The sequence below is a fragment of the uncultured Nostoc sp. genome (assembly GCF_937863485.1).
In the GTDB taxonomy this organism is placed as follows: Bacteria; Cyanobacteriota; Cyanobacteriia; order Cyanobacteriales; family Nostocaceae; genus Nostoc.
On sequence record NZ_CALMFY010000057.1, the window covers coordinates 76,777 to 134,447 of the forward strand.

A 57,671-nucleotide genomic window follows, 5' to 3' on the forward strand; every position below is an offset into this window, starting at 1 on the left:
ATCGTGAAATGAGCTTCTGAGTGTGGGAGGTGTGGGAAGAAGAATTATTGAACAAGTTTTCTCCTGCTCCTCCCTCTCTCCCCACACCTCCCACACTCAGAAGCTCATTTCACGATGATCTCACTTTTTCGCGTTGCTCCTTTTGGAGGTTTGTTAGAAACTCGATGAGCAATCTGTTAACTTCGACTGGGCGTTCTTGCTGAATCCAATGACCAGCGTTTGGTAGCAATACTTTCTGCCTCAGGTTGGGCACGTTTTCCTCTAGGGTGTCGAATGCTTTACGGTACATTGTGATCACTGCATCTGCTTCTCCCGCCACAAACAATGTTGGCTGGTGCAGCTTTACGCCACACAGAAACGGTGTTAGTTCCCAGATTCTATCGATGTTTCGATACCAGTTCAACCCGCCCCGGAAACCAGTCCGCTCAAACTCAGAGGTGAAAAAGTCGATATCCTGGTCTGTTAACCAAGCCGGAAGTTGCTCCGATGCGTAACTTGTGTCTATTGGCTTTTCCGACTTGCTAAACAGGAAGCGCCAACGTTTTTCTGGTGGTGGATCTCCTGAGGCGGAGTAGAGAATTGAACGTATAGTAGCGCGAACATCAGACTCTAGTTCCGCCTCAGCTTTACCTGGTTCTTGGAAGTATAGTTGATAGAACTCCTGCTCGCCTGCCATCAACTTCATTGCTTCTGTCGGTCGAATGTCTGACCAACTGCGGGGTTGATAGGGCACACTTAGCAGGGAGATAGCGTGGAAGATATCTGGACGGAGTAGGGCACAGTACCAGGCAACGGGCGCACCCCAATCGTGTCCAACAATAATTGCTTGTTCCTCACCCAACGCATGAACCAGACCAACAATATCACCTACCAACTGGAAAATATGATATGCCTCAATTGGTTCCGGTATTGAGGTCTGCCCATAGCCACGTTGGTCTGGTGCTACTGCGTGGAACCCTGCTTCAGCTAATGCTGATAACTGATGCCGCCAGGAGTACCAACATTCTGGGAAGCCGTGACATAAGATGACCAATGGGCCTTGCCCCTGTTCGGCAATATGCATCTTGATGCCGTTGGTTTCGATGAAACGGTGAGTTACTAAAGTCATGTTTCCTCAATTCCTTTTTTCGGGTTGAAGCAGCTCTTTTCATGTTGGCAAATGAATTACAAAAGTTAAAAAGCCAGATGCTGCCCTCACTGAAAACTAATTAATGGGACTTATCATCAAGAAAGTGAAAAGTTACCAACGGTATCTTCTCTACCTGTTTCCAACACCGTCACCATTATCTAGCACAAGGGGGTCAGCCCCTTCGGGAAGTCAAAAGTCAAAAGTCAAAAGTCAAAAATAACAACCCCATAAATAAATTTAGGGGCTTGTAACAAGGAGCGGAGGCGGAGTGTCTCCGCCTCCGCGCCGTATTTCTTGCGTTGCACGTCTCGAAATACATTTTTTCTTTTTCCATAAATAAATTTAGGCGATGCACGCTCGCTAGCCGAAGTGGGCTTGTACCTTTTTCTTTCTGGTCAGGGTGGAATGCTTTTGCTCCTGTTGCGGCTGATCAAATGATTAAGGGTTACTCTTACCCTTATTTTTATCTAGCTTCTCTTGGATAGCTTCTCTGCAAAACTCAGGAGGGTTCTCTTGTTGCTGTACCTCTTCCTTCATTTCCTTAGTCATACGTATATTCATTTTCTCAGTCAACGGTTCTTCTCTATCTGTGGTAAACGGTTTTAAACTCTTCGGGTTCCCTTTGGGATTAGGCATTGTATATAAATATGAAAATAATCTCTGAAACACAAGGAAGCAAGTGTTTAATGATTAATCAGTGGGTATGTAAGCCAACGAAACTTGTTACCCACTGATACCACTTTTGAGAAATGGTAATTCCATGTTTACACGATCGCAACTTGAAATCAAAACTGTTCCAGAGTTACGTGACTTATGCCGTCGATACGGTATCAAGCCAACAGGAAACCCCGGATACAAAGTTTCCTACATCACATCTTTGCTGGTATTCCCCCAAATAGCATTACAGCAGCTAAGACAAGGAAAGGGATTAAAATCTCCCGGTTTGAGCGTTATCCAGTTTTTTGAGGGAGTGATAGATGAGATGAACTCACCCACTGATGAGCAAGCAGCACTGATCAAAATCACAATGGAAGGTAAAAGAATGAATTACCCAGATAGGTATGACCAAGAGAACCTGCTGAACTTACACAAAGCTAAAATTCACTTGGAAATGGCTATTGGATTACTCAGGCAGTAAAATTAATTTCTAATCAGTAACTCTTGACTCCCTTCATTCCAGAGGGGAGTTTTTTATGTATCATAGTTATTTTTGATAGTTCACTTACATTAACTTTCCCATAATTGCGATCGCCTGGGTTGGGTGCTTGGTGCGATCGCAAATCTACAGTCTCCAAACGTCGAAAATCCGTAGTGTGACACTTGAGAGTGTAAGAACTAGAATATTCCATACAAAAACTCCGTTCACCAGTATCAAAGACTCATTAACGGAGTTCAAAGACTCATTCACGAGTATCAAAGACTCATTCACGAGTATCAAAGACTCGTCAGCGAGTATAAAAGACTCATTCACGAGTATCAAAGACTCGTCGGCGAGTATTAAAGACTCGTCAGCGAGTATCAAAGACTCGTTAACGGAGTTCAAAGACTCATTCACGAGTCTTATTAATTACTGATTGTAAATATTCTCCGCATCCTTGTGTCCCTATCTCTGGTGCAATACGCTTAGAAGAATAAACCTTTTTTCTTTTCCTCTGCCTCCCCTGCTCTCCCTCCCTGAGGAATAAAGCCATGACTCAAGCTTTACGCAAACTAGTTACATTCGATGAATTTGTTGCTCAATACCCAGACAACCCACAACGACGTTATGAGCTCCATGATGGAGTAATTGTTGAGATGGCACAACCAACAGGCGACCATGAAGAGGTTACAGGATTTTTAGCCACAAAAATCACATTAGAATATAGTCGTTTAAATCTTCCTTATTTCATCCCAAAAACAGTATTCGTCAAACCACTCGAAAACGAATCAGCTTATTCACCAGATGTCCTGATACTAAATCAGCCCAATTTAGTGAACGAACTTCTATGGAAAAAAGCATCTACTGTAAGCCTTGCTGCATCTATTCCTTTAGTAGTAGAAGTAGTGAGTACCAATTGGCGTGATGATTACCACAAAAAATACGCTGACTATGTTCGCGTAGCGTCTCGAAGAGAGGAAATGGGAATTCTTGAATACTGGATTGTGGACTATGCCGCATTGGGCGGTAGAGAATTCATTGGCAAGCCAAAACAGCCTACTGTCTTGGTTTGCTGTTTAGAAGAAGGTGAATATCTAATTAATAAATTTCGAGGTAATGACCGTATCCAATCACCAACATTAAGAGAGTTGAATTTAACCGCAGAACAAATTTTTCGCGCTGGTGTGGTCAGCTAAATTCACGGTGTCTATTAAAATTACAGCAGGAGTCAGAATTCAAAAGTCAGAATTCAGCAGTTAGAAGCGAACCCACGCCGGCCTACTTAAAATTATGTCTAATAAAGCAATTATTCAATCTAAATTATTGGAACCCAAAGCTGATAATGAGCAAAAACTCTACCAAATTCTCACTATACAGGAATTAAGTCTTCTAAACGATCGCTCCAACTCCAAAGGACTAGTTCAACTGGCTTTTCATCTCACTGTTATGGGTTTGAGTGGCTACTTATGGGCAACAAACTTTGGCAATTGGTCGGTGGCTATACCAGCACTGGTAATCTACGGCTTCAGTCTGGCTTCGATGTTTGCACCGATGCATGAATGTGTTCACAGAACAGCTTTTGCTAACAATCGTTTCAATGATGCTGTAGCTTGGTTTTCCGGCTTGCTCTCATTTTACAACAGCACGTTTTTTCGTCGTTATCATAAGTGGCATCATCGCTACACTCGCGTTCCTGACAAAGATCCGGAATTGACCGATCCCAAACCGAGCAACCGGGGTAAATACTTGTTGATAATTAGCGGTTTACCGTGGTGGTGGGGTAAAATACGTGGGCATTTTCAGGTTGCAACTGCTCAATTTGACGATTTTCCATTTGTGCCAGAAGCAGCACGAGCCGAAGTTATTCGCTCCACACGTTGGCAATTAGGTATTTATGCAGGTGCGATCGCTATCTCAATTGCAGTTGGTCAGCCTTGGTTTTTCCTCTATTGGCTGCTACCCCTGCTTATTGGTCAACCGATTCTCCGGTTTATTCTGTTAGCAGAACATACAGGTTGTACTCTTAACGCAAATCTGCTCACGAATACACGCACAACGCTGACCCTCTGGCCGGCGCGATTTTTCATGTGGAATATGTCATTTCATGCAGAGCATCATTTGTACGCATCAATTCCGTTCCACGCCCTACCAAAAGCACATCAGCAGTTGAGCAAACACTTTACCCACATTGAACCTGGCTATCTAAAAGTCAACTGGGATATTGTGGCTAAATAGGGGTAGTTGGTAGGATGACAATAAGTCTATTTGATTTTTGTTTGCTCTAGGCTCGACCTTAATGCACCTTTATCAGATGATCATGAAGAATGATTAAGAAAAACGAGTATAGACAAACGTGATAAAAATGCTATCTGAAAACTTGATTGGAATTGAAGCAAGATTACAAATTAATTGGGTTTGGCTAAATGCCAGCTTACAGTTTGCTACTTGGGGGCTTTTTTCACTTTTACTCGCTGAGGTCTTAAGAGACAGCTACCATGCTTTGTGTCACCAAGTCAATTGGCTTGCTAAATGGCACAACAAGCACCACATGGCCTATCGCCGTGATTTATCGATAGTTTCCCCGAAAGTTTATCAAGAATCTCAGCTCTATCACGACATTTTAGAGTCAAGTCTACTGCTGCTGGTATTGGTAGTCATTGCCTTAATTGTCCAGCAAATCGGGTTATGGCTGGGAGTAGCTTATGCTTGCACCTTTTTATATGGCGCGTCCTTGCGGTATTTCCAGGGAAAAATTGATACAGACTACAACCATTTACCCGGCCCTTTAGAGACAATTCCATCCATTTGGTGGGTGAATCGCTCTTACCATTGGCGGCATCATTTTGATGATGTCAACGCTTACTACAGTGGCGTCTTTCCCCTAGTGGATAAAATTCTTGGTACAGGACTGTCCCTCAAGGGTAAAACCGTCGCTTTAACCGGAGCATCAGGAGCGTTGGGGCAAGCATTAACGGCTGAACTTGTAAAGAATAATGCTAAAGTCGTTGCATTAACCACCAATCCAGAAAAATTATTAGAGCAAGTTGGGGTGAAAGTGGTTCCCTGGCAGTTGGGTAAGGAAGCCGAACTGAGGGATAGTTTAGAGAAAGTAGATATTTTAATTATCAACCACGGAATCAATGTCTACGCCAGCCGCACACCAGAGGCTATCAACTCCTCCTATGAGGTGAATACCTTTTCAGCATTGCGGTTGATGGATGTATTTTTGACAACTGTGACAGGCGCACAAGCAAAAGCAACGAAGGAAATTTGGGTAAACACTTCTGAAGCTGAGGTTTCTCCAGCGCTGAGTCCGCTTTATGAACTCAGCAAGCGATCGCTAGGGGATATTGTTACCCTCAAGCGATTGGACGGGGATTGTGTAATTCGCAAGTTAATTCTTGGCCCATTTAAGAGTCAACTGAATCCTTATGGAGTGATGTCTGCACAGCAAGTTGCTCGTGCGATCTTATTTTTGGCACGGCGAGACTTCCGAAATATTATTGTGACAATAAATCCTCTCACCTATCTGCTGTTTCCCTTAAAGGAAACTAGTACATGGCTATACTATCGAATCTTCAGCCGGACTGCGAAAAGTTAATAATTTCCAGGTGATAACCCAGTTCCTACTTCAAATAGTTTAGGATCTTAAACTTCAGAACTTACAACTTTCATAAGGTGCGTTAACGACAGCGTAACGCACCTACTAAACTACTTTATAAATGAATTAATAATTTTTGATCACCATTAATAAACCATAAGAAAATATGGGTATCTAATAATAGTTTCATTTACCATCAAAACTATTCAAAATCTCTTCAGGTAAGGGACTATCAAAATCATCTGGAACAATGAACTCCCCAGCACATAAGCCATAAGGTCTAATTTTTTCAGCCGTGGCTGAAACTGGTTTAATTTCTGCAATAGGTTTACTTGCTTGCATGATAATAATACTTTCTCCTGCTGCTACTTGTTGAAGATAGCTAATTAAGTTTTGCTGGATTTCATCAATTGTTACGGTTAATATGAGATGTGTATGTAGGAATATTTCTAGTATATCAAGTTGAGAGTTTTAAATTATAGCAATTACTATTCCAGATTTAGCAGCAGCTTTTAATAATTAGACTAATGAAATACTGTTAATGAAGAATAAATCATGAATATCCAAATTAAACCTGAATTAGAGCAAATTAACCAAGTGCGTAACAAATGCTCCTCCTGCTATTGATTATGCACCCCCTGGAATTATAAGGGGAATTAATCGCTATGCAAGAATTAACGATTGAGGATTTATTAACTATTGGTCAAAGTGAAGTTCCAGAAAGTCAACAAAAACTACATTTACAACTTTTAGATAAAAATCAAACTAATCAATTAAGTGAATTAGATAGATTATTGTTGCGATCGCCCAGAGGAAGTACAGATTATTTTATGCTGAAAAAAGCCTATACTTATGCACTTTTAAAGCAAAGCCGCCCTTGACAAACTCAACGGCTTTCGCCTTTAAGTTATCCAGCTTGTTGCTATCAAAACGTACAAGTCCTCGTACCTGCATTTCGCCTTTGTCTCGCGTTGGCGATCTTGGTGCTTAATTAGCCGCTGATGCCAGCAATCAGCACTGTTGGGTTTGCCATATTTTTTAGCTCCGTTAATAACAAATGAGGGGTGTTTGGTTCAGATAGCGATCGCTAGTGAGTTGCTGTAGGACAAAAGCCGCCACATCCGCCCGCGAAATTTTCCCTGCCGTAACCCCCGTTAAGTCAGTCAGAACTCGGTAATTCCCTTTTGCAGGGTCATTGGTTAATATTCCTGGACGAACGATCACCCAATCCAGATTACTCTGACGAATCTCGGCTTCCTGACGATCTTTGTCGTCGTAGATTCGCTTCAATATCAGCGGTAGAATCAGCTTGTCATAAAGCAAGCCGCCGTGACCTTTACTATCGCCTGCTCCAAGTCCGGTGATACAAATTAATCGCTTGACGCTGTGACGCTCCATTGCCTGAAGCAACTTTTTTGTGCCTTCTGACAACAGCGTCACAGATTCAAGACTGATTTTTTTAGTGCCTAATGAGCTAATGACTGCATCTTGCTGCTGCACCGCATCTAGCGAGGCAGGGTCAAGGATATCCCCCTTCACAATTTGAAGGGAGTTGTGCTGCATTTCAAACTTGTCGGGATTACGAACTAGCGCAGTTACTTCGTGTCCTTGGGCTAAACCTTGCTCGACAATCTGCTGTCCCGTCGGTCCCGTTGCCCCAATGACTAAGATTCTCATCTCTGTTTCTCACTTACAAGACTCACAATATTTATCCCACATTCTGCACCCCCAACTGTCACACAGCCAAAATATAGTACAGAGGAACTAAACAAAGAACAGCAAACAGAGGCTTAATGATCAGAAATAGCATTGAGTCCAGCAACTGTTAATTAGCGCTCTTTTATTACTCCGAAAAAATAAAATATTTGTAAATTGGGTTGAACATTCGTGTTACCCAACAAAATCGAGGATTCTTAGTGTTGGGTTACCCTTCCGGAAGTGGCGAGCGTTACCTGGGGACTTTCCGTTGTGGCAGACGGTATACACCTATTTTCGTAATTGGCGCAAAGATGGAACCAAAAAACGTTGGGTGGTGGAACGCACTTTTGGTTGGCTGATGGGGTGTCGGCGATTGGTTAGAGACTATGAGTTATTGCCCGAAACATCGGAGACATTTATCTACCTTGCCTCCATCCACATTATGGTAAGGCGACTGGCATAAATAGTAGATGCAATTGGATTGGTAGAAATAATTAATGATTTAATAGGTGAAGAAAAAGCAGAAAAAGTTAACTCTGGTCATGTTGTTAAAGTCATGATTTTGCATGGATTAGGATTTATCTCTAAGCCACTATGTATAACTACTACAAAATGAAGTGCAGAATGTTAGTTGTATCTCGTACTATTTGCATTTAACCTGCGGGTTTGCAGTATGTACGAAACACAAAAAAAGGGATAAGCCCAAAAGCCTATCCCCTAAAAAATCAATTAATCAATCATCAAGTTCCAGTAGTCCAAGAATTGGTGTACTCAATTTGATCTGGTGTTAACGTATCAATCTTAATTCCAATCGCCTCCAACTTGAGTCGGGCAATTTCTTTATCCACATCAATGGGAATTGAGTGCAAGCCAGGTTCTAACTTACCTTTATTCTTCACGAGGTATTCAACAGCTAAAGCTTGGTTGGCAAAGCTCATATCCATTACTGCGCTGGGGTGTCCTTCAGCCGCAGCCAGGTTAATCAAACGTCCTTGTCCGAGAACGACAACTGATTTACCACTTTGCAGTTTATACTCTTCAGTGAAGGGACGAACTTCCTTGATTTCCTTAGCTTGAGAAGCCAAGTATTTCAAGTCAAGTTCAATATCAAAGTGACCGGAGTTACAAACGATCGCACCGTCTTTCATCACATCGAAATGCTCGGCGCGAATTACGTGCTTGTTACCTGTAACTGTGACAAATAAATCACCAACTTTAGCAGCTTCTGCCATTGGTAAGACGCGGAAACCATCCATTACGGCTTCAATTGCCTTGATCGGGTCAATTTCGGTAACAATCACGCTACCACCCATACCACGAGCGCGGAGGGCTGTACCTTTACCACACCAGCCGTAACCAACTACGACAATGTTTTTACCAGCCAGCAGAATATTTGTGGCGCGGATAATGCCGTCTAGGGTCGATTGCCCAGTACCATAGCGGTTATCAAAGAAGTGCTTGGTATCAGCATCGTTGACATTCACTGCGGGGAAGGTGAGAACGCCATCTTTGAACATGGCCCGGAGGCGCACAATTCCCGTTGTGGTTTCTTCAGTGGTGCCAATCAAATCGGCAATTTGGTGTTGGCGCTCTTGGATTAATGTGGCAACCACATCGCTACCGTCATCAATAATGACGTTGGGGCGGTGATCTAGGGCGATTTGAACGTGGCGGCTATAAGTTGCGTTATCTTCACCTTTTTGGGCAAAGACGGGAATTTCATGATCGACGACGAGGCTAGCTGCTACGTCATCTTGCGTTGATAAGGGATTGCTAGCAATTAGAAGCGCGTCTGCACCACCGGCTTTCAGAGCGATCGCCAAATGTGCTGTTTCGGTTGTAATGTGGGCGCAAGCCACAAGCTTTAAGCCAGCAAAGGGCTTTTCTTGGGCAAAGCGATCGCGGATTTGCCGCAAAACTGGCATCTCGCGTCCAGCCCATTCAATGCGCTGTCTTCCCAAGGCAGCTAGGCCGAGGTCTTTAACCTCGTGCTTTAATCGGGGAGAAGTTGCGGTCATCAAAAGTTACCTCAAAAAATTAAAAATAGCTACGTAAAATTTACGCACTCTACTAGGTTATTCTACTACTGGCGATTTTTGCTTGGAATTAGCAAACTACTAGTCAAACAATTTTGGATTTTAGATTTGCAATTTTGGATTGAAACAGACCATAAGGATACTTGGCTCTGATGATTTTAGATTGACGATAGCGCAGTGTTAGCGGGTTATCGAGCGTATGATTGGATTTGTTCTATCCACAAGGGGTAGGGCTTGAACCAATTTTCAATTCCAAAATCCAAAATCTAAAATCTAAAATTGGCACGGTCAATAGTCCTCAAAACTAGCTTGACGTTTGATCAGCATAATGTCAACTTCATCCCCAGCTTCTTCCTTTTTGTTTTATCTTTGGTAAGAGTAAGACTGTTCTCAGCCTTACCTGCTAATTTTAAGTATATTGTCATCTTTCTAAAGATAGATAATAAAAAAATATCAAAATTTAATTATCTAATGGGAATGGGAAAACTTCAACTTTAGATAGGTACATTTACAAAAAGTAATTGCGGAGGATGGTTATAGAAGTAGTAACTAGTAAATTTTACTCAAGGAGGTGTTTAAGTGCGCTTTCAATTTTTGGCGATCGCTAGTTCAATGGCCATAGCCGTTGTATCTGTGCCAAAAGCCACAGCCCAAATTCCTTTGTTACCGCAGCTGCAAGCTCCCAGCAGTGTAAGTAATGATTCAAATAATAGAGTTGCTACAGGCTGGATTTATTTAGATGGTCGGCGGTTATTTCAGATAGCGGCATCAAAAGCCAACTTTCCTGAGCGTTCAGAAGATATTCAAAAGAAGTTGCAGAAAATTAGCCAAAGTTACATTAACTCACCAACAAAAACAGAACTCAACGTAAAAATTCGCACAGTAAACGACTTACCAGTAATTTATGTCAACGACCAATATCTGATGACGGTCACTTCTGAGGATGCTGGATTGCGAGAGGTAGATATACGGACATCAGCAGAGCAAATAAAGGAATCGTTACAAGAAGACTTGCAAAAAGCAAAGCAAGAAAGACAAACTCAATCTTTAATCGACCAAGGTAAAATTGCTACGGGCATCGGACTGACAATGATTGTGATGAGTTGGGGGGTATATAGCTGGCAAAGGCGTTCCAAAAAAGATTTATTACACCCCATTGCCTCCCAACCCTCCAGAGGGCCCTTAAACTCCCCAATTTCACCAGCAGTAGCAGCAGCTCAACCAATTGCAACACAACTGAATCAACGGCAAAAGCAGCATCTCCAAGAAGTCAAAAGACGATTGTTTCAGCTAACTCAAGCCGGAATTTGGGGAAGTGGAAGTTTCTTTATTTTGGGTCTATTTCCCTATACACGACCATTTCAGGTAGGAATTCTCATAGCCGCCCAATTTCCTTTGCGATTAGGTGTCGTGTTCTTGGGAACCTATGTAGCGATCCGTTTTACCTACGCCCTAATTGACCGCTTCACTACCACTCTGATCAGCAGTGGTGCTTTATTGACTCCAGAAAGTTCTGAACGGCTGCAACTGCGAGTTTCTACATTTTCTGGCGTGACTAAAAGCATCGCTACTGGTATCTGGATAGGAGTAGGCTTCTTGCTAGCGCTGGTGTCATTGGGGATAGATATTGTTCCCTTGCTAGCGGGTGTGAGTTTAGTTGGTGTTGCAGTGTCTCTGGCCTCGCAAAACTTAATTAAAGATGCGATTAACGGTTTTTTGATCATTCTAGAAGACCAGTACGCTTTAGGCGATGTGATTTCTGTGGGAGACGTGGGAGGCTTAGTAGAAAATCTGAATCTGCGGATGACCCAACTGCGGGATTCGGAAGGGCGCTTGATCACGATTCCCAATGGTGAAATTAAAGTTGTTGCCAATCTTTCTAGTCGTTGGTCACGAGCCGATTTAACAATCCCGATCGCCTACCAAGCCGATACAGAACAGGCTTTGAAATTGATTGAAACTGTTGGTTCCCAGATGAATCAAGAAATACAATGGCAGTCTCAAATTTTGGAGCCGCCGCAAGTTTTGGGAATAGATCAATTTGGCGATCGCGGTTTGATTATTCGCGTCTGGATTAAAACACAGCCTCTCAAACAATGGGATGTAGCACGGGAGTTTCGCCGCCGCCTGAAAGTTGCCCTAGACCAAGCTGAAATTTCCATTTCTGTGCCTCAACAAGCAATTTGGGTGAATGATGATCATTTGTTAAATTTTCAGGGTAATGGCAAAGATAATTAGAAATTTTAATTCATTACCGCATTTTTCAGTTGATTAACCCAAATGACCTCTCTTTTACCAGAGAGAGGCTTTGAATCTGCCTCTTCCAGCTAACAAAAGTTTTTCCGCTTTCCTGTCCTTCTTGGAGAGGTTTCAATCCGGTTCAGTTAACGTTTTATGATTTTGAAGATCCCTCCAAGGGGAGCAAGTGACACCCCTGAAAAAGGCTTGCTCATAACCCTTTTTTACCCACTTTTTAAGGAGGTCGCCGCAGACGGGGGGATCATTAAACAAACCGTATTGGCAGAGGTTTATCGGTTGGATACAACACACAGTAAGAGGTTATATCTTTACATTGGTGTCAACTTCAGGGAAAACATACCCAATATCCAGTACACTGTAACCAATTTTGCGCGATCGCCAACACTAAGCCTTAATAAATCCTTATTATTAATAACAAGCTACTTCGTCCGTAACCAGTATCAAACTTTTCCTTGATTTATGTTTGTCAATACCTTCATCAGACGTCCAGTCCTGACGACGGTCTGTACGTTCATCATTTTGCTGCTGGGAAGCATCTGTATTCCGATTCTGCCGATTTCTCAGCTACCAGACCTCGCCCCGGTGCAAATCACCGTTAGCTCCAACAATATTGGTGCGGATGCTCAAACAACAGAAAGTACTGTCACCAACATTATTGAGCGACAAATTAATGGTGTTAAAGATGTATCTTATATATCTTCTAATACGGGTAATGATGGTTTTAGCAATATAACTGTCTCCTTTCCAACTAATGTCAATAGCGATATTGCTCAAGTAAACGTTCAAAATAAACAAGCCCTTGCTGACCCTCAATTGCCAGATACTGTTCAACGAACAGGTGTTACCGTTGAAACGGCATCAAGCAGTCTGCTTCTGGTCTTTGGGTTTTACTCAGAAAATAATGAGTATGACAACATTTTTATTAGTAACTATGTTGATCTGTTTATTTTCGATCAGATCAAACGGCTTCCTGGTGTAGGAAAAGCCACGATTTTTGGAGAGCGCAAATATGCCATGCGTCTTTGGCTTGATCCCAACAAGCTTGCCCAACATCAACTAACTCCTCAAGATGTGGTAACTGCCCTGCAAGAACAAAATATTCAGGTGGGTGCAGGGGCAATTGGTAAGGAACCAGCACCAGATAATCAAAGCTTTGAATTTGCTTTACGGGCAACCAGCCGATTTAAAGATGCAGCTGAATTTGAGGATATGGTGCTAAAGGTAAGTCAAGGTGGCACCAATAGCACCACTAATAGCAACACTAATAGCAATACTAATAGCACCACTAATAGCAACACTAATAGCACCCTAGTTAAGGTCAGAGATGTCGGTCGAGTTGAACTGGGAGCAGAGAGCTATCTCGCTGATGCCAAATTCACCCTACCAGGAAATACTCCCAAGGCAGCCGTGGGTTTGGGGATATATCAACTTCCGGGTAGTAATGCCCTGGACGTTGCCCATGCTGTTGAAGAGCAGATCGCAATACTATCGAAGAGTTTTCCACCTGGACTAAAAGCACAGTTGGCATTTGATACTACTCCATTTGTAGAAATTTCTTTAGAAGAAGTTCTACACACTCTGGTTGAGGCGATTATTCTGGTGGTCTTGGTAATTTTTGTCTTTTTGCAAGACTGGCGAACCACGATCATTCCTACTGTTGCGATCCCCGTTTCCCTGATTGGGACATGTGCGGCTCTGTTGGTTTTAGGATTTCAGATTAATACACTGACCTTATTTGGTTTCGTTCTGGCGATCGGTATCGTCGTTGATGATGCCATTATTGTGGTGGAGGCAGTTGCAGTCAAACTAGAGCAGGGCATGAGGCCCTATGATGCTGCTGTCGAAGCTATGAAAGAGTTAACTGGGGCAATCATTGCCACTTCACTTGTACTCATGGCGGTATTTATTCCAGTAGCATTCATTCCGGGCACTACTGGGATTGTCTACAAACAATTTGCGTTAACTGTTGCTTGCTCCATTGGCATCTCGACCTTCAATGCCTTAACCTTCTCTCCGACTATAGCAGCCATCCTGATGCGCCCAGCTCAGACTCCACGGGGCCCTTTAGGCTGGTTTTTTACGCAGTTTAATCGGGGATTTGGCTGGTTCACACGCCGCTATGTCGGGTTTGTTAGCTACCTTACCCATGTCAAGCCGATTGTAATTGGGGTTTTCATCACTGGTTTAGTAGCAACGGTTTTGATGTACAGAGCAGTGCCTACCGGATTTATTCCAGAGGAAGACCAGGGTTACTTCTTTGTAGTTGTCCAGGGGCCTGATGGGGTTTCTTTGAAATACACCGAATCTGTGATGAATAAGGTTGTCAAAGAAGTAACATCGCTTCCCGAAGTTCAAGCTAGTTTTATGATCAGTGGCTTTGGTTTCGATGGCAATGCTTCTAATTTAGGCATTGCCTTTGCTAACCTGAAACCCTGGAAAGAGAGAACTCTAGAATCTCAGTCTGTCTATGGAATACTTCAGAGGATGAACAAAAAGCTCTCTGCAATTACAGAAGCCAGAGCGATCGCTGTGAATGCTCCTCCGGTTAGAGGGCTAAGTACTACGGGTGGTTTTGAGTTTATCATTCAAGACAAAACCGGAAGTGCGCCGATTCAAACCCTGGTTGATACTGCTAACAAATTCATTGCGGCGGCAAATAAAAAACCTGTTTTACAACGAGTCTTCACTCAGTTCACCGCAGATACTCCCCAATTTGACATCCAAGTGAACCGCAACCAAGCCAAAGCTCTTAACGTCGAGCTCAGCACCATCTTTGGGACATTGCAAAGTTACTTGGGGTCGCAATATGTGAATGACTTTGTGCAGGGACAGCGACAGTATCGAGTATATGTCCAAGCAGATGGAGTGTTCCGCTCTAATCCAGATGATATTGCTAAGCTGTATGTTCGCTCTGCAAGTGGGGCGATGATTCCGTTGAGCAATCTGGTGAAAGTTACTCCCTTTGTGGGGCCGAAAACCATTTCGCATTATAACTTGTACAGGTCAATCAAAGTCCAGGGCGCTCCTGCTCCTGGTTCTAGTTCTGGAGAAGCAATTAAAGCGATGGAGCAAGTTGCAGCAGAAGTTTTGCCTCAAGGATTTGGTTACGAGTGGACAGGTACTTATCTCCAAGAGAAGACATCTGGGGGAGCTACAGGTCTAATTTTTGGTTTAGCGATCATAATTGTCTTTCTGGTGCTGTCGGCTCAGTATGAGAGCTACATTGACCCGCTGATTATTTTGCTGACGGTTCCCTTAGCAGTGTTGGGAGCGATGACAGCACTTTGGCTACGTTCCAATATTTTCATGGCAGGTAGCCTTTTCCCCAAAGTGGTGGATGATATCTATTGCCAGGTAGGTCTAGTGACTTTGATTGGTCTAGCCGCAAAGAATGCGATTTTAGTCGTGGAATTTGCCAATCAACTGCATGAACAGGGCATGAGCTACACGCGGGCGGCGGTGAAAGCGGGGCAAGAACGTCTGCGACCCATCTTAATGACTTCCTTTGCAGCGCTGTTAGGATTTTTGCCCTTGGTGATCTCTCAAGGGGCTGGAGCCAGCAGCCGTTGGTCTTTAGGAACAGCGCTCTTTGGGGGGCTGATGCTTTCAACATTCTTGAGTTTGTTCTTAGTGCCAATTCTGTACATCTTAGTCAAGACCTTGGCTCAGGCTATATTTTCTCAGAAGCGATCGGGAGGTTCAAAGCCTCCAGATTCTCCTAACGGAGCTTCAGCATCTGAACATAAAGCTCTGCCTGCTGGCTCAAGTCAGCCAGAGACACAACTCAGGTCTCAGCAGGATGGGATAACCTGACTTTTGCCATTCGCCTTCTCTACGAAACCCTACGCGAACACAAAGGTTGTGTAATAACCAACCACGCCACAGTACTTAAATCCCTTCTAGTTCCCCTTCTCCCAACTCAGGAGAAGGGGTTAGGGGATGAGGACAACCCAAGAAGGCTTACTAGCGCTAGTAGTCTGTCAAGTTTAAATTTATACGTAAGCAAGTTCGTAGTAAGGACTTAAGTCCTTATTTTCTAAGCACTAAAGAGGAGCATCTCAATGAGTGTAAAAACACGTCTGCCCTGACAAATGGAATTCACGCGCCACTTGACGCCAGACCCGCCTACAAAGCTGGCTCCTCTACTTGGGAAGACCCCAAAGGCGATAACATTTTCTGTAATTTCCTGCTTGCTAAAAAAATTAGTTGAATAGAAATTAAGTACTTAGATAAGGAAGAGTGAAATGGGACTTAGCGAGGGACTTTTGAACCCGACCAAAAAGGCTATGGTAGTAAATGACTGTTGCAAGATGATCGAAGGACAGCTTGCATCCAAGTCAGGGATGAGCGGTATCGCATTGAAAACTGCCTTCGCCGCCCTAAAGGGGGTTAAGCCAGGATATATCCCTTACGTCGTTGAGCAGATTCTGCCGCAGTGCTTTACAGCACTTGATCCCATCTGGAATGAAGGCGTAGAGAAAGGCAATCCAATTGAATACCTTAGTGGGAATCGCTCTCATACAGCAGACGCGCTACTGGGTGTCACCGATGCTAGAGCCAAGAACGTAAAGCGCCAAATCGTGCGAGGAACCTATGAAAAACTTCGCGGTTCAGCCAAAAAGCACGTAGAAGAAGCAGTGCCAGACTTAGCCAAAGTAATCGATAATTACACTAAGTCCTGAGCCAGAAGGGAAGAATCACAATAAACGTATGCCGCCGTTCGATGCGTCGGTGGCTGGCATACGAGGCAGATATTACACTTATTAGCTCCAAAGTGTTTGGCGAAGGTCTTAGAGATGCCATAGCTACTAAATAAATAAAGTGCAGTATTTAATTTCCTGATATATACCGAGTAAGTTTGAAACAACAAATAATCAGAAACCATCTGAATTATTGTTTTAATCGGCTTACAACTTATGAAAAAAGTTACTGTTTATCGATACCGTACTTATGGACTAATTGGGTTAATATCCTTAACCCTCATATTAAGTACAACTACATCTGCCCTAACACAGTTAGCAGACGATTCCCCAATTGGGCAAACTCCTATCTCTGCTTCTAACTTAATATGGCCGACTCAAGGATTTATTTCTCAAGGCTTCCACAAATATCAACATGAAGGAATTGATATTGCAGGGGCATCTGGAACTCCTATTGTTGCTGCTGCATCCGGTACAGTTGTTAAAGCAGGTTGGGATAATTGGGGATTAGGCAATGCTATAACTATTAAACATCTTGACGGGGGCATCACTGTTTATGGTCACAATCGCCGTTTGTTAGTGAGCAAGGGTCAACAGGTCATTCAAGGTCAAATTATTGCTGAGATGGGATCTACAGGCAATAGTACAGCACCTCATCTGCACTTTGAAGTTCATCCAAATGGTCAAATAGCAGTTGACCCCCTTCGTCTGTTGACATCCTTAACAGCAAGTGTTACTCCTGCTTCTAAAGTTCAGCAAGTGGATAACCCGAACCGCCGAGTCTCGACACCCCCAATGGCAAAGCAAGTTTCATCTTCACAGCCAATTCCAATAGATTTTGCACCTGTAAGCACTGATACTGAATGCAATGGAGTTACCATTATTCAGGGTGAGACTGCAAGTATTCGTGTAAAAGTCTGTGAAGAAAATGGTCAGTTATTTTATATTGGGCAGTTGAAACAAGACCCAAGTAAGGCTATAAAGATATCAGCTTTGAATATTGGCAAAGGCAGATATCGAGCCGATAATGGTAGTTTTTATTATTTAGTCAGCCCTGAAAGAGTGGAAGTTTGGCGAAATGGGACTCAGATGCATTCTGACAGATTTTATACTTTAACAAAATCGCCCTAAACTTACCATTTTATATTTGTTCACAACTATACTGTATTGCAAGCGATCGCTTGAGTTGATCAATTTGCTAAGTGATTCCATAATTATCTGTATATTGCTGTAGCGATTATCAATTGTGATGCGATCGCACTTATTTGCCAGTTTCAATCCCTAATAGAGATTTTAGTTGATTGCGATAAATAGGAATTGAATTTCCTCAATATCATTATTTTAGTTTCAATCCCTAATAGGGATTTTAGTTAATTGCGATTTGTTCAAATTTGGTCATTGCCCAGAATTCATAAACTGCGTTTCACTTTTAACCCTCAATTTGGCAAAATTATACACCAAGCTATAGCTAGCCGACCTGAAAGCAATGCTTGGGTTGGGCTACACCTACGCACTTTCTATAAAGTTATCGTTATAAAACTTAAAATTTTTCCTTAGGAGCTAACATCTGTAAAATCTTTTCTACATGATCCAACTCTCCAACGATTCGCCGAATTGGGTGAGGCCAAACCTTGACAAGGGTAGGAGTTGCAGAAACCTGATTGAGTTCTGCTTGTTCTGGATGAGTTAAAACATCAATCACCTTCAAAGTATAAGGGTGTCCAAGCGATCGCTCTAACAATTCGTGTAAATTTTGGAGAATGCGTTCGGTGGTACTGCTATGTCCTGCAACGAACAAGCGCAGAACATACCCTTGTGTGATAACTTCCTTTTTTTGTACTATCACTGGTTGGTGGTATTTTGGCACAGGTTCAGAAAGGTCTAGACGGACAATTAAATCGTGATCTTCCCAAAGCTGCCCAAATGAGGAACGATAAGTTGTTAACACCATGCGATCGCACAACCCCTCCTGCCAGGGAGCTGCTTGCCATACTAAGTCCCCTGTGCCAAAAATGGCATTAAGCAAAGCTTGATGTCTAATTACAGCCGGATAAGCTTCAGCAAAAGTTCGCACTTGTTGAGTGCGCGGATCTAACCAGTGGTCAATAGTTGCAGTATAACAAGGCACTAAAAAATGCGGTGGCTCTGGTAAATCTAGGATTTCTTGCAAAGCCGAGCACAAATGCAAATGCCATCGACCTTGCTTGCTAGGGTCGATGCAGTAAATTAAATCTCCTCCAGGTGTAAATAGCGCAATGCCTTTAAACAACTGGGGTGTAGATAGTTTGTTTGTCGTCAAGTTATTCACAGAGGCTAGGAAGCTAAAAGTAAAAATTTTCTCTTTTACCTTTTACCTTAGCTATAACGTCAACCAGGATCACCTAAAAAATTGGCAACCCATCAAAAATCCCGTAAATCTCGTTTCCACTCCCTGACTGGAAATGCTTTTGATTGCGGTGCCGCTAGAACCGGAGGCGGAACCTCCAAATAGGCATTCCCAGTCGGAGACTGGGAACAAGACAATCATCTTCATTGCCAAGAGGAACAGACTTAAACTCGACCTCGGAGAAACTGCGCCATTTCGTTAGGAGTTGGTGACATTTCCAAAGCAGTTTCTTCAGTAATCCGACCGTCTTGATAGAGATTGAGCAACGACTGATTCATCGTAATCATGCCGTCAAAGCCAGCTTGTTTCATCAACTCGCCAATTTCATCATATTTACCATCTTTGATCCATTCTTTAATTGCCTCAGTGTTAATCAAGACATCGTGGAAAGCAGCCCGCTTCCCGTCAGTTGTGCGGCATAACCCTTGGGCAATTACTGCCACTAAAGACTCAGAAATTGCCACCCGCATTGCATCCTGTTCTTCACCAGAGTAGAGATTGAGAATCCGCTCAATGGTTTTGACAGCGCTATTGGTGTGCAAGGTTCCCATGACTAAGTGACCAGTCTGAGCAGCTTTTAGGGCGGTGTTAACTGTTTCCTTATCCCGCATTTCTCCCACCAGAATTAAATCTGGGTCTTCCCGCAAAGCTGCTTTCAAAGCGTTGTCAAATTTCCGGGTGTGCATTCCCACTTCCCGCTGTTTGACTAAAGACTTGCGGCTTTGATGAACAAATTCTATCGGGTCTTCAATGGTAATGATATGCTTGGCCATCTCCTTATTGATGTAGTCAACCATCGCTGCCATTGTGGTGGATTTACCAGAACCAGTGGGCCCAGTCACCAAAATTAAACCTTTGTGGTGATGACAAATATCCCGAAAAACTGGAGGTAAATTCAACTGTTCCATAGTTAAGATTTTCAGCGGAATCAACCGCAAGACCATTGCAGGCCCTTTGAGGGAGCCAAAAACATTAATCCGCACGCGAGCAAAGTCATACTGAGTTGCTCCGTCAAATTCTAAATGTTCTTCAAAGCGCTGAATTTCCCCCTCAGTCATCACCTCCCGCAACCAATTCATCAAAGTTTCTTTATCTATTTCTGGATGATCCGTTGCTTGAATTTCTCCTCGGTTGCGGAAGCGGGGTACTTCACCTACACCCAGGTGAAGGTCAGAATATCCCTGATCGTAAGCTTCCCTAATTAACTGCGCTAAAGTGAGTCCCGGACTGGTGTTTTTAGGGCGAAGTGAACTAGGTATGGGCGGTGGACTACCCGGACGATGACCTGCAACAGGAGCGTTGGTGCTTCTATCCATTGACATATCCAATGTTTGTGTCATCTGCCGCTGCGTACTAGAGGTTGGCGGTGGTGGCGGCATTGGCGGTAGGTTACGTCCAGCAGCAGGGTTAGAATTTAATGGAGACTGTGATTCTGTCATATATCTTCACATTTGGCAGTTAAAAAGTTGAATTAGCGAGAAGTCTAGTCACTTGCTTCAATGACTTTTGGAGAATGCTTGCGTGCAAGCCCTAGCGGTGATGGGGAGCGATTGAGACTCTAGAACCACGGTCAATCCATTTCATCCACCTCAATTAGTATCTTTTTTTCCTGAGATTCCACTTCTCAAAAGATTTAGAGAAGTTATTTATCCTATATAACCTGGTTTAACACACGCAATGAGTCAAGACGCTTCAGTAAAATTATTGAGGTAAATAAGTATTTTTTAATACACAATTAAAATATAAATATTCTAAGCCTTTAGATGAGAAATTTATCCCAGGCATGGACACAAATTGCCAGCAATTAACAGCACAAACATTAGCAGATCATTTATTCAGCCCATCTATGAATTATGAGAACCACGAATAATTTTTATAAGAAATGTTAATTGGAATAGGAGCAATATCCAGGGGATCAAGGTTAAAAGCTCATACCTTTTAGGTTATATACCTGAAGAGAGATGCAGAAAAGAAGTTTTTTTAATAGATAGAAACTTGACTTTATATCCACAATTAGAAAAAATTAACTGTAAAGTTTAGTAAATAAATACTCATTTTTCCGATTAGTTTTTATATACTGAATTTCACTGAGAAACAAATTCAGTTTACTCGCCAAAAGCGAGATATGACTGAAAATTCAAATTTGCTGTGTATTTTTAGGAGGAAAAGTCATGGTTTCTGCTCAAAGCTCTAATCAAGGAAAGACCTACTCCATGTTGATGATTAAAAGCTTTTTAATATGGACTTTTACATTAGCAGTATGCTTGTTGGTTGTCGGTTTTCCACTAGTTGTCTTGATGGCTACAGTCGGATGTCTGTTGTCAATTGTCTTGCAATCTGTGATGCCTGTTAGTGCTGTTTTGCTTGTAGCAGGCGCTTTAATAATGTTTAATGTCATGGCAGTTGTATTGGCTGCGGGTGTACTAACTCTTAAAGGAGTTCATCCTAATGAAATTAAATGGTTAAGCTGGCTGCATGGAGAAGCAGACCAAATGCAGACTACTGTTTACGCTGCTTGCCCTTTAACTTGTGAGATTAAAATATAGTCATTACAGGTGAATTCGACAAACAAACAGTGCGTCTGCCCGGTTAAGCCGGGTTTTTTCATGCTTTTTGTGATTTGAACATTGGAGATTAAGATTTAGTAATTAGAGTTTTATTCGAGAAATAGTGCATTTGCCTGGTTAAGCCGGGTTTTTTCATACTTTTATGTGATTTATCCTTTTATATTTATGATTTGTGTGATGATTTACCGCCAACTATTGACTATTAATCATAGACCATTGACTATAGCCATTGGCAAATGACAGATGATTAATGACTAATGACTAATCAAAAACGGGTTTACATTATCTTGGGTACTCGTCCGGAAGCGATTAAACTAGCTCCGGTGATTCAAGTCTTCCAGAAGTCTTCAGATTTTGAGTCGCAAGTAATTCTAACTGGACAGCATCGGGAGATGGTTGAGCAAGTTATGCAGCTGTTCAACATCAAGCCAGATTATGACTTAGAAATTATGCAGGTTCAGCAATCTCTAAATGATATTACCTGCCGCAGTTTACAAGGGTTAGAAGGGTTATTCAAGGAGAAAAAGCCAGATTTAGTGGTGGTGCAGGGAGACACTACCACGGCTTTTGCGGCTGCTTTGGCAGCTTTTTATCAAAAAATCCCTGTTGGTCATGTAGAAGCAGGGTTAAGAACGGATGATATCTTGAATCCTTACCCAGAAGAAGCTAATCGGCGATTGATTTCTCAAATTACTCAGTTGCACTTTGCGCCGACTCCTTGGGCTGTGGAAAACTTGCATCGTTCTGGTGTTTTGGGTGAAATTCACATGACCGGTAACACGGTAATTGATGCATTGTTAAATGTAGCTGCAACCCAAGCAATTTGCAATGTACCAGGCTTAGAGTGGGATTCATATCGCGTTCTGTTAGCAACAGTTCACCGTCGGGAGAATTGGGGAGAACCTCTGTTAGCGATCGCTCAGGGGTTTTTACAAATTTTAGATAAGTTTCCTGATACAGCTTTGCTGCTACCATTGCACCGCAATCCGACAGTGCGAGTTCCATTACAAGAGCTTTTAGGGAATCATCCCCGAATTTTCTTAACAGATCCTTTAGATTATGGTCAACTGGTGGGAGCAATTGGGCGATCGCATCTTTTGCTCACTGACTCTGGTGGGTTGCAGGAAGAAGCCCCCAGCTTGGGAAAACCAGTACTAGTTTTGAGAGACACCACCGAAAGACCAGAGGCTGTTGTAGCGGGTACAGCCAAACTTGTAGGCACTACGAGTCAGAACATTTTTGCAGCCGCTGCTGAGTTACTCAGTGATCTAGATGCTTATGAAGCAATGGCAAATGCAATTAATCCCTTTGGAGATGGTCATGCAGCAGAGCGCATTTTGCAGATTGTGCAAAATTACTTGGGTCTTTCATCAGAATCAACTTAGAAAGTTACATTAAACAAAGTGCAAAATTTCTGTTTTTTAGGGTGCAAAAAACCGGCTTTTCTCCCGGTTTTTATTTTTTTAGTTAGATTTATTTCCATCCCACAAGAAAACAGGTAGAGCCTCGAAACGAGATTTTCCAAGGGTGGCTTTTTGATTGACTGACAAAAGTCCTCAAAGTCTTGTCCTTTCGCTTTCATCCCGCTTAAGAATCAATTCCCAAGCTAATAGCTTAAGTCTACTAAAGTAGACTCAAAAGCATTTAAGCTATAAGCAATCAATTTATAGCAGTTCTCGACCAAGTAAGGTACAGTTTTGACCTCACTTCCATTCCTCTCTCCTTTTAAGAGAGAGGCTTTGAATTTTTCCCCTTCCCGCTTCGGAAAGGGGGCTAGGGGGTTAGGTCTTATACCTTACCGAATTGAAAATGGCTATATTGCACGGCGGGTTAGGGTGCAACGCATTCATATTGGCTAAATACCCAGAGCTACTCGAGTTTCAGGGCCCACAACACCATCTACAAGTAGACCTTTACTTGCCTGAAAGCTTCGGACTCGGCTAGCAGTTTCTTGACCGTAAACTCCATCAATTCTGAGATTACCCAAAGCTGTTTGAACGTCTCTTACAAGCAGACCTCTAGAACCAGGGGTAAGAATAACTGAACCCCCAACGCCACCAGGTCTAGTCACAGGAGCACTGTAAGGTTTATCACCAACCCATCGGGCAAAAACGTATCTACCTGTAGAAAGCCTAGCAAAACCGTTTTCATATCTTTCAATCGCTGGGAGTGTTGAGCCATTTGATACACAGTCCACATATGAGTAGTTGCTGCTTGGGCCTGTACGGATACGTAAACAACTGCCGTTAGTCCTTACATATGCAGCCGAACTCATTTGAATTTGGCTAGCAGCAATAAGTAATACACCAACACCAGCTAAAGCTAACCAAGCTGAAGATTTAAGAAGTTTTTTCCAATTGAATTTAGATTTGCTGTTTCCAGATGCTTCTTCTTTAGTAATAACTATGTCAGAAGATTTAAGAAGTTTTTTCCAATTCGATTGAGATTTAGGAGGATTGTATCCAGTGTTTCCAGATGCCTCTTCTTGAGCAATAAACATGTGGGAATAAGCAAGATATTCCATAATGCACTCCTTTATATGAAAAAATGAGTACCACAGAGAAATACTTTATTTTTCTCTGTATTTATTCTTAGTATATTTTATATCACTGTGTTTTCAAAATATTTTTACTGGTAGCGAAATTAAGAAAAAATAAAATTAGTCAAAAGATTCCTGAGAAAATGCATCGCCTGGTGATTTAATATAAAAATCACCAGGCGATGAGGTAGCCCGTTGTAGACATCACATTTTCAAAATAAATAAAATTTAGTTAAAGCTTTCTTGCTTACTGGCTTCTGACTTATTGCATCTAAATATGTCAAGCGTATCGTTTGAGTCCAGTTAAACTAGCAACAACAGAAGCTAACTCGTCTAAGTCTATCGGCTTACATCGGTATATATCATAACTTATTAATCAGGCATTATTACGGTGTTTTTCGAGAGCGGATGCCGTTAAAGCAATCGCTGGAATTTTTCTCCCTCGCTTTGCTTCCAGATTTCTGGCCTTCAAGAGCAGTGAGTAGCCGTCTTCATCTGGTAAATAAATGTCACTAATTAGGATGTCTGGTTTAAAAGATGACATTATTGCTATAGCCTCGCCTGCTGAAGCAGATGTGACTACCTCTGCTCCGTCTATTTCAAACAGGAAAGTAAGTAATGTTCTCGTATCAGGATCGTCATCAACAACCAGCAATCGCAGACCTTTAAAAGAGATCGATTGATCAGACATTATTTTCACTGCCTTGTAGCTCAAACACTTGGAGTAGCAACTATCTCAAAAGGCAGGTATTTGTAAATGCCATTTGATGTCTACTTAACTAAATCTTAAAGGAACTAACTAGCAAGGGTCTGTCCGGTTTCGGACATATAATAAGTTAAAGTTATTTATTGGCGATGTCTACGACGGGCTACGCCTACGCGCCTTGGCTGATTCTCCAGCAACCGAGCAAATTCATTTTGGATGACTCGATAACACTCGCAAGAAGTTGCTTCCAAATCCTCTCGGTTGAGAATGCTAATATGACCACGCTGGTAGCGAATCATTCCGGTTCGGCTCAGGGTATTAGCCGCTACTGTCACACCGGAGCGCCGTACACCCAGCATCTGGGCAATAAATTCTTGTGTGAGCGGAAAATCCTCTGATTGCAGGCGGTCAGAGACTGTCAGTAGCCAACGAGCCAGCCGCTCCTCTAAGGTATGAAAACGGTTGCAGGCACATCCTTGCGCCAGTTCAGTGTATACAGCTTGTACATAGCGCAGCAGCAGGTTTTGAATAGCTCCGCCCTGATTGACACTCGGTTTTAAGTACACCTGCATCCATCTGCATAGCAGCACCCGAAACCTGCACAAACGCTTTTGTGGTTGTTGTCTTGCCTCCTAAAATTATTGGGATACCAACCATGCCTTCATTACTCACTACCCCAACTTCTATCGTCGAGCCATCTTCCATAGTGGTAACTAAAGAAACTACTCCGTGTTGGGGAAAATAGACCTGTGTGATCGGTTCTTTTGATTCGTAAATGACTTGCCGAGTCGAAAGCGAAACCAACTTCAAGTGTGGAACAAGACGCTGATAATCACTAGTTGACAAAGCCGCGAGTAACTTATTTACTTGCGGCTTAAGAGTGTTTTTGCTCACTGAACATTAAAAGAGAAATTTGCTCAAAATACTTTAAATCAAGTGATTTTTGCGAGTCTGTTCGGTTTGGCACACATAACTCAAAAAAATTTTTCGGATCGCTTACTGGGCATCATGCCCAGTAAGCGAGCAAATTCGTTTTGTATGACTCGATAACACTCGCAGGAAGTTGCTTCCAAATCCTCTCGGTTCAGGATGTTAATATGACCACGGTGATAGCTGATCATTCCGGCTCGGCTGAGGGTGCTAGCCGCAACTGTAACGCCAGAACGACGTACACCTAGCATCTGGGCGATAAATTCTTGCGTGAGGGGAAAATCTTCTGATTCCAAACGCTCAGAGACTGTCAGTAGCCAGCGAGCCAGCCGCTCTTCTAAGGTATGCAGACGGTTGCAGGCAGCTGTTTGCGACAGTTCAGAGTATATAGCTTGTACGTAGCGCAGCAGCAGGGTTTGAATAGCTCCGCCCCGATTGAACTCGGCTCTAAATACATCTGCATTCATCTGCATACCAGCACCCGAAATCTGCACAAATGATGTTGTAGTTGTGGCCTTGTTTCCTAAAATTACTGGGATACCCACCATGCCTTCATTGCTCACTATCCCAACTTCCGCTGTTGAGCCATCTTCCATAGTGGTAACTATAGAAACCATTGACTTATCAGCAAAATAGACGTGTGTGATCGGTTCGCCTGCTTGGTAAAGCATTTGCGGAACTTCGAGCGAAACAAACTTTAGATGGGGGACAAGACGCTGATAATCACTGGCTGGCAGAGCTGCGAGCAGCTTATTTGATAGTTGCTGAAAAAGGTTTTTATCTAATGACATTAGAAGGCACTTTCCTTAAGGTTGGTGACTCTAGAAAAGCCAACTCAGAGCATAAGGAAAGGATTTAAGGATCAGATCCTGATGTCAAAAGGTGTATTCGCTAAAGAAATACGAAGACAATCTAAAAAAGTTTAAATGAACACACTTGTTTGAGTCTGTGCGGTATCGTACACAGAAGCTTAAAAAAAGTTATTTTCGTCGTTTATTGGGCTTATTGCCCAATAAACGAATAGATTCCTCTTTTAGTATCTGATAACATTCACAGGAAGTTTTTTCTAAAGCCTCTCGATTCAGAATCTTAATCTGACCACGGTGGTAGGCGATCATTCCAGCTTTGCTCAGGGTGCTAGCTGCTTCGGTGACACTAGCGCTATTTACACCCAGCATCTGTGAGATAAATTCTTGGGTGAGCGGAAATTGCTCTGATTCCAGACGGTCAGAAACTGTCAGCAGCCAACCAGCCAGCCGCTCCTCTAGGGTATGAAAACGGTTGCAGGCAGATTCTTGTACTATTTGAGTGTATACACGTTGGACATAGCACAGCAGCACGGTTTGAAGCGCTGCACCCCGATTGAACTCGCTTTTGAGTATATCTGCATCGATCTGCATGGCAGTGTCTGGAATCTGCACAAATGCTGTTGTGATTGTGGTGTTGTTTCCTAAAATTACGGGCATACCCACCATGCCTTCATTACTCACTAAACCAACTTCTGCTGTGGAGCCATCTTCCATAGTGGTGACTATAGAAACCACTGCTTTATTAGGAAAATAGACCTGTGTGATCGGTTCGCCTGTTTGGTAAAGGACTTGCCGATTTGATAGCGGAACCAGCATCATGTGGGGAATAAGACGCTGATAATCGCTGGCTGGCAGAGCTGCAAGCAACTTATTTGTTGGTTGCTCAAGGGCATTTTTGTCTAATGACATTGGAATTCTCCTGAATGTAGCCGTCTCTAGAAAGAGCAACTCCAGGCATAAGGAGAAAAATCAAGAATCTAATCCTAATGTCAAAAGGTGTAATTCCTAAAAAAAGTTGGAATAAGAGTTTTTTATACTCCTATTTGTAAGTATAACATAACTAAATTATTTAATGCAAAATAAAGGGCATTGCTGATTAAAAATACGAATTTGTTTCACGCAGAGGCTCACAAACACAGAGAGTAAGAGTTGAAAATAGATGATTTTTGCATTTCATATCTAAATTTAGCAACGCCAGATCAAGTATTAATATGCTGCTTTGTAACTGCAATTGAATGCATCAAAAATGCCATAACATCCCAGTAAATATTTTAATTATTCAGTATAATTATATTTATTTGTTACTTAAATTACATTGCTATAGACATGAGTATTGTTGGAAGCGATCGCAGCAAAAAATTCCTGGTTATGCAAGTCCTTAAAACCCTAAATCTTTGTCATTGCTACCAAATGTTATAAACTCTTCCAAGTATACTTAGTATATTTTAATTGTCATAAAGACAATATATTTAGAACTAAATATATTAATATGAACATTTATTAAGACTTAATTCTAAAATAATTTTAAAATTTTCTGATATACTACGGTAAATCTATTGATTTGTAGTAGTATGCGCTAGGGCTAAAATACTCCATTTCACAAATCCTCAATAAAAGCAAGTATTTTCTACTACAATTTTAGATTTTTTCTTACTCCCAACTAGCTTACTTATCTGGTTCATCTATGCAATAATAAGCAACTGTATTCATAAAATACGTTTTATCTATCGGTTTTTAGTAGTATCAGCTAAATATTAATTTGCTGAAAAACTTATATTGGTTTAGTACCAAATTCGCTGTTGTTTGGAGCTAATTTACTTACAAAGAGCGCCTTGAGAAAAATGCAAAATCTCCCAAAAAAATATTATTTTTGAATCAACTGAAAAGCAACGCAAAAATTATGAAGTATAACCAACTTGGCAAGAGTGACTTAAAAGTTTCTGAAATTTGTCTGGGCACAATGACTTATGGAGAGCAAAATACGATTGAAGAAGCCCATGAGCAGTTAGATTATTCTATTGCTCAAGGAGTCAACTTTATTGATGCGGCTGAGATGTACCCTGTCCCCACAAGTGGCGAAACTTATGGATTAACTGAAACTTACATTGGGGAATGGTTAAAGCGTCAACAAAGAGATCAACTAATTATAGCTACTAAAATTGCTGGGCCTGGTCGAGGCTTTAAATGGGTACGTGGTGGAGCCAAAGCAATTGACCGTGATAATATCAAACAAGCCGTAGATCATAGTCTAAAAAGATTACAAACAGATTATATTGATCTGTACCAAATTCACTGGCCCGATCGCTACGTGCCACGGTTTGGGCAAACGGTATTTGATCCGACTCAGGTGGCAGAAACGGTTCCTATCCCTGAACAGTTAGCAGTTTTTGCCGATGTAATTAAGGCAGGGAAAATTCGCTATATCGGTTTGAGTAACGAAACACCTTGGGGAGTTGCCCAATTTAGTAACGCTGCTAAACAGTTAGGATTGCCTAAAGTTGTTTCGATTCAAAATGCCTACAACTTGCTGAATCGAGTATTTGACGGAGCCTTAGCAGAGGCAGTTTACCAGGAAGAAATTGGCTTACTAGCTTATAGTCCTTTGGCATTTGGCTTCTTGACTGGCAAATACCTAAATGGCAAACTAGAGAAAGCAAGAGTCACTTTGTTTGAAAATTTTGGTCAGCGTTATTTGAAACCAAAAGTAAGTGAAGCAGTAGCAGCTTATGTGGAAATTGCCAAGCGCTATCAATTGAGTCCAGCGCATCTAGCTTTGGCATTCGTGCGGAGTCGTTGGTTTGTGCCTAGCACAATTATTGGTGCTACGACACTCGAACAACTCAAAGAGAATTTGGAAAGTGTAAATGTAGTTCTCGACAAAGACATTTTGGAAGAGCTGGATATAGCTCATGCTCAGTCTCCAAACCCAGCACCTTAACAATTCAAAATTCAAAATTCAAAATTAAAGACAAAGGAGAAATAACTAATCTCCATTGCCTCCTTACCAGGCTCCAGCCTGGTAACGCCTTTCGAGAGCCTCTGGCTCTGATTATTAATTTACCGTTTGTTTGGAATTGTCTCAGTTTTATGGAGCAGTAAATCATTGATGAATAAATATCAAAATTCTCATTTGCTGTGTACCTTAAAAGCAGTAGTCTGGCTTTTGGTAGCCCAATCAGGTTTGATAGTTTCTGGATGTAGTCCAACTAACTCTGCCAATTCCAGTGTTAAACCTGTAAGTGGCCATCAAGGTTCCTCAACAGCACAAAGTTCTGCACCTGAAAAACAGACAGTAGTTCGCATTGGTTATATTAAGGGAAGTCTGTCTGCGATCGTAAAAGAACGCGGTACTTTAGAGCGTGAACTAGCCCCCAAGAATATTAAAGTTGAGTGGGTTGGTACATTCCCATCTTTTGCACCTGTATTAGAAACAATTAATGCTAAAAGTTCTGATTTAGGAGCCGGCGGCGATATTGCTGGTTTGTCTGCTTTATCTGGTGGGATTAATGCTTGCATCATTGCTTACCGACCGGCTAATCGCAACTCAGAGGGGATTGTAGTTCATGCAGATTCCCCCATTCGGAAATTCGATGATCTTATTGGTAAAAAGGTGATTGTCAATCGAGGTGGAATCAGCGAACATTTGTTATTAAAACTATTAGAAAAAGAAAATATCCCCAAAGATAAAGTAAGTCGCGTTTACATGAAACCTGATGAAGCCCTACCCGCTTGGGTATCACATCATGTCGATGCTTGGGCAGTTTGGGACCCTTGGGTTGCTAGTGCTGAAATCAAGTATAATGCCCGCCAAATTCCTTTACCTGCAAAAGTCCCGCATTACTCCCTTTATATGGTGGATAGGGATGCACTAAAAGAAAAATCTGAGGCGATTAGGGGAGTTATTGCGATTCTTGCTAAAGAGGGTGAATGGCTAAATAAACATCCCCAGGAGAATCAAAAACTATACCAAAAAGTATCAGGTTTACCGCCTGAAGTTGTGAAGCGGACATTTGAGCGCCAACCTGTTGATGGAGTGCTTCCCTTAGAACCGAAAGTGATTGCCGATTTACAGAGTGCTGCTGATTGGATATACAAACAAGGAATTGTTCAGAAACGAGTAGAGGTGCGTGATGCACTCTGTCCAAGTTCCTAGAGGTTGTTTAAAAAGTAATTGGTTGTGATTTTAATTGAATTATTACCCCCCTTAATCCCCCCTTTCTAAGGGGGGAAACCAGAAAATCTAGTTCCCTCCCCAATACATCGGGGAGCGTTAGGGTGGGGTAAAAAAATATTTGATACATCAATCATGACTTTTCAAACATCCTCTTAGATTAGGGACTGACAAATAAAAAAATATCCAAAAAACTCTCTCTTCCTCATTCCTCTGTGTCGCGCCAGTTGCTTCTCCCAAGGGGAGACGCTGCGCGAACAAGTCGGGGAACCCGCCCAACGCACTGGCTTCTCTGTGTCTCTGTGGTTCGTTTGTTTAGGTAATTTATTTCTTATAAATCCCTTAAAAACTAGATATTTAGTAGGTAAGATATGACTTTTACAGCAACCAAGAAAATTTGGCGTAGCCTCACAAAGAAATGGTATTACCTAGTAGTCAAATTTAAAAGTTTGGTTAGTGTCAAGAATTTTTCACGCTACACCCGCCTCAAAAGGGCTTCAGGACACTAACAATTTAAGATTTGGGATTTTGGATGAAAATTCAATTCCCAATACCGATTAACAAGTCCTATTTACCAAGGAACTTAAACATGGCCCAAATCAAAGTATACAGTGCAGTTGTTTGTCCTTATGCTCATCGTACCCGTTTGGTACTCCAAGAGAAGGGCATTGACTTCGATTTGATTGAGATTGATTTGCAGAATAAGCCTGAAGGGTTTACCAAAGTTTCCCCCTATGGTAAAGTTCCTGCGCTAACTCATGGCAATGAGCCAGTTTGGGAGTCAGCAGTGATTAATGAGTATCTCGATGAGGTATTTCCCAATCCACCACTATTACCCAGCAGTCCGATTGCCAAGGCACAGGCTCGTATCTGGATTGATTTTGCTAACACCAGGTTCGTTCCCGCTTTTTCTACCCTGCTGCGGAGTTCAGATCCCCAAAAACAAGAAGAAGCTAAACAGGAACTATACAAACACCTGGAATTCATCGAAAATGAAGGTTTGGCAAAGCTATCTGGGGAAGGCCCTTACTGGTTTGGTGAATCCATCAGTTTGGTCGATTTCACCTATTTCCCCTGGTTTGAGCGCTGGGCTGCACTGAAGCAGTATCGAGGTTTTGGGGTGCCAGAGGAATTTACCCGTGTACGCCAGTGGAAACGTGCTTTGAAAGAGCGTGAATCTGTGAAGGCGATCGCTCACTCTAAGGAATTCTACATCGAGCGATATGCTAAATTCGCTGCGCCTACTCTCGCTGCTGTTTAAACCTAATTAATAATTATGTTTCAAGTGGGGTTTAATTCTCACTTGAAACATATAATAAACTCTTTAAAAATAGAATTACGAATTACTAATTACGACTTTACCGAAGTGAGCCGCACTTTTGAGATAATGATAAGCTTCTCGTGCTTCAGTGAATGAAAAAACTCGATCAATAATCGGTTTTATTTGATGCTGTTGCATCGCCTGATTCATCGCTTCAAACATTTCCCGACTGCCAACTTCAATTCCCTGAACTGTTAAATTCTTAAAAAGTATTGGACTAGGGTCAATTTCATTTCCTCTACCTGATAATACGCCAATCAAACTAATACGTCCCCCAATGCGGACTGCTTGTAGTGATTTTGGCAAAGTGCCTGCACCGCCTACTTCTACTACATGATCTACACCTATGCGATTAGTCAATTGGTAAACTTGCTTTTCCCAATCTGGTGTTGTTTTGTAGTTAATTGTCTCGTCAGCACCAAGTTGTCTAGCTCGTGCCAATTTATCATCACTGCTGGAAGTAATAATCGCTCTAGCACCATGTATCTTGGCAAACTGGAGAGCAAAAATCGAAACTCCCCCAGTACCAAGTAATAAAACACTATCACCTGCGTGAATATTACCTTCTGTCACCAGTGCATGCCAAGCTGTGACACCTGCACAGGGCAAAGTCGCCCCTTCAATGTAGGATAGATAGTCTGGTAATATCACCAAATTATCTTGGTGTAATACGACATACTCAGCCAGCATTCCATCGTTACCACTTCCGAGAGCAGATTTCATTTTCTCTCTGGTAAAAGAGCCATAAATCCAGCCTTGGAAGAAAGTACCCGCGACGCGATCGCCTATTTTCACGCGTGTAACACCTTCCCCCACTGTCACGACTTCCCCCACACCGTCACACACGGGAATTACCGGATATTTCTGTTTAGCATCGTAAGCTCCTTCGGCGATAAGTAGATCACGGTAATTTAGGGATGTTGCTTTAACTTGAATCAGAACTTGTCCCGCAGTTGGTTTTGGTTCAGGGCGATCGACTAATACGAGGGCATCAATCCCGGCATCGCTTTGAATTTCGTAAGCTTTCATTGGCAGACTCCTTTTGCTAAAGATCATAGTGTAGAGAAATTTTGTGCTGCTTTTCTCCACCAAAATAATTACCAAGGAGGGGAAAAGGCTAAAGGGGAAATTTGAGTTGATATAAAAAGCGGTGGTTAAATATCATATAAAACCACCGCTTTTTATTGGAATAGATAAATAGTACCTACCCGAAGTTGATAGTCATTTCGCCTTATGAGCTTGGTTGCTGATCGGGAAACATACACTTATCAGAGTCACAACCACTAGGCCCAGCTTCTGACATTTCGCCTGAATCGTAACGGCTTAAAACTGCACAGAAATCATCTGTTTTGCGCCGTACTTTCACCTCTTGATTCAAGCGATCGTAGGTTGGTTTGTCTATTGGTTCAAACGGTAAACGCGGGAATGATTGCAAATCGTCAAAACGAGCTAAAAGGGCTGCTGAAATATATCCTTCATCATTCTGGATAGTTTCGTAGATCCGTTGTGCCAAAGGTTCGATTTCATCAGAGCGAAGTTCCAAAGTAGCTGATGTGTTATGAGTCACATACCAACGTTGAACCTGGAGGACAAAATCAAATTGGGCTAAGACTGAAAACTTAGAAACATCAATTTCATCAGCTGCTGGTAAATCAGCCCAAGGTACAGAAACAGGAATTTCTACTAACCACTCACTCACCCTTTGATCAAAGGGATCGTTGAGCAAATTGCCCTGTTCATCTTTGTCTGATTGAGAGGGAATGACGTTGTAACCATAGTCAATACAAGCTAAGGCTACTGGGTCATTTTTGCCGAAGGTGATCCGACGAATAAATCTTTGCGCTTTCGGGGGATGCCATCCGGAACTAGCATTAGTTAATAAAGCCTTAGTACCACTAGGTTGGACTGTGGTACAGCGATTTGGACGTTTGAGATTGTGGCGATCGCAGTAATCCCAAACAACCCGATGTACAATATCTTTCCAGGAAGTTAGATATTTTTCTTCCTCACGCTTGAAAGCTAATCCTTGTGCAGTTGCGGGTCTTCCTTCTGCCCACCAGCGTAGCCAATCAACACCAAAAGCATGGACAAAGAAATCAAATAATCCTGTAAAAGAAACTCCTACAATCGGGTCTAATTCACGGCTGTATTGATAGCGTGGTTCCAGGAATTTGTGATTTAAAAGTGCTGCTACAGATAGCGCTCCAGCAGTGAATGCTTCTTCTTGTTCTTTGTAGTTATATGGGTCGATTTGATTAAGGTGAACCTCAGACAAATTACAGTTCCCAGTTAGGGTATTACCAAATACTCCTTTGTGATGTTCCGGTTCATTGAAGCAATAAGTATCGTGCAAACCTGGTAATTCTTCCACACCTCTGACTATTTGCCATTTACCTTTGTATTTGGCGTCACACCCTTTGCTTACATCCAAACGCTGGCAAGGAATTTGCCCACAGTCAGTGATTTGCAAGTAATATAAATCTTGACTGCGAACACCATAATTAGTTACTGATCCTTTATGAGCGCAAAGATTTAAAGAAGAACGAATACCACATTTAGTTAGTAATAACTGGACTCGATATGCACGTTCGTAATCAGAGATGTAAATCCTAATGCCATTGCTATGTGTATTTGTGCCATCTGTATCCGCTAAACCAGCGATAAAATGCAAAATTGCTTGGCGATTCCAACTAGCAATTGCATTCAGTGACTCTGGATTTGTTTTTAAACTTTTTAAAAATTCTCCAGAAAAACCTAAGTCTGTTACATCTATAAAAGTCGGTAAGTAGTCATAGTTTCTTTCAGGAGACTTACTTCCGATTACAGATAAAGCTGCTTTCTGTTCATAAAGTCTAACTTTGGCATTACCATTTTTGTCTGTAGTTCCATCTCCTACAGCTATCCCCAAAGTATATGCATAACTTGGATTGATATTTAATCCATCTTCGTACTGAATAGTAAAAGGCTTAGTATGAATGTCATATCTACTAACATCCATCAAATCCTTAGTTTCTACTTCTTTGTATTCTTTTTCAAATCTATCTTTGACAAAGAAGCGATGATATTCGGTTGTATCCAAGTAAGTACCATCTGCAAATTTAACTCGATACAGCTTGCGTTCGCTACCAGTTTTAAAAGGTGTTACTTGGCTCCAGTTTTGACCATTCCAAATATCAATTTCACCACCAACAACATCTTTGATTTTATGTATTCCATCTCTAGTGATGAGTAAGGTATCACCACTCACACAATGGAAGTTAGCGCCAATGATTTCTCCGCATGGATTTAAAGCATATCGCTGCAAACGATGTTCTAGCTCACTAACATCCAGATTTGGATAATGTTCTTTTAACCACTGTTGTGCTGTTCCTTGTTCATAAGCTTGCAAAAAATTAACTTTCAGAGCCTGTGTTGGCAGCAAATCAATGTTTGATCGCGCTACAGCTTCACCAGCCCATTGAATCGCTCCCTCACCGCTATAATATTGTTTGCGGACAGCATTAAGACATTCTTCTAAGGTTGGCTTGCGGTGAAAAACTCTGGTATGATTTGCCATCCTGAGTGCATCACGCTCTGGATCAATTCGCCAATTGCCACTTTCATCCTGCTGCCATAAATTATCTTTGGCATCAGCGAACAAACTATCTTCGCTAGAACCTTGCCTCATGCCAGCTGAACGCCTAATGTTACCGGCAACAATTGTGACAGCACCTTGATCAATTAATAGACAGCATTCTACTGAATTTAATTGTCGTCCTAAAGCTTTATTAAGAATAGATGCACAACCTTGATAAAGTCCAGGCAATTTTACAGGATTAGCAACTCCTCCAAAGCCGTTAAGTGTTTCTCCTGCTTTGCGGACATCGCTGATATCGACTAATACTTCAACTTCTGTTGAAAATTGTTCATCAGTGGAGAGTTCCAACAGGGTTTGATATGATTCAACCCAACCTTCACGACTATCTCCAACGTGAATAGTGACATTATTCCCTTCTATATGAGTTTCAGTATACTCACGTCGCTGTTGTTGAGGAGTGCTGCCAATTTCACCTTGTACAGTGACATTCAGTCGATTACGGATGGGGGGTAACTGGTTAATAAATTGTGGTTCTAGGACGGCTCCAGTGCCACAGCCCATCATTGCCAAATCCATCATTAATCCGAAGGCACTCCAGTCTTCGAGATTGGTAGAGGTGCAATTATAAGCCCCGGAAAAGTTCTTGGGCTTGGTTATCCAGTCTGTACCACCAACCCATAGCCAGCGTCCACTGGGCATAGCTTTCAAGTTGCGCTGCATCTGATCCAGGATGGCAGCTTCTTCTTGAGTTAGCTTTCCCAGCTTGATTAAGCCGAGTAGAGTGCGATCGCATACTTCATCCCATGTTTCCCTTAGTCCCGCCTTTGTCCGGCGGCTATAGGTTCTAAAAAATACGGGATTAGCAGCCGGTGCTGTTTCGGGAAACCTTGCACTCTGGCGTGTTCTTTCGAGATTCTGAACCATATATCAAGTGTCTTGCGTGCGGACAGATTATGACTATACGCCAAGTAGTTTGAGTATTAAAGATTGTCAAATTGTCCACTTTACGCTAGCTCTAGCCGGACTATTTGCAACAGAAATTTATGATGTATAATGTCCCTCACCCTTGGGAGAATCTCAATATTGAGTTTTAATTAGCACTAATTAACTCATAAGTAAATTCTCTTTATACCAATTCTTATTTAATTACTCAGCGGAGGCGTAAACTTTGCTTAAAATTATCCAGGTAGAGACTGAGGAAGATAAATCTCATATACAGAAACTGTTTTGGGAATATTTTAACGAGACTAAGTTGATATTCAGCCATCGGTTCGGCATCCATTTAGATGTTGATACATTCTTTGAGCAATATATGATTCAACTTCACGAATTCATACCCCCTTCAGGACGCTTGCTTTTGGGACAATCCGAGGCACAAATAGCCGGCTGCGCTTGCTTACGAAAAATTGGTGAAGATGTTGGCGAAATTAAAAGGATGTATGTAAGGCCAGAATTTCGCTCAAAAGGAATCGGTCGGTCTTTATTAGAAGCTATCATCAATGAAGCTGTTTACATTGGTTACTCAAGGATACGTTTAGACAGTGCCCCTTTTGCAAAGGAAGCACAGGCACTTTATCGGATATTTGGCTTTCAAGATATCGAGCCGTATTTGGAAAAAACAGAGATTCCTCTAGAACATCGAGCAAACTGGGTTTTTATGGAATTGATTTTAAAATGACGCGAGATTCCTAACATCGTCACTCTCCCGTTCATTGCTAGCATTACCATTTTTTAAAGTAGTTGAATTTACAAGCGAGGATGTCATGACTCAATATGACTATATTGTGATTGGTGCTGGTTCGGCAGGCTGCGTTGTCGCCAACCGGATGACACAAGATAGTGAAACAACTGTGTTATTACTCGAAGCTGGCAATCCAGATACTAAACCTGAGATTCAAATCCCGTTAGAATCCCCCAACCTACCTCGCTCGGAACTGGACTGGAAATATTTCTCCGAACCAGAACCGTACCTGAATAACCGCAAAATCTTTTGTCCCCGTGGCAAAGTCTTGGGTGGCAGCAGTTCGATTAATTCCATGATTTATATCCGGGGCAATGATCACGATTATGACCACTGGCAGTCATTGGGGAATCCTGGTTGGAGTTACCAAGATGTATTGCCCTATTTCAAGAAATCTGAGAACCAGCAACGCGGTGCCGACGCATACCACGGGGTTGATGGTGAGTTGAGCGTCACCGATATTCAACCCCCTACTGTAGCATCGCAACGATTTGTAGAAGCAGCCGTGGCAATCGGATATAAGCACAATCCTGACTTCAATGGAATACAGCAATCAGGTGCGGGAATTTATCAGTTAACGGTCAAGGATGGTAAACGTCACAGTGCTGCTGCTGCATTCTTGCTGCCAATTCTCCAGCGTCCTAATTTAACAATAACAACAGGAGCGTTAGTGACTCGGTTATTGTTTGAGGGAACCCGCACCATTGGGGTGGAATATATGCACGAGGGAAGGCTGCACCAAGCCAGGGTTAACAAAGAAGTGATTTTAAGTGCTGGTGCATTCGATTCGCCCAAGCTGCTGATGCTTTCCGGCATTGGTGATGCAGAACAACTGCAAAAATTGGGGATTCCTGTCGTCGTTGATTTGCCAGGTGTCGGTCAAAACCTCCAAGACCACTCTCTGGTTCCTGTGGCACACCAGATAATTACCAGTCCTGTGGCACAGGAGGTAATTGCTGGGTTAGACCCGGCAATTAGCAGTAATGGTAACGCTGAAGCCGGATTATTTTTGCATACCGAAGGTAATCTGGATGCCACGCCAGATTTACAGTTTTTCTTCGGTCCCATTCTGTGGATATCTCCTGGCAAAACCCTCTCTGGTTTGGGATTCACTGTTACAGTCAGTTTGACTCATCCCCAAAATATTGGCAGTGTCAGTTTGCTCTCGCCTGACCCCAAAGACCCACCGATTATTCGGATCAACTTTCTGCAAAGTCAATCTGATGTGCAAAAGCTAGTTGAAGGGATTAAAATAATGCGTAAATTATTTAATACAAGTGCCTTTGATCAGTTTCGAGGTGAGGAAATCAGTCCCGGTGCTGAGGTGATTAGCGATGAAGCACTCGAAGCTTACATCCGGGAATTTTGCGTTACGGGGTATCATCCTGTCGGCACCTGCAAAATGGGAACTGACCCAATGGCGGTTGTCGATCCCGAACTCCGGGTACGCGGTGTTACGGGGTTGCGGGTTGTTGATGCATCGATCATGCCAACTCTGGTCGGGGGCAATACGAATGCGCCCACGATTATGATCAGCGAGAAAGGAGCCGATTTAATTAAAGCCGCAGGTGGCGTTTCATCGCAAGTAGCTTCCGCAATGGCAAACTAACTCGCTGGCGCGATCGCCTGGAGATAAGATGAGACTGTATTAACTACAGCTTCAACATTCATAACCACAACTGAAGCTGTATTAACTACAGCTTCAGCATTTATAACCACAGCTTAAGCTGTATTAACTCCCGCTTCAAGTTTACTTATAACATCATGAGTATTTATAAGTAATGCTTAATCCGTATTAACTACCGCTTCAAGTTTACTTATAACATTATGAGCATTTGTAACCACAGCTTAAGTTGTATGAACTACCGTTTCAAGTTTACTTATAAAAAGTTGAGTGTTCCGAATGTATTGTCTTAAAAGTGGTAAGCCGATACAGCGAAGTAGGGGGTATATGCTCGTGCGATCGCTCTCAAGTAAAATAGCGAGTTTTCTATTTTTTCTTAAACTTGCATAAAGCTTATAACAATCTCTGATAAGTCAGAAATTAATATTAGGGGTTTTAGGTGATAAAAATTAATATGCGATCGCATAGTATATTTCTTGGTTCGGTAGTTTTCTGTTTACTCAGTATCGGTGTGAATACAACAAAAGCAAACGCCCAGACGATTTATCCATTTGACGTAGTATATGACACGGAAGTTACTCTCACACCTATCCCATCGACCGACGTATCTAAAGCATTTGTCTCAGGTTTCAATTCTGATGCTCCGTACGGTCTGAGTAATTTTTCTAGCATAAACAACTACAGCCGAATTGACCCCAATACTGGTAATCTCGTATTTGTTCAAGACGCAACAAAATTTGGTTTACAAGGCTTGCCAATCGGCAGAGATGAGTTTTTCGGCAGTGGCGATGACAAATTATTTGGCAGGAGTAGCGCTACTGCTGCATTTGACTTTATTAACCGTAAATTAGTCGGTTCTGGTACTATAACTATCACTGGTGGTGCAGGTAGGTTCAGTGGTGCTACAGGGATATTTAACTTTAGTGAAATTGAGTCACTCAATGTTGATCCAACTGCTCTGTTAAGAGGTCAAGCTTTTTTGAGTGGTTCTTTCCAGACACCACAGCAAATTCCAGAACCAAGAACGGGAGCAACACTATTCGGTATATGTGTAATTGGGATTAGTTCGATATTGCGTCGGCGTTACCTTTGAGCTACTAGACAGTAGTGCGTAAGTTCTAGTTATGTAAGAGTAATCCAAGTAAAAAAATGCCCAATTGTCATTGCAAGAGCGAAGCGGAATGATATCGTGTTCGGTGAAAGACTTATCATTAAGACCGCAGTTCTTGCTGGGGGCAGGGAGCAGAGAGAAAGAGGGTTTTCCGGTTTCTGCATAGATTACAGGAATTATAACTAATAGACCTCTTGCAAAAATAAATTATGGTACAATAATGGGTTATCAAAATTTGCTTTCTATCTCTATCAAACATCCCAATGAGGTAACAAAAGTTCTCTCTATAGATTCTGATATGGATTTTTTATAAAACCCCTAATCATACCATAAAACTTTTTTGCAAGAGGTCTAATTAACCGGACATGATATGAAGCAATCTCTTCGTCTTACCGTGCTTGACAATAAGCGCTTGTGTTAAAGAGCTATTACCAGGGTCTGCAATTAGACAAGCAATATTTGAGCTAAAAATAACGAACTACGAGTCACCAAACGCCGCCCCAAAGCTTACCCTTTTATGACCAAACCCAGGCACGCATTACGCTCTTCAATTGCAGACTGTTTAAACCACAGATTTTTTAGCTTTTCAAGCGTGCCATTCACCTGGGACACCTTGCTACGGCACTGATACTTCGCTGCCGTCTGGGTTGCTCTGGAATGTCCAGGTACCACCCGATCGGAAGGTCGAACCTGTGCCAAAGGTGTCCTCCATGTATTGCATGTAGGTGACCAAGCCGTTCTTGACCTTCGCAAAGAAGACAAAGGGAGAGGTAAACTTTTTATCGAGTTTCACCGAGTGGGTGGTGAAGGTGCCGAAGAGCGCTACGTTCTCGCCTTCGCCAAAGGCATCTTGAACCTCTAAGTCTTCAATCATCCAAAAGGTGTTGAGCTCCTGGAAAACTTTGAGGACACTGGCCGGACCATCTTTATGCGTGCCTGCCCAAGGCATAAGCTTTTTTAGGTCGGGATTATCATAGGTGAGTGATACGTAGATGGCACCGGGGGAGACAAGCCGATTGACGACCTCAGGCTTGGTGGCACCTTTGAGGAGTTCCTGCACGATTTTAACGTTGGTGTTTGACATGGGTGTGTTTGTTTTCAGTTACAGTTGGTTTCCAGTAGTGAGAGTTCTGCGGCGGGTTAGTGCCTTCTGAGTACATCAAGGTGTCGATGTTCTCTACTGCCGTCAGATCGTTCATGTAAGTAGTAACGTCTGAGGAGACGAGCCGATTTCAAGCTCGACTATTGAGCATGGTGCCGCATCTAGCGCGTCTACCAGGTTACGAAGCATCGCACCGTTGACATCGCAGTTCTCTTGCTCGGTAGCTTGGCGGGGCCACGTACAGAAAAAAACATGCGTTATACCGATTTTTGCCAGCGCTTCCTTCAGTTTGTCGCGCTCGAGCAGGTTGACCAAAACAGGAAGGATTCTTTGCTCCATCGATAGGCTACGGGCTAACCCGTATACCGTCCAATCGCTCGTCCTGGCCAGGTGGTTGGCAAGGTTTTTGCCGACAATGCCTGTCGAACCTACAACAAGCGCAATCTGTCTAGTACTCATCTGGATTGCCCTTAATCTATAACTGCTAGGTCTAAAGCGAATTGCTTCATAGGTGACAAAGATATCCCAATAGAGCATTATCTTCTCAACGTCACGATAGTTTAGAGGAGGCGATCTCTTGCGATCCGTCCCGCCGCGTCCGTTCCCGTACTGAAGAACTTGACCAACTGCTGAGTCACGAACTCGGGTTGCTCCATGACGATGAAGTGGCCGCTCCGCTCAACCTTCACGAGCGTGAAGTCGGTGGCATGCTTCCGCACGATCTGGAGCCAGTTATAACCGGTGAACTCGGCGCCCAATCCCAGCACAGGCATCGTCAGCTTTGAATAGGACTTCTGGTCGTTGATGTCCCTCGGCCAGGCCTGATACCAAGCGTGGCCTGCTCGGATGTGGTTCGGGTTGGAGTAGGCGTCCCCGTAGACCGCGAGATCAATCGGTTCGATCTTGGAATTGTCCGCGAGCATGTAGTTGAACAGCCAGGCGATGTATTCGCGCATGCCATCATCGGCGAGCAGCTTCTCATCGAGTCCTCGGACCTGGTGGAATGCGAACCACCACGGATATGGCGGGTGCTCGGCGTCGATCTTGTCGCCGAACTGCCCCTCTTGCGGAAGCATGCTGAAGTCGTACCAACTCTCATCGGGATGGGGCACGTCAAGCAGCGCGAGCTTCGTCGTCGCTTCGGGGTGGTTCGCAGCGAAGCTGAACGCGACCATCGCTCCGATGTCGTGGCCGACCATGTTGACTTTCTGGAACCCCAGTCGGCGGGTCAGATGGAAGACGTCCTCGGCTATCGTCTTCTTGTCATACCCGCCCGCAGGGGCCTCCGAGCTGCCCATGCCGCGGATGTCAACGACCACCACTCTGAAAGTGCCCACTAGGGCAGGCATGATCTTGCGGTAGGCCCACCAGGTCTCCGGGTGGCCTGGGATCAGCACGAGCGGAGCGCCGCTACCACCGATGACGTAGTGCAGCCTGACGCCGTTTACGTCCGCGAACCGGCTCTCGAAGCCGGGGACGCGCTTCACCAGCGCGGCATCCGACGTGTCGAAGCGGCCCTGAGCGATCGGTCGGAGCGGCACCGCGACTTGCTGCGCGTTGGCGACGGGGATCAGGAGCAAGATCGCAGTCGCCAACGCGAGGGAGGCCTTCAGCACGGATCGAAGCAGCTTCGACGTGCCATGCGATCCAAATCGTCCCGTGTCACTCATTTCATTAGGCTTAGTGGCACCTTTGAGGAGTTCCTGCACGATTTCAACGTTGGTGTTTGACATAGGTGCATTCTTTTTTGGTTACAGTTGGTTTGTAGTAGTGAGAATTCTGTGGCGGGTCAGTGCCCACTGGGTAGATCAAGGTGTCGATGTTCTCTATCGCCGTCAGATTGTTCATATAAGTAGTAACGTCCAAGCAGACGAGCCGATTTCAAGCTCGATTAGTGAGCAGGAACGCCAGTACCGAAGAGGTGATTCCGGACGCCGATATCTTCCGCCTTTTTTCGCGCCGCCATCAAAATTAGATGCGCTTCTTCCAGCGTGATCCCGTTCGCCGTCGGAACGGGTTTGTCTTTTCCAAGTGATGTCATTTGTCTTTTATTCACTTTTAATGAATTCAGCCAGTTGAGCGACCACCTCGGCGCTGCATTCTTCCATTAGCCAATGACCGCATTCCGGCAAGATCACAGCCTTGAACTTCTTTTCATCTTGCACAAAACGTGCAGCCATTTGCTTCGGCAATACGTCGTTTACACCCTTAGCACCGCTGATCGACATGGATGGAATTCTAATCAGCTTGTTATTGGACAGCAGAGCTTCGTTCTGTCTGATGGATTCAGAATGAGATGTGTAGTAGCCACTAAAGGCAGCGTGCAAGTTCTCGATCCTCGAATAAGGCTCGATCAGTTCGTCGAGCAACGCGTCAATGAAAATCTCCTTTTTACCTGCGTAGCTTTGTATAAAGTAAGACATAAACAATTTTGGGTCATTCGCTATCAGTTTTTCGGCGATATCACCGAAGCTGAAAAATCCAAAATGCCACCCCAGGCCTGGACCCTTCGGGGTGTAGCCTGGATACGTCCACATCGCCTTGTCCGGAATCGGTGAATCCATAAATACGACCTTTTTTATGTAATCCTGGTTGTTGGCGACCATTGGATAAGAGGCCGTATTAGCCAGATCATGAGAGATGTATATGATTGGCTCTTTCGTCAATTTCTTGATCGCTGTAAATAGATAACCGGAAAGAGCCTCTGCGCTATAACCAGTCTTGGAGGCTTCAGATTGCCCAAGACCGGGCAGATCGATGGCAATGACCTGGTGCGCGCTAGCAAATGCTTTCAGGGCGGGTTCCCACATTTTCCAGGTCGAACCAAAACCGTGGACAAACACGATGGGACTGCCCGATCCGGCGCTGACGTAGTGCAGCTTGATGCCGTTGCTCTCCACGTAGTCACTCTTAAACCCGACTGGATAGGCATATTGTCCGCGACGCTGCTCTTTTACCCTGGCGAGGGCCAGATTCGACACGGCAGCTGGTGTATCTATCGATGGTTTATTAATTCCGTTCATAAAGACTCGGGTTAAAGCTCAACTATTGGACAGAAACGCCAACACCGGGGATCGTTCCTGAGTTGAAGGCGATATGTTTGTACTCCAGGAATTCATCGATCGCTGTCAGACCATTCAGCCTGCCGTTACCGCTGCGCTTGAATCCGCCTTCTTCAAACTCGTCCCAAATGATCGCCCAATCGTTGATCCAGATCGTGCCTGCATCTATCTCGCGGGCGACGCGCAATGGGCGGTCAACATCCCGAGTCCAAATGCTCGCAGCCAAGCCATACTCGCTATCGTTTGCCATCTGCACCGCTTCTGCTTCAGTCTCGAATATCTGCATCGTTAGGACTGGACCGAAGACCTCTTCCTGAACGATCGTCATTTTTGGATCGGTCACTTCCAGCAGGGTCGGACGGTAAAATGCACCGCTGGCGAGTGGACCTTCAACAATTGGCCCGCCGCGTACAAGCACCTTAGCGCCCGCTGCGATCGCGTCCTCCACCATCTTGTCAACACGAGCGACATTCGGCTTATCAATGAGAGGTCCCATATCACTGGACGGATCAGAGGCAGGTCCTGTCTTAACGTTCTCCAGTCGCTGGGTGATAAGCGTGCGAAACCGATCGGCAACAGCACGCTGTACCAACAGACGAGAACCCGTCATGCAGAACTGACCTGCGAAGGTCGTGAGTGCCTTCTCAACCTTTGGTGCAGCCGCCTCCAGATCGGCATCCTCGAAGATAATCATCGGCGTCTTGCCACCAAGTTCGGTCTGAAACAGCTTGAGCGTCGCTGCCCCTGTTGCAGAAATTGCTTTCCCTGTCTTCGTGCTTCCCGTAAAGCTGATCACACGAACATCCTTTGACTCCATCAGAAAAGATGATCCGCCTCTGCCTCTGCTTTCACTAAAGACATTAATCACGCCCTTCGGTAAATCGGCAGCTTCAGCAAGGGTTTTACTAAACAGATAGTTGATCTGTGCTGTATTACCCGGCAATTTAATAACAGTTGTAACACCAGCAGCAAGAGCAGGTGCCAGAGAACGCACAGTCAGGACAAGCGGCGAGTTAAACGGTGCGACGATTCCAGCAACTCCGATTGCAGATCGAGTCACAACCGAAAGGTGTCCGGGTTGGACTTCCATCGCCCGTCCATAATCCGTCAGCACAACCGATGCCCAGTATCGAAATTTGCTGGGAATCATATCGACTTCAAATGCTGCTTCGTCATGGACTTTGCCGTTTTCAAGCGAGAGAATCGCGATCAGTTCATCTCTTTGGGCTTCAAAGCGATCGCCAATTTGATTCAGCACTCGCGCACGAAGTGCCCGATTTTCCTTCCAGTCTAATTCTTGGAACGCCCGCACCGCAGCATTAACCCCCTGAACTGCCTCGTCACGCCCACCATCTGCATAAGTTCCAATCACCTTGCCTGTAGCTGGATCAATGCTATCAGTATGCTTTTTTGAATCAATCCACTCGCCATCAATCCAGTTCAGTGCGGGTGTTCCTAGTTCAATGTTTAGTGCTGAGGATTTCTTATCTGTCGTTACTGCCATAATAGCCGCTCCTTACTTTTCTGCATAACTAAGTTTCTATTCACAGTCGAAGCTCAACGTACTCTTTTTCGATTAGCGGGTAATCTTCAGCCTTGATTGGTTGTGTTGCAGAAATTTTCAAGTGATAAACAAACGGGTCTCGTTCGCATTTTTTAAGCAATAACTCCAAAGATTTCGTTAATGAACTCTGCCTGAGATACACTCTGCGTAGGGACGAAGCATTTGGTTAATAACCCATCGAAATAGAGATTCTTGCCCAAATGCTTCACCCTTGCAGGAAAAAAGTTCGATGAACCAAAGTTTTACAAAAGCCTGCCTCAAGCTGGATGAACGACTTGCAAAACCAGCTTGCCGCGTGGATGTCCGTGCTGGCTAACTTCCTGTGCTTTAGCGGCTTCTGCCAGTTCAAAAACTTGCTCAATAGACGCTTTTATCTGTCCGTCATCAATCAATTGAGCAATCTGCTGGAGCTGGGAATTTGCTCTGAGATTGGCGAAAACAGGAACCGCTTTAATGCCCTGCGGAATGCCTGATTCAGGCACACCAAGTGTCGAAACTAAAACGCCACCGGGACGAATGATTTGCCACGATCGCGCTTGCGTTTCTCCACCAACCAAATCAAGCACCACATCTACATCTTTTAGCTGCTGTTCAAACGGTTGACTCGCATAGTCGATCACCTGATCGGCACCCAGGTTTCTCAGATCATCAAGGTTCGCTGCCGATGCCGTTGCAATGACTCGTGCGCTCTTCCACTTGGCAAGCTGAATTGCATAGCGACCTACTCCACCCGCGCCACCATGAATCAGAACACTCTGCTCTGGCTGGAGATTTGCACCATCAAACAATGCTTGCCATGCGGTCATTGCCACGATTGGGATAGAAGCTGCGTGAATATAGTCGAGCGTTTTCGGCTTCGGGGCGATCGCGTCTGCATAGCCCACTGCATACTCGGCATAGGCTCCCGAAAGCGCCATGTTTGCTGTTCCATAAACCGCTTGTCCTGGTTGCAGTGTGGTGACACCATCGCCCACACTTGCAACAACACCAGCCACATCAGCGCCAGCAATCACGGGCAGCGAATAATCAAAGACTTGTTGGAAAAAGCCTTCACGAATCTTCCAATCGATTGGGTTTACGCCTGCTGCATACACTTGAATGAGGACTTGCCCTGCTTGCGGTTCAGGACGGGGTACTTCGTCGTACTTGAGGTTTTCAGCCCCGCCGTAAGCATGAATTCGGATTGCTTTCATCGTTGCCATTGTGACGTCCTCCTGTGAATAAAATGGATCGGCATTTCATCAATCACTGGCGATCAAAATTTTGAATGTTACCAAGAAAAAGATTCGTAGTCGCTTGGAATGCTGAACTGCGATCGCGCTGTTTCAGCGTTAAACCCTTACTTACCTACTGAGTAATTACAATTCCTACTCTGTTAACGATCCATCGACATATTGCTGACCACCGATCGTAATGAATTCAACTGTGCTGGCTGGAGCAGCGAAATCCAATGAGGTAATTTCCTCTCTTTGAGCCTCGACTCGACCCAGTACAATGATCTCTTTTCCACTTGTGCCCGGTTTGAGACTCAGGGCGTGCGCGTCAAGCTGTACGACCACGCCACGCACCAAACTGTTACCCCTACCACCTTTTGTGATCACGTCCCCCAGCACGAGGATATTGCCAAATGGTTTACTGGTCTGTATCCCGATCGAGCCATTGCCATGAGTGGTAATGCTTTTGAATTCTGCATAAGCCAAGGTTCCATCGTATAGATTGAACCCCCGCGCCCCTTCGCCATAGGTCGCCAGGTCGCCTTGCACAATCAGAGTCTGTAAATCTCCGAAATTCACGAATCCGATTCCACTGGTTCCATGAGATATGATGGACTGCCGAGCAAGCCAAAGACGAACATTGCCCCAGTTATCCAACACCATGTCATTTGTCCCGTAAGTTGTTACAGGACTGTTATTGATCACTTGTTGAGCCTTCACGCCTGAGCCAACGAACACCCCGCCTGAGATCAGATTGCCAGTACCAGCCGGGATATTGCCATTAGTATGGATTTCGCCTGTGGTCAATAATTTAAGGTCAATCATGCCACCAGGAGAACTGGGCGCTGGTCCACTTTGAGGATCGGCGTTTGCAGGAACAGTCATGCCGCCAAAAATAAAGATGCCGCTACCCCTCAACGGCACATCTCGCGTTCCCCCTGAGAGGTTTTCAGCACGCAGTGTCCAGCGACTTTGGGGATCGGTACAGCGGTTGTAGATCGTTAGGGAACCCGGAACGACCTCTACGCCGTAACCAACTGGACGATGCAGCGCTGAGGTGCTGTCGCCGTCATACACTTGAACGTCAGTGAGCACAAGGTCAGCGGTGATCACAATACTAGATTCCAAGTGCAGTCGACCGTAGACGACGAGATGCTGCAACTTGAGTTGTCCAAGGGTAGTCGTTGCCGATTCCAGACTGAGCGTTAATCGGCTCGGATCTGATCGGAGGGTTAGGTTCTGGAGGGTGTTATTTGCCGTGAGCGCTACCCCGTCTGAATCTGGCTTAAAGACCAATTCTGCGTCAGAAGTTGTACCCACCAAACTTGAGCCTTCAAGAAGTGTAAATTTCTCTAAGTCATGAAAGCGACCAGCCACCTCGATTACAACATGTGTACGTTGAACCGCTTCAGCCAGAGAAGCTGCATCCTCAACGACTACATGAGTGCCAACTGTGCTATGTGCCATAAACGACTCCCATCAGTGGTTGAATTTACCTCACTCACAACACAACGGTTTACTTGGTGTTGAACCTTGAGTAGGTTGAGTTTTATGGTTCAACCCAACGCTTCCAAGGACGTTGGGTTTCGCGAAGCTCCACTTAACCTACAAAAGTCTGACTATCAGGACGCTTTGAAGGTGATGTCTGCCTGATCGAGGAAGGGCTGGAACAAGTCTACCGGCCAGTTGGGATCGCTCTTGGAGGTGCGCTCCAGACACTTCCAGACGCCATCGCGACGTTCAAAGATGTCGTCGTAGGTGCCAGTTGAAACGATTCCGACGTGTTCAGCCTTCCAGTACACGAACCATCGCCAGTGCGCTTCGGCTCTGTCACCCGATCCGGAAATTTCAAACGCGCCCATAGAGTGGAACCACTTGTCCATCGGGAAGACGCTGTGCGCGTAGTCGAACATCTGCTTCATGCCCTCAAAACCCTCGAAGGTTGAAGTACGTAGATCGTTGACGTGGAATTTGGCCTCCGGCCAGTAAAGGCGGTTGTAGAGGTCGACCTGCTCGCGTCCCCAACCCTTGTCGATACATCGCTGATGCATGTTCAACTGCTCGAAGATGGTAAAGCGGTCGATCACCGTGAGTTCATTGTTCTGAGACATTGAAATTCTCCTCTACGTTGAAATTCTTGCGGGCGGTCGACGAGTTGATAGTGTTCTAGATTTGTTGTTAAGACTCCTGAAACGTCCAATGCATAAATTCTTCAGTCATAGCTATTTACTTACCTAGCTATTTGATGCTGCCGTCTTCCTCAAATTACATTCATTTCTCATCGTTGTACAAGTATCATTTTGTTGATGCTATGTTTCTTCTTAGGAAACTTTAGAACTACGATGGACACCTTAACGAGCATGAAAGTATTGCTTCAGGTGGTGGAATCGGGAAGTTTTGTGACAGCCGCCGAGCGGCTCAACTTATCCACAGCCATGACCAGCAAGCATGTGATGCATTTGGAACGAAACCTTGGCGCACGTTTGTTGAATCGAACCAGCCGACACTTAAGCCTAACCGAGGCCGGAAGGGTCTATTATGAGCAATGCCGGGAAATGCTTGATAAATTGGAAATGGTGGAGGCAGCGGTGAGGCAATCAGCCGTTGTTGCGCGTGGCGTACTCAAGATCAGCGCCCCAGTTTGGTTTGCTAACCCGTTATTCACTAAAGCCTTAGCGAAGTACCGCTCTCGCTATCCAGACGTTTTGCTAGATCTGAATTTGAATGATCGGTTGGTGGACTTGGTGAAAGAAGGATTTGACTTGGCGTTACGTGTCACCCCTGAGGAACCCAGTTCTTCACTGCTCACGCGACGCATTTGCCCAATTCAACTCATGTTGGTTGGCTCAACTGACTATTTGCAAAGAAATGGATATCCAAAAACTCCCAACGAACTGTCGAAGCATGTAAGCATCAGTTATTACTACTCGCAGTTTGCCGATGAGATACTCTTTGAGGATTCTAACGGGCGGGAGACAGTCAAACTGCCAGTCTCGATCCGCTCCAACAACACTACTATGCTGTATCAGGCAACCTTAGCCGGTATGGGGTTGGCGGTTTTGCCAAAGTGGTTGATTGAAGATGATCTTACCAGCCAACGATTGGAGGTGCTGAAGCTAGACTACACGTTGGCAACCTCATCTCTTTATGCTGTCTATACGAATCAGCGATACCTATCACCCAAAATAAGTACTTTCGTAGATTTTCTAGCTGAACATTTTTCTGGCATCACCGAAAGCTTTGATTAAATTTGTCCTTGAGGATTTGTACTCGTAGTGTCACAGTAATGGTTATAGTGTTGGCTTACTCGTCTCTGAAAGTATTTCATGAAGGAGCTTCGCTCTTTCTACCTACAAAAACTTTTTGGATAACCGTACATCATTCCCCTCTGCTCTGCCGGCGAGCGCCTGACCAATGCCATTACTGCTATACGGGCATTAAAAGCTGTAATTCTTATTCCATATAGCGAGTAGCTTTTCTTAGTGCCATTCGATGCACAATATGGACAGTTCATCCCTTAATTATGCAACGCCTAATTTTTTAAGTTCCTTAAAATAGTTAGTAATTAGATAACACTCGCCAAAAATGAGAAGTAAGCTACATAATTCGTAATTAAATTAGTTTAGGATTTATTTACAACTAATTCAAGACCACCAATTTGACAATTTGGTGAGGCAGCATGGTCTTCTCATATTGGCAGAGGCTAGCGCCTGCCGTAAAATGCCCGTTCGCCGCAAGGCGTCCCGGCAAGAGTTGGGCTGTAAGGGGTTTCACCCATGAGTGACTGCCGTTAGCGTAGCGCTAGCGAGGAACGAGCGTCACACGTGGGGTGTGGTGAAACGCCCGTAAATACAAATTAAGGTCTTCTCTACAAGACGCTTTGCGTAGCAAGATCCCCGTAGGGTATGTAGCGGGGTGTAGCCCATTAGGAATTAGTAATTAGTTAAATAGCTCAATCGCATCAGCTAACCGATTCTAAATGTTAGTAAATAATGATTTGCAAGACCGATGGATTCCTCGCTATTTCAGATTAGCGATCGCGAATATGCTCTCCAATTTAATGGTACCGCTGTCTGGAATGGTTAGCGTTTCCTTTTTAGGACACTTGCAAGACATTCGTCATTTAGCTGGCGTTGCACTGGCGACGGTTGTGTTTAATTACTTCTATCGAGCATTGAATTTTTTGCGTCTCTCTGTCACCGGCACGACTGCCCAGGCGACTGGAAGAAATGATCAAGTTGTGTTTAATTACTTCTATCGAGCATTGAATTTTTTGCGTCTCTCTGTCACCGGCACGACTGCCCAGGCGACTGGAAGAAATGATCAAGAGGAAGTGCTGCTGCTAGGCTTACGGAATGTTTTAATTGCTCTGGGCTTGGGATTTGTTGTTTTGCTCCTGCAATACCCACTGCGAGAGTTGGGGTTTATTGTTTTAAACAATACTCCAGAGGTGAAAGCGGCTGCGGTGGACTACTTCAACACGCGGATTTGGGGTGTACCTGCGGTTCTGGTGAATATGGTGCTGTTCGGCTGGTTGATGGGGCGTGAACAGAGCCAGAAAGTCTTAGTCTTGTCAGTTTTTGGCAACGTCGTCAACATCATCTTGAGTTACCAGATGATTCTGCGAGCAGGTTTGGAAAGCATGGGAGCAGGCTTGGCACAAGCTTTGAGCCAATTTCTGATGATGATGCTAGGACTAATTTGGGTCAAGAGTGAAATCCAGTGGCAAGAGATCCGTGCCGTCGCGCCTCAGCTTTGGGACAAATCTGCCTGGAATGAGACTTTTGCCCTAAGTCGGGATCTCTTTATACGGACACTGGCGATCGGGTTTACCTTTTGGGCTTTTACCAATCTGTTTGCTGGGATGGGAAGAATCGCCTTTGCGGAAAATGTCTTGCTGATTGAGTTCATGACGCTAGGGATTCAAATACTCAATGGCTTGTCTTATGCAACGGAAACCTTGACGGGCAACTTTCATGGCACAAAGGAGCAGGGGCAGATGGTGCCACTGCTTGGCGTTTCTATAGGCGTGACTCTGATGTTTGCAGTCATCATGTCCCTTACCTGCATCCTGTTTCCGCAAACTGTATTTGGACTACTCACAAATCATACGGAAATAACCACTCACATTGATCCCTACATTCCCTGGCTAATGAGCGTGCTGGGGCTGTATGCGTTTGCCGTCTCAATTGAAGCTTATTTCTTTGGTTTGGCAGAAGGATTAATCCTCCGCAATGCGGCTTTTATCGCAACTGGGCTAGGGTTTATTCCCACAGCAGCCCTGGCTTGGAAGTTGCAGAGTGTTCATCTGTTGTGGTTGGCAATGTCTTTGTTCATCGTGACTAGAATTGCAGTGCAGGGAATTCAGATCCCTAGAACCTTGAAACTAGCGGCAGAGGATATTCCTCCTGCTGAAAAGACTCAATGCTAGTAAATCGAAGGCGTAATTTTTCCATTTTACAATCACCTGATTCACAGCATTGTAAACGATTAGTTTTAGTTGAGAGCGTTGAAAATCACTGGTGCTGAAACTACATTTTTGGCCTCTAACGCAGCTGCAACCCGTAAAATTAACGCTTCATTATATGGTGCTGCTATCAATTGCACACCTAAAGGTAAGGCATTTTGCCGCTGAATTGGTACTGATAAAACTGGTAAGCCAATAAAAGATAATGGTTGAGTAAATAACCCTAAATGAGGACGGACAAGAATTTCTTTGCCATCCAAAATCATGGTTTGTTGACCAATTAGCGGTGCGGAAATTGGTGTAGTTGGGGCAAGAATCACATCGACATTTTGCAAGACTTCCCGAACCCGATCGCGATACCATTTTCTAAACCGTTGGGCTTGGAGATACCAGTTACTAGGAATTAACGCCCCAGCCAAAAAGCGATCGCGTGTCGCTGGATCAAAATCTTGAGGACGACATCGCAATTTTTCCAAATGCAGATTTGCACCCTCGCTAGCTGTAATCACAAAAGCTGCTGCACGGGCGCGGTGTGCTTCTGGGATCGTTACGTATTCAGTGACATTTAAAGCATCAGCTACTTTTTGGACTGCTGCTAAAGCTTCCGATTCTGCGCCTTTAGTGAAATAATCAGCTGCAATCGCAATTCTTATACTAGAAATATCTTGTTTGAGTTGTGGTAAAACCAATTCAGGCGGACGCTTTGTACAAATTGGATCGCGATCGTCTTCTCCCTGAAGCACATCAAACACTGTTGCGATATCCTGCACCGAACGCGCAAAAGGCCCAATGTGGTCAAAACTGCTAGAAAATAAAGCTACCCCAGCCCGAGATAACCTTCCATAAGTCGGCTTCAAACCAAAAACGCCACACAACGCCGCCGGAACGCGAATTGAACCATTAGTATCAGAGCCCAGCGTCAGCGGTACTAACCCAGCAGCAACAGCCGCCGCCGAACCACCCGAAGAACCACCAGCAACTCGCTGTAAATCATGGGGGTTATGAGTAGCACCGTAATGGGAGTTTTCCGTTACAAACCCATAGGCATACTCATCCATATTCAAAGCGCCAACCAGCACCGCACCTGCTTGTTTCAGCTTCGCTACTGCGGTTGCATCTTGGGTAGCTGCTGGGTTTTCTGCATTGATTTTTGACCCCGCCAGAGTTGTTAAACCAGCGATATCGAAGAGATTTTTCACCGCAAAAGGCACACCAGCCAGCATTCCAGGATTATTCCCTTGGGCAATTTCCCTGTCAATGCGGGCTGCATCTGTTAAAGCTGTCTTGGCAGTCACAGCCGTAAAACAGTTGAGTTGATGATCCCGCGCTGCTATTCGTGCTAACGCAGCCTGAGTCACTTCCACCGCGCTAACTTTAGCTTCACGCACAGCAGCTGATATTGTTATGGCATCGGCTGAATCAAAATTCATGCTGGAATATTTAGAGATAGCGTATTTAGCTGATTACATCTAAAGAAGGGTATTATACAGAGAAATTGGTATAATACATCAAGTTGATTTGTAAAATGCGGTTAGTAATAATTATGCTCAAATTCATCAGATTTTTAGGAGTCTAAGATTGTTGTGGGCATGCTGGTTGGACGCTACGAAATTATTCGGGAATTGGGTGGCGGCGGCTTTGCAATTACCTTTCTAGCAAAGGATTATCTACAACCCAGTCAGCCGTTATGTGTTGTCAAGCAATTGCGTCCTGAACATAATGAGCCTCGGATTGTGGAGTTTTTTGAAACAGAAGCGACTGTTCTGGAAAAGTTGGGTAAATATTCCCAAATTCCTCAATTATTAGCGCATTTTAGAGAAAATAAGAACCTTTATATTGTTCAAGAGTTTATCGAAGGACATGACCTAAAGGAAGAAATCATTCCAGGTAAGCAGTTAAGTGAAGGTTATGTCACTAAGCTATTACAAGATGTTTTGGAAGTTTTGTCCTTCGTACATAATCAGCAGGTAATTCACCGCGACATCAAGCCGGAGAATTTGATGCGACGGCATCGGGATGGGAAGATTTTTCTGATTGACTTTGGGGCAGTCAAGGAACTTGGCGCTTTGATAGTAAATGTAGAAGGTAAAGTCACTTCTAGTGTGATCATAGGTACTCCTGGCTATATGCCTAATGAGCAAAAGAATGCTAAACCCATATTTGCTAGTGATATATATGCCTTGGGAGTGACGGTGATTCAAGCATTGACGGGTATTTCGGCAGTGGACTTTGAAGAGGATGCCAAAACAGGCGAAATTCTCTGGCGTCATAAAGCACAGGTAAGCAAGCATCTAGCTAATGTGTTAACCAAGATGGTGCGTCGTCATTACAGTTTACGCTACGCTAACGCAACCGAAGTGCTACAAGACCTTTCAAAAAAACTGCCTCCACCGCCAACACGACCACAACAACCAGTTAACTGGTCGCGGCGCAGAGTTATTCAAACTGTAGGGTTAATGGGAGCTAGTTTTAGCTTTGCAATTGTGATTGAGAAACTCTTGTTCAACAACTCTGCCCAGAAAAAAGCTTTGCCATCAACCTCATCTATTCCCGCAAATAATATTCCAGTACCGTCCCCGAAGGAGACTCCAGCATTACCGAAGAAAAGTGTAAATCCTAAGGAATTTGCTTTAAAAACCTTCCAATTTGAAGTCATGAAGGTAGATCAGCAAGGAAACAGTACCACAATCAGTCCTGGTCAGGCAAATTTTTTTATAGAAGACCTTGGTAACAATAACACACTGGAGATGGTAGAAATTCCTGGCGGTCAGTTTCTCATGGGTTCACCACTAACAGAAAAAGAGCGAAACTCCAATGAGGGACCGCAGCATCCTATGACCGTTAAACCTTTTTTCATGGGTAAATTTACGGTCACTCAAGAACAGTATCAAGCAGTTATGGACATCAACCCCTCTTACTTCCAAGGGGCTAAACGACCTGTCGAACAAGTAAGTTGGAATGATGCAGTCGATTTTTGTCAAAAGCTGTCGCTTATGACTAGCAAGAGTTATCGTTTACCCACCGAGGCAGAGTGGGAGTATGCAGCTCGTGCTGGAACGACTACCCCGTTCTATTTTGGTGAGACGATTACGACTAAGATAGCTAACTATAATGGCGAGTATACTTATGGGTCTGCTCCCAAAGGTGAAAATCGTCAGGAGACTGTAGATGTTGGTAGTTTACCTGCGAATGCTTTTGGTTTGTATGAGATGCATGGCAATGTTTGGGAATGGTGCCGAGACAAATACCACAATGATTACCGTGGAATGCCTGCTGATGGAAGTGCTTGGGTAAGTGGAAATAATAATCCTTGGCTACTGCGGGGTGGTTCATGGTTCAGTCAGTCAAGCGTTTGCCGTTCATCTGCCCGTTTAGACGGAAGCAATTCGGATGTAGCGGTTTACGACTTCGGTTTTCGAGTGGTTTGCACACTTGTAAAAGCTTTTGTTGCACCCAATTAGCAAAGGAACCTCAAACCCCTCACAGACTGGCATTTCAACTAAAGTTAGCTATTATGGTTCAAATATAGGTGCAGCTTCAATTTCTTCAGCCAAAGGAAACTCATTAACAAGATTAGCGATCGCCCTAATTCTCTCAAAATTTGCCACCACACCATCACGATACTCATCTCTTAACTCCAAATCCAACAACAACGCCATTTGATCAACATACTCACCCACATCAAACCCTTCTCTTCTCATCTCTCTGCGTCCTTTGCGCCTCTGCGGTAGCCTGCGGCAAGCCGAAGCGTCTACGTTATTCTAAACTTATAACTTCTTGCGCCAACTCAAATAAATAATGCGATTAATCTTATACAGTAAACCCGGCTGTCATTTATGTGAAGGCTTGCAAGAAAAGCTAAAACAAATCCAAAATCTCAGTTTCGAGTTGGAAGTTAGGGATATTACGACTCGTGAAGATTGGTTTGCTGCGTATCAGTATGAGGTGCCAGTACTTTATTTATCGAACCGCCAAGTCGCCAAGGACGCAGAGGAAGAAAAGGAGAGTGAGAAACTATTGCCGCGTCCTTCTCCTCGTGCTAATGTGCAGCAGTTGGAGCAAATGTTGCGTAAGTATTTAGCCAATTAGAAAAAAATAATGCAGAATAAGCCCAAGATTAAGAATGTGACGAGGTTCACAAGATGAAATTGCGGGAATTACTAACAGCGGTAGATAGTGTTGAGCAATTGCCTAGCCATCCGATGGAGGATGTGGAAGTTAGGGGTTTGAAGACGAATTCCCATGCTTGTATTGTGGGAGATTTGTTTATTGGGATGCCAGGAGGACGGGTTGATGGTGGGGATTTTTGGCAAAGTGCGATCGCATCAGGGGCTGTAGCAGCTATCGTCTCACCGGAAGCTGCACAGAAAAATCCTCCCACAAATCAGGCTGTGGTCATCAGTGCAAGTAACATAACTCAAGCTTGTGCCCAGATAGCCAGTGCTTTTTACGGTTATCCGGGGCAAAAACTCAAGCTGGTGGGTGTAACTGGTACAAATGGCAAAACTACAACTACTCATCTAATCGAATTTCTGCTCAACAAAGCTAATCTAGCTACAGCTTTGATGGGAACTCTCTACACTCGTTGGGCAGGTTTTGAGCAAACTGCTGCCTACACTACGCCCTTTGCAGTGGAACTGCAACAGCAGCTAAGAGAAGCTATAAATGCTGGTAGTGAGTTCGGGGTAATGGAAGTAAGTTCCCACGCTTTGGCCCAAGGTAGAGTGTTAGGTTGTCAATTTGAGGTGGCAGTGTTCAGTAATCTTACTCAAGACCATCTCGACTATCACAGCGACATGGAAGATTACTTTGCTGCCAAAGCGTTGTTGTTTAGCCCTGATTATCTCAAGGGACGCGCAATAATTAATGCTGATGATTCCTACGGGAAGCGGTTAATTGCCTCGTTGGATTCCGAACGGGTTTGGAGTTACAGTGTCAACGACAACAGCGCTGATTTATGGATGAGTGATTTAAGTTACCAACCGAATGGTGTCAATGGTACATTACATACACCAAAAGGTGACGTGGCTTTTCGATCGCCCCTAGTTGGTCAATATAATTTAGAAAATCTTCTAGCAGCCGCAGGAGCAGTTTTACACTTAGGGCTAGATTTGCAGTTACTCGGATCTGTGATCCCTGATTTCCCCGGAGTCCCCGGACGGATGGAACGGGTAGAGATTAGTGCTGACCAAGATATTAGCGTGATTGTGGATTATGCT

Annotated in this window: 48 protein-coding genes and 3 pseudogenes (1 of these 51 running past the window's edge); 26 read left to right on the forward strand and 25 right to left on the reverse strand. The window is 43.9% G+C overall.

Features of this window, described 5'->3' with window-relative positions; all coding sequences use genetic code 11:
• Positions 1-109: 109 nt before the first annotated feature.
• Both Q0541_RS08470 and Q0541_RS08475 read right to left on the reverse strand, forming a co-directional pair.
• The gene (locus Q0541_RS08470; protein WP_298908205.1) at positions 110-1,108 is read right to left on the reverse strand and encodes an alpha/beta hydrolase; all 999 of its coding nucleotides are present in this window, start codon (positions 1,106-1,108) and stop codon (positions 110-112) included.
• A gap of 459 nt (positions 1,109-1,567) precedes the next feature.
• Complete coding sequence (locus Q0541_RS08475; RefSeq protein WP_298908208.1) at positions 1,568-1,765, reverse strand: hypothetical protein; 198 nt, start codon at positions 1,763-1,765, stop codon at positions 1,568-1,570.
• Positions 1,766-1,889: 124 nt separating this feature from the next.
• Between Q0541_RS08475 and Q0541_RS08480 the strand changes: the two genes are divergently transcribed.
• Complete coding sequence (locus Q0541_RS08480; RefSeq protein WP_298908211.1) at positions 1,890-2,267, forward strand: hypothetical protein; 378 nt, start codon at positions 1,890-1,892, stop codon at positions 2,265-2,267.
• A 13-nt stretch (positions 2,268-2,280) separates the two neighbouring features.
• On the opposite strand, the gene Q0541_RS08485 is transcribed toward Q0541_RS08480, so the two are convergent.
• Positions 2,281-2,478 carry a hypothetical protein gene (locus Q0541_RS08485; protein ID WP_298908213.1) on the reverse strand — a complete coding sequence of 66 codons (198 nt, stop codon included), beginning with the start codon at positions 2,476-2,478 and terminating at the stop codon, positions 2,281-2,283.
• Between the two features lie 340 nt (positions 2,479-2,818).
• Between Q0541_RS08485 and Q0541_RS08490 the strand changes: the two genes are divergently transcribed.
• The 3 genes from Q0541_RS08490 to Q0541_RS08500 all read left to right on the forward strand — a co-directional run bounded on the left by Q0541_RS08490 (position 2,819) and on the right by Q0541_RS08500 (position 5,868).
• Positions 2,819-3,463, forward strand: coding sequence for a Uma2 family endonuclease (locus Q0541_RS08490; protein ID WP_298908216.1), 645 nt, complete (start codon positions 2,819-2,821; stop codon positions 3,461-3,463).
• Positions 3,464-3,557: 94 nt separating this feature from the next.
• Complete coding sequence (locus Q0541_RS08495; RefSeq protein ID WP_298908219.1) at positions 3,558-4,502, forward strand: fatty acid desaturase family protein; 945 nt, start codon at positions 3,558-3,560, stop codon at positions 4,500-4,502.
• Between the two features lie 127 nt (positions 4,503-4,629).
• Positions 4,630-5,868 (forward strand): bifunctional sterol desaturase/short chain dehydrogenase, encoded by a 1,239-nt coding sequence (locus Q0541_RS08500; RefSeq protein WP_298908222.1) that lies wholly within the window; start codon positions 4,630-4,632, stop codon positions 5,866-5,868.
• 186 nt (positions 5,869-6,054) lie between these two features.
• Here Q0541_RS08500 and Q0541_RS08505 read toward each other — a convergent pair whose 3' ends face one another.
• Positions 6,055-6,210, reverse strand: a complete 156-nt coding sequence (locus Q0541_RS08505) for a hypothetical protein (protein ID WP_298908225.1) — start codon at positions 6,208-6,210, stop codon at positions 6,055-6,057.
• A 323-nt stretch (positions 6,211-6,533) separates the two neighbouring features.
• On the opposite strand from Q0541_RS08505, the gene Q0541_RS08510 reads away from it, so the two are divergent.
• Entirely contained in the window at positions 6,534-6,749 is a 216-nt protein-coding gene (locus tag Q0541_RS08510; RefSeq protein WP_298908228.1) for a hypothetical protein, read from the forward strand.
• Positions 6,750-6,915: 166 nt separating this feature from the next.
• On the opposite strand, the gene Q0541_RS08515 is transcribed toward Q0541_RS08510, so the two are convergent.
• Positions 6,916-7,545 carry an NAD(P)-dependent oxidoreductase gene (locus Q0541_RS08515; protein ID WP_298908231.1) on the reverse strand — a complete coding sequence of 210 codons (630 nt, stop codon included), beginning with the start codon at positions 7,543-7,545 and terminating at the stop codon, positions 6,916-6,918.
• A 232-nt stretch (positions 7,546-7,777) separates the two neighbouring features.
• On the opposite strand from Q0541_RS08515, the pseudogene Q0541_RS08520 reads away from it, so the two are divergent.
• The 3 genes and pseudogenes from Q0541_RS08520 to Q0541_RS08530 all read left to right on the forward strand — a co-directional run.
• Positions 7,778-7,882, forward strand: a pseudogene (locus Q0541_RS08520) (transposase); the annotation flags it as partial.
• A gap of 6 nt (positions 7,883-7,888) precedes the next feature.
• Positions 7,889-8,029: pseudogene (locus Q0541_RS08525) on the forward strand (transposase); the annotation flags it as partial.
• 12 nt (positions 8,030-8,041) lie between these two features.
• Positions 8,042-8,182 carry a DUF4277 domain-containing protein gene (locus Q0541_RS08530; RefSeq protein WP_298908412.1) on the forward strand — a complete coding sequence of 47 codons (141 nt, stop codon included), beginning with the start codon at positions 8,042-8,044 and terminating at the stop codon, positions 8,180-8,182.
• Between the two features lie 124 nt (positions 8,183-8,306).
• Here Q0541_RS08530 and ahcY read toward each other — a convergent pair whose 3' ends face one another.
• Complete coding sequence (gene ahcY / locus Q0541_RS08535) at positions 8,307-9,584, reverse strand: adenosylhomocysteinase (RefSeq protein ID WP_298908233.1); 1,278 nt, start codon at positions 9,582-9,584, stop codon at positions 8,307-8,309.
• A 597-nt stretch (positions 9,585-10,181) separates the two neighbouring features.
• On the opposite strand from ahcY, the gene Q0541_RS08540 reads away from it, so the two are divergent.
• The 4 genes from Q0541_RS08540 (at position 10,182) to Q0541_RS08555 (ending at position 17,692) form a co-directional block, all read left to right on the forward strand.
• Entirely contained in the window at positions 10,182-11,840 is a 1,659-nt protein-coding gene (locus tag Q0541_RS08540; RefSeq protein ID WP_298908236.1) for a mechanosensitive ion channel family protein, read from the forward strand.
• A 480-nt stretch (positions 11,841-12,320) separates the two neighbouring features.
• Positions 12,321-15,674, forward strand: a complete 3,354-nt coding sequence (locus Q0541_RS08545; RefSeq protein WP_298908239.1) for an efflux RND transporter permease subunit — start codon at positions 12,321-12,323, stop codon at positions 15,672-15,674.
• A gap of 431 nt (positions 15,675-16,105) precedes the next feature.
• Positions 16,106-16,543, forward strand: coding sequence for a hypothetical protein (locus Q0541_RS08550; RefSeq protein WP_298908242.1), 438 nt, complete (start codon positions 16,106-16,108; stop codon positions 16,541-16,543).
• 234 nt (positions 16,544-16,777) lie between these two features.
• Complete coding sequence (locus Q0541_RS08555; protein ID WP_298908245.1) at positions 16,778-17,692, forward strand: M23 family metallopeptidase; 915 nt, start codon at positions 16,778-16,780, stop codon at positions 17,690-17,692.
• 409 nt (positions 17,693-18,101) lie between these two features.
• Here the strand turns inward: Q0541_RS08555 and Q0541_RS08560 are convergent, their stop codons facing one another.
• Both Q0541_RS08560 and Q0541_RS08565 read right to left on the reverse strand, forming a co-directional pair.
• Positions 18,102-18,869 carry a circadian clock KaiB family protein gene (locus tag Q0541_RS08560; protein WP_298908247.1) on the reverse strand — a complete coding sequence of 256 codons (768 nt, stop codon included), beginning with the start codon at positions 18,867-18,869 and terminating at the stop codon, positions 18,102-18,104.
• A 242-nt stretch (positions 18,870-19,111) separates the two neighbouring features.
• A complete protein-coding gene (locus tag Q0541_RS08565) occupies positions 19,112-20,386 on the reverse strand; it encodes a type IV pilus twitching motility protein PilT (protein WP_298908250.1) in 1,275 nt (424 codons plus the stop codon).
• Between the two features lie 732 nt (positions 20,387-21,118).
• On the opposite strand from Q0541_RS08565, the gene Q0541_RS08570 reads away from it, so the two are divergent.
• Both Q0541_RS08570 and wecB read left to right on the forward strand, forming a co-directional pair.
• Positions 21,119-21,493 (forward strand): hypothetical protein, encoded by a 375-nt coding sequence (locus tag Q0541_RS08570; RefSeq protein ID WP_298908253.1) that lies wholly within the window; start codon positions 21,119-21,121, stop codon positions 21,491-21,493.
• A gap of 278 nt (positions 21,494-21,771) precedes the next feature.
• Positions 21,772-22,899, forward strand: a complete 1,128-nt coding sequence (gene wecB / locus Q0541_RS08575; protein WP_298908256.1) for a non-hydrolyzing UDP-N-acetylglucosamine 2-epimerase — start codon at positions 21,772-21,774, stop codon at positions 22,897-22,899.
• 470 nt (positions 22,900-23,369) lie between these two features.
• Here wecB and Q0541_RS08580 read toward each other — a convergent pair whose 3' ends face one another.
• From Q0541_RS08580 to Q0541_RS08600, 5 genes and pseudogenes are all read right to left on the reverse strand, one after another.
• Entirely contained in the window at positions 23,370-24,038 is a 669-nt protein-coding gene (locus Q0541_RS08580; protein WP_298908259.1) for a peptidoglycan-binding domain-containing protein, read from the reverse strand.
• Positions 24,039-24,429: 391 nt separating this feature from the next.
• A complete protein-coding gene (locus Q0541_RS08585) occupies positions 24,430-24,744 on the reverse strand; it encodes a response regulator (RefSeq protein ID WP_298908261.1) in 315 nt (104 codons plus the stop codon).
• A 155-nt stretch (positions 24,745-24,899) separates the two neighbouring features.
• A pseudogene (locus Q0541_RS08590) lies at positions 24,900-25,653 on the reverse strand (Crp/Fnr family transcriptional regulator).
• An 80-nt stretch (positions 25,654-25,733) separates the two neighbouring features.
• Positions 25,734-26,480, reverse strand: a complete 747-nt coding sequence (locus Q0541_RS08595; protein WP_298908265.1) for a Crp/Fnr family transcriptional regulator — start codon at positions 26,478-26,480, stop codon at positions 25,734-25,736.
• Positions 26,481-26,669: 189 nt separating this feature from the next.
• Positions 26,670-27,407 (reverse strand): Crp/Fnr family transcriptional regulator, encoded by a 738-nt coding sequence (locus tag Q0541_RS08600; protein WP_298908268.1) that lies wholly within the window; start codon positions 27,405-27,407, stop codon positions 26,670-26,672.
• 991 nt (positions 27,408-28,398) lie between these two features.
• Here Q0541_RS08600 and Q0541_RS08605 point away from each other — a divergent pair.
• The 3 genes from Q0541_RS08605 to Q0541_RS08615 all read left to right on the forward strand — a co-directional run bounded on the left by Q0541_RS08605 (position 28,399) and on the right by Q0541_RS08615 (position 31,930).
• On the forward strand, positions 28,399-29,436 hold the full coding sequence (locus Q0541_RS08605) for an NADP(H)-dependent aldo-keto reductase (RefSeq protein ID WP_298908271.1): 1,038 nt from the start codon (positions 28,399-28,401) through the stop codon (positions 29,434-29,436).
• Positions 29,437-29,604: 168 nt separating this feature from the next.
• Entirely contained in the window at positions 29,605-30,651 is a 1,047-nt protein-coding gene (locus Q0541_RS08610) for an aliphatic sulfonate ABC transporter substrate-binding protein (protein WP_298908274.1), read from the forward strand.
• A gap of 607 nt (positions 30,652-31,258) precedes the next feature.
• Positions 31,259-31,930 carry a glutathione S-transferase family protein gene (locus tag Q0541_RS08615; RefSeq protein WP_298908277.1) on the forward strand — a complete coding sequence of 224 codons (672 nt, stop codon included), beginning with the start codon at positions 31,259-31,261 and terminating at the stop codon, positions 31,928-31,930.
• Between the two features lie 75 nt (positions 31,931-32,005).
• On the opposite strand, the gene Q0541_RS08620 is transcribed toward Q0541_RS08615, so the two are convergent.
• Together Q0541_RS08620 and nrdJ are read right to left on the reverse strand one after the other, a co-directional pair.
• Complete coding sequence (locus Q0541_RS08620) at positions 32,006-33,019, reverse strand: NAD(P)-dependent alcohol dehydrogenase (RefSeq protein WP_298908280.1); 1,014 nt, start codon at positions 33,017-33,019, stop codon at positions 32,006-32,008.
• A gap of 202 nt (positions 33,020-33,221) precedes the next feature.
• The gene (nrdJ, locus tag Q0541_RS08625; RefSeq protein WP_298908283.1) at positions 33,222-36,491 is read right to left on the reverse strand and encodes a ribonucleoside-triphosphate reductase, adenosylcobalamin-dependent; all 3,270 of its coding nucleotides are present in this window, start codon (positions 36,489-36,491) and stop codon (positions 33,222-33,224) included.
• A 244-nt stretch (positions 36,492-36,735) separates the two neighbouring features.
• Between nrdJ and Q0541_RS08630 the strand changes: the two genes are divergently transcribed.
• From Q0541_RS08630 to Q0541_RS08640, 3 genes are all read left to right on the forward strand, one after another.
• Positions 36,736-37,245 (forward strand): GNAT family N-acetyltransferase, encoded by a 510-nt coding sequence (locus tag Q0541_RS08630; protein WP_298908286.1) that lies wholly within the window; start codon positions 36,736-36,738, stop codon positions 37,243-37,245.
• Positions 37,246-37,330: 85 nt separating this feature from the next.
• A complete protein-coding gene (locus Q0541_RS08635) occupies positions 37,331-38,917 on the forward strand; it encodes a GMC family oxidoreductase N-terminal domain-containing protein (RefSeq protein WP_298908289.1) in 1,587 nt (528 codons plus the stop codon).
• Between the two features lie 454 nt (positions 38,918-39,371).
• A complete protein-coding gene (locus tag Q0541_RS08640; RefSeq protein ID WP_298908292.1) occupies positions 39,372-40,025 on the forward strand; it encodes a hypothetical protein in 654 nt (217 codons plus the stop codon).
• Between the two features lie 634 nt (positions 40,026-40,659).
• Here the strand turns inward: Q0541_RS08640 and Q0541_RS08645 are convergent.
• From Q0541_RS08645 to Q0541_RS08655, 3 genes are all read right to left on the reverse strand, one after another.
• Positions 40,660-41,127 carry a nuclear transport factor 2 family protein gene (locus Q0541_RS08645; RefSeq protein WP_298908295.1) on the reverse strand — a complete coding sequence of 156 codons (468 nt, stop codon included), beginning with the start codon at positions 41,125-41,127 and terminating at the stop codon, positions 40,660-40,662.
• Between the two features lie 111 nt (positions 41,128-41,238).
• Positions 41,239-41,604 carry an NAD-dependent epimerase/dehydratase family protein gene (locus Q0541_RS08650; protein WP_298908297.1) on the reverse strand — a complete coding sequence of 122 codons (366 nt, stop codon included), beginning with the start codon at positions 41,602-41,604 and terminating at the stop codon, positions 41,239-41,241.
• Positions 41,605-41,705: 101 nt separating this feature from the next.
• A complete protein-coding gene (locus tag Q0541_RS08655) occupies positions 41,706-42,878 on the reverse strand; it encodes an alpha/beta hydrolase (RefSeq protein WP_298908299.1) in 1,173 nt (390 codons plus the stop codon).
• On the opposite strand from Q0541_RS08655, the gene Q0541_RS08660 reads away from it, so the two are divergent.
• On the forward strand, positions 42,865-43,140 hold the full coding sequence (locus Q0541_RS08660; RefSeq protein WP_298908301.1) for a hypothetical protein: 276 nt from the start codon (positions 42,865-42,867) through the stop codon (positions 43,138-43,140). The two genes, Q0541_RS08655 and Q0541_RS08660, sit on opposite strands and share 14 nt — an antisense overlap.
• 53 nt (positions 43,141-43,193) lie before the next feature.
• Here the strand turns inward: Q0541_RS08660 and Q0541_RS08665 are convergent, their stop codons facing one another.
• The 5 genes from Q0541_RS08665 to Q0541_RS08685 all read right to left on the reverse strand — a co-directional run bounded on the left by Q0541_RS08665 (position 43,194) and on the right by Q0541_RS08685 (position 49,096).
• Positions 43,194-44,168 (reverse strand): alpha/beta hydrolase, encoded by a 975-nt coding sequence (locus Q0541_RS08665; RefSeq protein WP_298908303.1) that lies wholly within the window; start codon positions 44,166-44,168, stop codon positions 43,194-43,196.
• A gap of 22 nt (positions 44,169-44,190) precedes the next feature.
• Positions 44,191-45,711, reverse strand: a complete 1,521-nt coding sequence (locus Q0541_RS08670) for an aldehyde dehydrogenase family protein (RefSeq protein WP_298908306.1) — start codon at positions 45,709-45,711, stop codon at positions 44,191-44,193.
• 317 nt (positions 45,712-46,028) lie between these two features.
• Positions 46,029-46,973 carry an NADP-dependent oxidoreductase gene (locus Q0541_RS08675; protein ID WP_298908308.1) on the reverse strand — a complete coding sequence of 315 codons (945 nt, stop codon included), beginning with the start codon at positions 46,971-46,973 and terminating at the stop codon, positions 46,029-46,031.
• A 165-nt stretch (positions 46,974-47,138) separates the two neighbouring features.
• Positions 47,139-48,452, reverse strand: a complete 1,314-nt coding sequence (locus Q0541_RS08680) for a hypothetical protein (RefSeq protein WP_298908310.1) — start codon at positions 48,450-48,452, stop codon at positions 47,139-47,141.
• A gap of 155 nt (positions 48,453-48,607) precedes the next feature.
• Complete coding sequence (locus Q0541_RS08685) at positions 48,608-49,096, reverse strand: nuclear transport factor 2 family protein (RefSeq protein ID WP_298908313.1); 489 nt, start codon at positions 49,094-49,096, stop codon at positions 48,608-48,610.
• A 231-nt stretch (positions 49,097-49,327) separates the two neighbouring features.
• Between Q0541_RS08685 and Q0541_RS08690 the strand changes: the two genes are divergently transcribed.
• Both Q0541_RS08690 and Q0541_RS08695 read left to right on the forward strand, forming a co-directional pair.
• Positions 49,328-50,233: a LysR family transcriptional regulator gene (locus tag Q0541_RS08690; RefSeq protein ID WP_298908316.1), complete on the forward strand. Its 906-nt coding sequence runs from the start codon at positions 49,328-49,330 to the stop codon at positions 50,231-50,233.
• A 731-nt stretch (positions 50,234-50,964) separates the two neighbouring features.
• Positions 50,965-52,416, forward strand: a complete 1,452-nt coding sequence (locus Q0541_RS08695) for an MATE family efflux transporter (RefSeq protein WP_298908319.1) — start codon at positions 50,965-50,967, stop codon at positions 52,414-52,416.
• 65 nt (positions 52,417-52,481) lie between these two features.
• On the opposite strand, the gene Q0541_RS08700 is transcribed toward Q0541_RS08695, so the two are convergent.
• A complete protein-coding gene (locus Q0541_RS08700; protein WP_298908321.1) occupies positions 52,482-53,882 on the reverse strand; it encodes an AtzE family amidohydrolase in 1,401 nt (466 codons plus the stop codon).
• A 159-nt stretch (positions 53,883-54,041) separates the two neighbouring features.
• Between Q0541_RS08700 and Q0541_RS08705 the strand changes: the two genes are divergently transcribed.
• The gene (locus Q0541_RS08705; RefSeq protein WP_298908323.1) at positions 54,042-55,913 is read left to right on the forward strand and encodes a bifunctional serine/threonine-protein kinase/formylglycine-generating enzyme family protein; all 1,872 of its coding nucleotides are present in this window, start codon (positions 54,042-54,044) and stop codon (positions 55,911-55,913) included.
• A gap of 51 nt (positions 55,914-55,964) precedes the next feature.
• Here Q0541_RS08705 and Q0541_RS08710 read toward each other — a convergent pair whose 3' ends face one another.
• On the reverse strand, positions 55,965-56,153 hold the full coding sequence (locus Q0541_RS08710) for a DUF4089 domain-containing protein (protein WP_298908324.1): 189 nt from the start codon (positions 56,151-56,153) through the stop codon (positions 55,965-55,967).
• 97 nt (positions 56,154-56,250) lie between these two features.
• Here Q0541_RS08710 and Q0541_RS08715 point away from each other — a divergent pair, with 97 nt between their 5' ends.
• Positions 56,251-56,541 carry a glutaredoxin family protein gene (locus Q0541_RS08715; protein ID WP_298908326.1) on the forward strand — a complete coding sequence of 97 codons (291 nt, stop codon included), beginning with the start codon at positions 56,251-56,253 and terminating at the stop codon, positions 56,539-56,541.
• A gap of 53 nt (positions 56,542-56,594) precedes the next feature.
• On the forward strand, positions 56,595-57,671 hold the 5' portion of the coding sequence (locus tag Q0541_RS08720; RefSeq protein WP_298908329.1) for a UDP-N-acetylmuramoyl-L-alanyl-D-glutamate--2,6-diaminopimelate ligase. The gene runs 423 nt beyond the window's last position; the window shows 1,077 of its 1,500 coding nt (coding positions 1-1,077); the start codon lies at positions 56,595-56,597; its stop codon lies off the right edge, out of view.

Excerpts from the sequence above, each read along its gene's own strand:
- Q0541_RS08470 (WP_298908205.1), bottom strand. The coding sequence starts at position 1,108 with ATGACTTTAGTAACTCACCGTTTCATCGAAACCAACGGCATCAAGATG.
- Q0541_RS08475 (WP_298908208.1), bottom strand. The coding sequence starts at position 1,765 with ATGCCTAATCCCAAAGGGAACCCGAAGAGTTTAAAACCGTTTACCACA.
- Q0541_RS08480 (WP_298908211.1), top strand. The coding sequence starts at position 1,890 with ATGTTTACACGATCGCAACTTGAAATCAAAACTGTTCCAGAGTTACGT.
- Q0541_RS08485 (WP_298908213.1), bottom strand. The coding sequence starts at position 2,478 with ATGGAATATTCTAGTTCTTACACTCTCAAGTGTCACACTACGGATTTT.
- Q0541_RS08490 (WP_298908216.1), top strand. The coding sequence starts at position 2,819 with ATGACTCAAGCTTTACGCAAACTAGTTACATTCGATGAATTTGTTGCT.
- Q0541_RS08495 (WP_298908219.1), top strand. The coding sequence starts at position 3,558 with ATGTCTAATAAAGCAATTATTCAATCTAAATTATTGGAACCCAAAGCT.
- Q0541_RS08500 (WP_298908222.1), top strand. The coding sequence starts at position 4,630 with ATGCTATCTGAAAACTTGATTGGAATTGAAGCAAGATTACAAATTAAT.
- Q0541_RS08505 (WP_298908225.1), bottom strand. The coding sequence starts at position 6,210 with ATGCAAGCAAGTAAACCTATTGCAGAAATTAAACCAGTTTCAGCCACG.
- Q0541_RS08510 (WP_298908228.1), top strand. The coding sequence starts at position 6,534 with ATGCAAGAATTAACGATTGAGGATTTATTAACTATTGGTCAAAGTGAA.
- Q0541_RS08515 (WP_298908231.1), bottom strand. The coding sequence starts at position 7,545 with ATGAGAATCTTAGTCATTGGGGCAACGGGACCGACGGGACAGCAGATT.
- ahcY (WP_298908233.1), bottom strand. The coding sequence starts at position 9,584 with ATGACCGCAACTTCTCCCCGATTAAAGCACGAGGTTAAAGACCTCGGC.
- Q0541_RS08545 (WP_298908239.1), top strand. The coding sequence starts at position 12,321 with ATGTTTGTCAATACCTTCATCAGACGTCCAGTCCTGACGACGGTCTGT.
- Q0541_RS08550 (WP_298908242.1), top strand. The coding sequence starts at position 16,106 with ATGGGACTTAGCGAGGGACTTTTGAACCCGACCAAAAAGGCTATGGTA.
- Q0541_RS08555 (WP_298908245.1), top strand. The coding sequence starts at position 16,778 with ATGAAAAAAGTTACTGTTTATCGATACCGTACTTATGGACTAATTGGG.
- Q0541_RS08565 (WP_298908250.1), bottom strand. The coding sequence starts at position 20,386 with ATGACAGAATCACAGTCTCCATTAAATTCTAACCCTGCTGCTGGACGT.
- Q0541_RS08570 (WP_298908253.1), top strand. The coding sequence starts at position 21,119 with ATGGTTTCTGCTCAAAGCTCTAATCAAGGAAAGACCTACTCCATGTTG.
- wecB (WP_298908256.1), top strand. The coding sequence starts at position 21,772 with ATGACTAATCAAAAACGGGTTTACATTATCTTGGGTACTCGTCCGGAA.
- Q0541_RS08580 (WP_298908259.1), bottom strand. The coding sequence starts at position 24,038 with ATGGAATATCTTGCTTATTCCCACATGTTTATTGCTCAAGAAGAGGCA.
- Q0541_RS08585 (WP_298908261.1), bottom strand. The coding sequence starts at position 24,744 with ATGTCTGATCAATCGATCTCTTTTAAAGGTCTGCGATTGCTGGTTGTT.
- Q0541_RS08595 (WP_298908265.1), bottom strand. The coding sequence starts at position 26,480 with ATGTCATTAGATAAAAACCTTTTTCAGCAACTATCAAATAAGCTGCTC.
- Q0541_RS08600 (WP_298908268.1), bottom strand. The coding sequence starts at position 27,407 with ATGTCATTAGACAAAAATGCCCTTGAGCAACCAACAAATAAGTTGCTT.
- Q0541_RS08605 (WP_298908271.1), top strand. The coding sequence starts at position 28,399 with ATGAAGTATAACCAACTTGGCAAGAGTGACTTAAAAGTTTCTGAAATT.
- Q0541_RS08610 (WP_298908274.1), top strand. The coding sequence starts at position 29,605 with ATGAATAAATATCAAAATTCTCATTTGCTGTGTACCTTAAAAGCAGTA.
- Q0541_RS08615 (WP_298908277.1), top strand. The coding sequence starts at position 31,259 with ATGGCCCAAATCAAAGTATACAGTGCAGTTGTTTGTCCTTATGCTCAT.
- Q0541_RS08620 (WP_298908280.1), bottom strand. The coding sequence starts at position 33,019 with ATGAAAGCTTACGAAATTCAAAGCGATGCCGGGATTGATGCCCTCGTA.
- nrdJ (WP_298908283.1), bottom strand. The coding sequence starts at position 36,491 with ATGGTTCAGAATCTCGAAAGAACACGCCAGAGTGCAAGGTTTCCCGAA.
- Q0541_RS08635 (WP_298908289.1), top strand. The coding sequence starts at position 37,331 with ATGACTCAATATGACTATATTGTGATTGGTGCTGGTTCGGCAGGCTGC.
- Q0541_RS08645 (WP_298908295.1), bottom strand. The coding sequence starts at position 41,127 with ATGTCAAACACCAACGTTAAAATCGTGCAGGAACTCCTCAAAGGTGCC.
- Q0541_RS08650 (WP_298908297.1), bottom strand. The coding sequence starts at position 41,604 with ATGAGTACTAGACAGATTGCGCTTGTTGTAGGTTCGACAGGCATTGTC.
- Q0541_RS08655 (WP_298908299.1), bottom strand. The coding sequence starts at position 42,878 with ATGTCAAACACCAACGTTGAAATCGTGCAGGAACTCCTCAAAGGTGCC.
- Q0541_RS08665 (WP_298908303.1), bottom strand. The coding sequence starts at position 44,168 with ATGAACGGAATTAATAAACCATCGATAGATACACCAGCTGCCGTGTCG.
- Q0541_RS08670 (WP_298908306.1), bottom strand. The coding sequence starts at position 45,711 with ATGGCAGTAACGACAGATAAGAAATCCTCAGCACTAAACATTGAACTA.
- Q0541_RS08675 (WP_298908308.1), bottom strand. The coding sequence starts at position 46,973 with ATGGCAACGATGAAAGCAATCCGAATTCATGCTTACGGCGGGGCTGAA.
- Q0541_RS08680 (WP_298908310.1), bottom strand. The coding sequence starts at position 48,452 with ATGGCACATAGCACAGTTGGCACTCATGTAGTCGTTGAGGATGCAGCT.
- Q0541_RS08685 (WP_298908313.1), bottom strand. The coding sequence starts at position 49,096 with ATGTCTCAGAACAATGAACTCACGGTGATCGACCGCTTTACCATCTTC.
- Q0541_RS08690 (WP_298908316.1), top strand. The coding sequence starts at position 49,328 with ATGGACACCTTAACGAGCATGAAAGTATTGCTTCAGGTGGTGGAATCG.
- Q0541_RS08695 (WP_298908319.1), top strand. The coding sequence starts at position 50,965 with ATGTTAGTAAATAATGATTTGCAAGACCGATGGATTCCTCGCTATTTC.
- Q0541_RS08700 (WP_298908321.1), bottom strand. The coding sequence starts at position 53,882 with ATGAATTTTGATTCAGCCGATGCCATAACAATATCAGCTGCTGTGCGT.
- Q0541_RS08705 (WP_298908323.1), top strand. The coding sequence starts at position 54,042 with ATGCTGGTTGGACGCTACGAAATTATTCGGGAATTGGGTGGCGGCGGC.
- Q0541_RS08710 (WP_298908324.1), bottom strand. The coding sequence starts at position 56,153 with ATGAGAAGAGAAGGGTTTGATGTGGGTGAGTATGTTGATCAAATGGCG.
- Q0541_RS08715 (WP_298908326.1), top strand. The coding sequence starts at position 56,251 with ATGCGATTAATCTTATACAGTAAACCCGGCTGTCATTTATGTGAAGGC.